Source organism: Streptomyces sp. NPDC014734 (genome assembly GCF_043083325.1).
Classification (GTDB): domain Bacteria; phylum Actinomycetota; class Actinomycetes; order Streptomycetales; family Streptomycetaceae; genus Streptomyces.
The window spans coordinates 386479-441769 of sequence record NZ_JBIBYN010000002.1; the positions used below are offsets into that span (position 1 = coordinate 386479).

General features: G+C 67.1%; 58 protein-coding genes (1 of these 58 cut by a window edge). 28 read left to right on the forward strand and 30 right to left on the reverse strand.

What is annotated here, in order from left to right; all coding sequences use genetic code 11:
- Positions 1-418: 418 nt before the first annotated feature.
- The 12 genes from ACF1CT_RS05585 to ACF1CT_RS05640 all read left to right on the forward strand — a co-directional run bounded on the left by ACF1CT_RS05585 (position 419) and on the right by ACF1CT_RS05640 (position 10700).
- The gene (locus ACF1CT_RS05585) at positions 419-1528 is read left to right on the forward strand and encodes a hypothetical protein (protein ID WP_391782454.1); all 1110 of its coding nucleotides are present in this window, start codon (positions 419-421) and stop codon (positions 1526-1528) included.
- A gap of 157 nt (positions 1529-1685) precedes the next feature.
- Entirely contained in the window at positions 1686-2354 is a 669-nt protein-coding gene (locus tag ACF1CT_RS05590; RefSeq protein ID WP_391782455.1) for a hypothetical protein, read from the forward strand.
- Between the two features lie 492 nt (positions 2355-2846).
- Positions 2847-3479, forward strand: a complete 633-nt coding sequence (locus ACF1CT_RS05595; protein WP_391782456.1) for a hypothetical protein — start codon at positions 2847-2849, stop codon at positions 3477-3479.
- Between the two features lie 542 nt (positions 3480-4021).
- Positions 4022-4912: a hypothetical protein gene (locus ACF1CT_RS05600; protein ID WP_391782457.1), complete on the forward strand. Its 891-nt coding sequence runs from the start codon at positions 4022-4024 to the stop codon at positions 4910-4912.
- 119 nt (positions 4913-5031) lie between these two features.
- Positions 5032-5523, forward strand: coding sequence for a DUF6409 family protein (locus ACF1CT_RS05605; RefSeq protein WP_391782458.1), 492 nt, complete (start codon positions 5032-5034; stop codon positions 5521-5523).
- A gap of 341 nt (positions 5524-5864) precedes the next feature.
- A complete protein-coding gene (locus ACF1CT_RS05610; protein WP_391782459.1) occupies positions 5865-7262 on the forward strand; it encodes a DUF3560 domain-containing protein in 1398 nt (465 codons plus the stop codon).
- Positions 7263-7334: 72 nt separating this feature from the next.
- Positions 7335-7985 carry a hypothetical protein gene (locus tag ACF1CT_RS05615; protein WP_391782460.1) on the forward strand — a complete coding sequence of 217 codons (651 nt, stop codon included), beginning with the start codon at positions 7335-7337 and terminating at the stop codon, positions 7983-7985.
- Between the two features lie 59 nt (positions 7986-8044).
- Positions 8045-8473 carry a DUF6197 family protein gene (locus tag ACF1CT_RS05620; RefSeq protein ID WP_391782461.1) on the forward strand — a complete coding sequence of 143 codons (429 nt, stop codon included), beginning with the start codon at positions 8045-8047 and terminating at the stop codon, positions 8471-8473.
- 40 nt (positions 8474-8513) lie between these two features.
- The gene (locus ACF1CT_RS05625) at positions 8514-8915 is read left to right on the forward strand and encodes a DUF6181 family protein (protein ID WP_383930845.1); all 402 of its coding nucleotides are present in this window, start codon (positions 8514-8516) and stop codon (positions 8913-8915) included.
- Positions 8912-9655: a DUF6349 family protein gene (locus tag ACF1CT_RS05630; RefSeq protein WP_391782462.1), complete on the forward strand. Its 744-nt coding sequence runs from the start codon at positions 8912-8914 to the stop codon at positions 9653-9655. Before ACF1CT_RS05625 ends, ACF1CT_RS05630 begins: the two co-directional genes overlap by 4 nt.
- 65 nt (positions 9656-9720) lie before the next feature.
- Entirely contained in the window at positions 9721-9999 is a 279-nt protein-coding gene (locus tag ACF1CT_RS05635; RefSeq protein WP_383930850.1) for a DUF6211 family protein, read from the forward strand.
- Between the two features lie 44 nt (positions 10000-10043).
- Entirely contained in the window at positions 10044-10700 is a 657-nt protein-coding gene (locus ACF1CT_RS05640; protein WP_391782463.1) for a hypothetical protein, read from the forward strand.
- 520 nt (positions 10701-11220) lie between these two features.
- Here ACF1CT_RS05640 and ACF1CT_RS05645 read toward each other — a convergent pair.
- Positions 11221-11988, reverse strand: coding sequence for a hypothetical protein (locus tag ACF1CT_RS05645; RefSeq protein WP_391782464.1), 768 nt, complete (start codon positions 11986-11988; stop codon positions 11221-11223).
- A 23-nt stretch (positions 11989-12011) separates the two neighbouring features.
- On the reverse strand, positions 12012-12977 hold the full coding sequence (locus tag ACF1CT_RS05650) for a hypothetical protein (protein WP_391782465.1): 966 nt from the start codon (positions 12975-12977) through the stop codon (positions 12012-12014).
- Positions 12978-13276: 299 nt separating this feature from the next.
- Between ACF1CT_RS05650 and mobF the strand changes: the two genes are divergently transcribed.
- Entirely contained in the window at positions 13277-17701 is a 4425-nt protein-coding gene (mobF, locus tag ACF1CT_RS05655) for a MobF family relaxase (protein ID WP_391782466.1), read from the forward strand.
- Between the two features lie 142 nt (positions 17702-17843).
- Here the strand turns inward: mobF and ACF1CT_RS05660 are convergent, their stop codons facing one another.
- The 3 genes from ACF1CT_RS05660 to ACF1CT_RS05670 are packed head-to-tail and all read right to left on the reverse strand — an operon-like array spanning position 17844 to position 19695.
- Positions 17844-18872 (reverse strand): hypothetical protein, encoded by a 1029-nt coding sequence (locus ACF1CT_RS05660; protein ID WP_391782467.1) that lies wholly within the window; start codon positions 18870-18872, stop codon positions 17844-17846.
- On the reverse strand, positions 18869-19447 hold the full coding sequence (locus tag ACF1CT_RS05665) for an RNA polymerase sigma factor (RefSeq protein WP_391782468.1): 579 nt from the start codon (positions 19445-19447) through the stop codon (positions 18869-18871). The genes ACF1CT_RS05660 and ACF1CT_RS05665 overlap by 4 nt, the downstream gene beginning before the upstream one ends.
- Positions 19444-19695 carry a hypothetical protein gene (locus tag ACF1CT_RS05670; RefSeq protein ID WP_391782469.1) on the reverse strand — a complete coding sequence of 84 codons (252 nt, stop codon included), beginning with the start codon at positions 19693-19695 and terminating at the stop codon, positions 19444-19446. The genes ACF1CT_RS05665 and ACF1CT_RS05670 overlap by 4 nt, the downstream gene beginning before the upstream one ends.
- A gap of 384 nt (positions 19696-20079) precedes the next feature.
- Here ACF1CT_RS05670 and ACF1CT_RS05675 point away from each other — a divergent pair, with 384 nt between their 5' ends.
- A complete protein-coding gene (locus tag ACF1CT_RS05675) occupies positions 20080-20457 on the forward strand; it encodes a peptidoglycan-binding protein (RefSeq protein WP_391782470.1) in 378 nt (125 codons plus the stop codon).
- Between the two features lie 86 nt (positions 20458-20543).
- Here the strand turns inward: ACF1CT_RS05675 and ACF1CT_RS05680 are convergent, their stop codons facing one another.
- Together ACF1CT_RS05680 and ACF1CT_RS05685 are read right to left on the reverse strand one after the other, a co-directional pair.
- Positions 20544-20765 carry a DUF397 domain-containing protein gene (locus ACF1CT_RS05680; RefSeq protein WP_383915753.1) on the reverse strand — a complete coding sequence of 74 codons (222 nt, stop codon included), beginning with the start codon at positions 20763-20765 and terminating at the stop codon, positions 20544-20546.
- Positions 20762-21631 (reverse strand): helix-turn-helix domain-containing protein, encoded by an 870-nt coding sequence (locus tag ACF1CT_RS05685; protein ID WP_391782471.1) that lies wholly within the window; start codon positions 21629-21631, stop codon positions 20762-20764. The genes ACF1CT_RS05680 and ACF1CT_RS05685 overlap by 4 nt, the downstream gene beginning before the upstream one ends.
- A 280-nt stretch (positions 21632-21911) precedes the next feature.
- On the opposite strand from ACF1CT_RS05685, the gene ACF1CT_RS05690 reads away from it, so the two are divergent.
- The 8 genes from ACF1CT_RS05690 (at position 21912) to ACF1CT_RS05725 (ending at position 27113) form a co-directional block, all read left to right on the forward strand.
- Positions 21912-22403, forward strand: coding sequence for a hypothetical protein (locus ACF1CT_RS05690; RefSeq protein ID WP_391782472.1), 492 nt, complete (start codon positions 21912-21914; stop codon positions 22401-22403).
- The gene (locus tag ACF1CT_RS05695) at positions 22400-22930 is read left to right on the forward strand and encodes a hypothetical protein (RefSeq protein WP_391782473.1); all 531 of its coding nucleotides are present in this window, start codon (positions 22400-22402) and stop codon (positions 22928-22930) included. The genes ACF1CT_RS05690 and ACF1CT_RS05695 overlap by 4 nt, the downstream gene beginning before the upstream one ends.
- 334 nt (positions 22931-23264) lie before the next feature.
- The gene (locus ACF1CT_RS05700) at positions 23265-23705 is read left to right on the forward strand and encodes a DUF6082 family protein (RefSeq protein WP_391782474.1); all 441 of its coding nucleotides are present in this window, start codon (positions 23265-23267) and stop codon (positions 23703-23705) included.
- Between the two features lie 73 nt (positions 23706-23778).
- Complete coding sequence (locus ACF1CT_RS05705) at positions 23779-23934, forward strand: hypothetical protein (RefSeq protein ID WP_383915745.1); 156 nt, start codon at positions 23779-23781, stop codon at positions 23932-23934.
- Between the two features lie 108 nt (positions 23935-24042).
- Positions 24043-24210, forward strand: a complete 168-nt coding sequence (locus ACF1CT_RS05710) for a hypothetical protein (RefSeq protein ID WP_391782475.1) — start codon at positions 24043-24045, stop codon at positions 24208-24210.
- Between the two features lie 11 nt (positions 24211-24221).
- The gene (locus tag ACF1CT_RS05715) at positions 24222-25406 is read left to right on the forward strand and encodes a cupin domain-containing protein (RefSeq protein WP_391782476.1); all 1185 of its coding nucleotides are present in this window, start codon (positions 24222-24224) and stop codon (positions 25404-25406) included.
- Complete coding sequence (locus ACF1CT_RS05720) at positions 25403-26308, forward strand: aldo/keto reductase (RefSeq protein ID WP_391782477.1); 906 nt, start codon at positions 25403-25405, stop codon at positions 26306-26308. Before ACF1CT_RS05715 ends, ACF1CT_RS05720 begins: the two co-directional genes overlap by 4 nt.
- A 118-nt stretch (positions 26309-26426) precedes the next feature.
- Complete coding sequence (locus tag ACF1CT_RS05725; RefSeq protein ID WP_391782478.1) at positions 26427-27113, forward strand: hypothetical protein; 687 nt, start codon at positions 26427-26429, stop codon at positions 27111-27113.
- A 102-nt stretch (positions 27114-27215) separates the two neighbouring features.
- Here ACF1CT_RS05725 and ACF1CT_RS05730 read toward each other — a convergent pair whose 3' ends face one another.
- The 19 genes from ACF1CT_RS05730 to ACF1CT_RS05820 all read right to left on the reverse strand — a co-directional run bounded on the left by ACF1CT_RS05730 (position 27216) and on the right by ACF1CT_RS05820 (position 44286).
- Positions 27216-27638, reverse strand: a complete 423-nt coding sequence (locus tag ACF1CT_RS05730) for a hypothetical protein (protein ID WP_391782479.1) — start codon at positions 27636-27638, stop codon at positions 27216-27218.
- The gene (locus ACF1CT_RS05735; RefSeq protein WP_383915733.1) at positions 27635-28150 is read right to left on the reverse strand and encodes a hypothetical protein; all 516 of its coding nucleotides are present in this window, start codon (positions 28148-28150) and stop codon (positions 27635-27637) included. The genes ACF1CT_RS05730 and ACF1CT_RS05735 overlap by 4 nt, the downstream gene beginning before the upstream one ends.
- Positions 28147-29595 carry a type IV secretory system conjugative DNA transfer family protein gene (locus tag ACF1CT_RS05740; RefSeq protein ID WP_391782480.1) on the reverse strand — a complete coding sequence of 483 codons (1449 nt, stop codon included), beginning with the start codon at positions 29593-29595 and terminating at the stop codon, positions 28147-28149. Before ACF1CT_RS05740 ends, ACF1CT_RS05735 begins: the two co-directional genes overlap by 4 nt.
- A gap of 297 nt (positions 29596-29892) precedes the next feature.
- Positions 29893-30276: a DUF6238 family protein gene (locus tag ACF1CT_RS05745; RefSeq protein ID WP_391782481.1), complete on the reverse strand. Its 384-nt coding sequence runs from the start codon at positions 30274-30276 to the stop codon at positions 29893-29895.
- Positions 30273-31709, reverse strand: coding sequence for an ATP/GTP-binding protein (locus ACF1CT_RS05750; RefSeq protein WP_383915725.1), 1437 nt, complete (start codon positions 31707-31709; stop codon positions 30273-30275). The genes ACF1CT_RS05745 and ACF1CT_RS05750 overlap by 4 nt, the downstream gene beginning before the upstream one ends.
- On the reverse strand, positions 31706-33232 hold the full coding sequence (locus ACF1CT_RS05755; protein ID WP_383915723.1) for an SCO6880 family protein: 1527 nt from the start codon (positions 33230-33232) through the stop codon (positions 31706-31708). The genes ACF1CT_RS05750 and ACF1CT_RS05755 overlap by 4 nt, the downstream gene beginning before the upstream one ends.
- Before the next feature lie 6 nt (positions 33233-33238).
- Positions 33239-34858 (reverse strand): hypothetical protein, encoded by a 1620-nt coding sequence (locus tag ACF1CT_RS05760; protein WP_391782482.1) that lies wholly within the window; start codon positions 34856-34858, stop codon positions 33239-33241.
- Positions 34839-35939, reverse strand: coding sequence for a hypothetical protein (locus ACF1CT_RS05765; protein ID WP_391782483.1), 1101 nt, complete (start codon positions 35937-35939; stop codon positions 34839-34841). Before ACF1CT_RS05765 ends, ACF1CT_RS05760 begins: the two co-directional genes overlap by 20 nt.
- 216 nt (positions 35940-36155) lie before the next feature.
- Positions 36156-36494: a hypothetical protein gene (locus ACF1CT_RS05770; RefSeq protein WP_007447287.1), complete on the reverse strand. Its 339-nt coding sequence runs from the start codon at positions 36492-36494 to the stop codon at positions 36156-36158.
- Positions 36495-36542: 48 nt separating this feature from the next.
- Positions 36543-37517: an NlpC/P60 family protein gene (locus ACF1CT_RS05775; RefSeq protein ID WP_391782484.1), complete on the reverse strand. Its 975-nt coding sequence runs from the start codon at positions 37515-37517 to the stop codon at positions 36543-36545.
- A 9-nt stretch (positions 37518-37526) separates the two neighbouring features.
- Positions 37527-37922, reverse strand: a complete 396-nt coding sequence (locus ACF1CT_RS05780) for a hypothetical protein (RefSeq protein WP_391782485.1) — start codon at positions 37920-37922, stop codon at positions 37527-37529.
- Between the two features lie 1320 nt (positions 37923-39242).
- The gene (locus ACF1CT_RS05785; RefSeq protein ID WP_391782486.1) at positions 39243-40412 is read right to left on the reverse strand and encodes a DUF2637 domain-containing protein; all 1170 of its coding nucleotides are present in this window, start codon (positions 40410-40412) and stop codon (positions 39243-39245) included.
- 62 nt (positions 40413-40474) lie between these two features.
- Positions 40475-40894 (reverse strand): DUF6195 family protein, encoded by a 420-nt coding sequence (locus tag ACF1CT_RS05790; RefSeq protein ID WP_391782487.1) that lies wholly within the window; start codon positions 40892-40894, stop codon positions 40475-40477.
- Positions 40891-41241, reverse strand: a complete 351-nt coding sequence (locus ACF1CT_RS05795; protein WP_391782488.1) for a DUF4326 domain-containing protein — start codon at positions 41239-41241, stop codon at positions 40891-40893. The genes ACF1CT_RS05790 and ACF1CT_RS05795 overlap by 4 nt, the downstream gene beginning before the upstream one ends.
- Positions 41241-41966, reverse strand: a complete 726-nt coding sequence (locus ACF1CT_RS05800) for an ATP-binding protein (protein WP_391782489.1) — start codon at positions 41964-41966, stop codon at positions 41241-41243. The genes ACF1CT_RS05795 and ACF1CT_RS05800 overlap by 1 nt, the downstream gene beginning before the upstream one ends.
- A gap of 2 nt (positions 41967-41968) precedes the next feature.
- Positions 41969-42835 carry a hypothetical protein gene (locus tag ACF1CT_RS05805; protein WP_391782490.1) on the reverse strand — a complete coding sequence of 289 codons (867 nt, stop codon included), beginning with the start codon at positions 42833-42835 and terminating at the stop codon, positions 41969-41971.
- A complete protein-coding gene (locus ACF1CT_RS05810; protein ID WP_391782491.1) occupies positions 42832-43125 on the reverse strand; it encodes a hypothetical protein in 294 nt (97 codons plus the stop codon). The genes ACF1CT_RS05805 and ACF1CT_RS05810 overlap by 4 nt, the downstream gene beginning before the upstream one ends.
- Positions 43126-43255: 130 nt before the next feature.
- Positions 43256-43837, reverse strand: coding sequence for a WhiB family transcriptional regulator (locus ACF1CT_RS05815; RefSeq protein WP_383915703.1), 582 nt, complete (start codon positions 43835-43837; stop codon positions 43256-43258).
- 59 nt (positions 43838-43896) lie between these two features.
- Positions 43897-44286, reverse strand: coding sequence for a hypothetical protein (locus ACF1CT_RS05820; protein WP_391782492.1), 390 nt, complete (start codon positions 44284-44286; stop codon positions 43897-43899).
- 660 nt (positions 44287-44946) lie between these two features.
- Between ACF1CT_RS05820 and ACF1CT_RS05825 the strand changes: the two genes are divergently transcribed.
- Positions 44947-45840, forward strand: coding sequence for a helix-turn-helix transcriptional regulator (locus ACF1CT_RS05825; RefSeq protein WP_383915699.1), 894 nt, complete (start codon positions 44947-44949; stop codon positions 45838-45840).
- 57 nt (positions 45841-45897) lie between these two features.
- Here the strand turns inward: ACF1CT_RS05825 and ACF1CT_RS05830 are convergent, their stop codons facing one another.
- From ACF1CT_RS05830 to ACF1CT_RS05840, 3 genes are read right to left on the reverse strand one after another with little or no spacing between them, the layout of a single operon-like run.
- A complete protein-coding gene (locus tag ACF1CT_RS05830) occupies positions 45898-47085 on the reverse strand; it encodes an amidohydrolase family protein (protein ID WP_391782493.1) in 1188 nt (395 codons plus the stop codon).
- A gap of 23 nt (positions 47086-47108) precedes the next feature.
- Positions 47109-48224, reverse strand: coding sequence for an MAB_1171c family putative transporter (locus ACF1CT_RS05835; protein ID WP_391782494.1), 1116 nt, complete (start codon positions 48222-48224; stop codon positions 47109-47111).
- 3 nt (positions 48225-48227) lie between these two features.
- Positions 48228-48617, reverse strand: a complete 390-nt coding sequence (locus tag ACF1CT_RS05840) for a hypothetical protein (RefSeq protein WP_391782495.1) — start codon at positions 48615-48617, stop codon at positions 48228-48230.
- Between the two features lie 865 nt (positions 48618-49482).
- Between ACF1CT_RS05840 and ACF1CT_RS05845 the strand changes: the two genes are divergently transcribed.
- Positions 49483-49920: a pyridoxamine 5'-phosphate oxidase family protein gene (locus ACF1CT_RS05845; RefSeq protein ID WP_391782496.1), complete on the forward strand. Its 438-nt coding sequence runs from the start codon at positions 49483-49485 to the stop codon at positions 49918-49920.
- Between the two features lie 175 nt (positions 49921-50095).
- On the opposite strand, the gene ACF1CT_RS05850 is transcribed toward ACF1CT_RS05845, so the two are convergent.
- A complete protein-coding gene (locus ACF1CT_RS05850) occupies positions 50096-51457 on the reverse strand; it encodes a transcriptional regulator (protein WP_391782497.1) in 1362 nt (453 codons plus the stop codon).
- A gap of 285 nt (positions 51458-51742) precedes the next feature.
- Here ACF1CT_RS05850 and ACF1CT_RS05855 point away from each other — a divergent pair, with 285 nt between their 5' ends.
- The 4 genes from ACF1CT_RS05855 to ACF1CT_RS05870 all read left to right on the forward strand — a co-directional run.
- On the forward strand, positions 51743-51874 hold the full coding sequence (locus ACF1CT_RS05855; RefSeq protein WP_391782498.1) for a lasso RiPP family leader peptide-containing protein: 132 nt from the start codon (positions 51743-51745) through the stop codon (positions 51872-51874).
- Positions 51875-52012: 138 nt separating this feature from the next.
- Positions 52013-53896 carry an asparagine synthase-related protein gene (locus tag ACF1CT_RS05860; protein WP_391782499.1) on the forward strand — a complete coding sequence of 628 codons (1884 nt, stop codon included), beginning with the start codon at positions 52013-52015 and terminating at the stop codon, positions 53894-53896.
- Positions 53893-54609, forward strand: a complete 717-nt coding sequence (locus ACF1CT_RS05865) for a lasso peptide biosynthesis B2 protein (RefSeq protein ID WP_391782500.1) — start codon at positions 53893-53895, stop codon at positions 54607-54609. The genes ACF1CT_RS05860 and ACF1CT_RS05865 overlap by 4 nt, the downstream gene beginning before the upstream one ends.
- Before the next feature lie 167 nt (positions 54610-54776).
- On the forward strand, positions 54777-55291 hold the beginning of the coding sequence (locus ACF1CT_RS05870) for an ABC transporter ATP-binding protein (RefSeq protein ID WP_391782501.1). 1345 nt of this gene lie beyond the right edge of the window; 515 of the gene's 1860 nt are visible here — the first part of the coding sequence; it begins with the start codon at positions 54777-54779; its stop codon lies off the right edge, out of view.

The following is a 55291-nucleotide window of genomic DNA, read 5'->3' on the forward strand; positions in this document are numbered from 1 at the left end:
GGCCCGGGGCCCCCCCCCCGCCGGGGGGGGGGGGGCCCGCCCCCCGGGGGGGGGGGGCCCCCCCCCCCGCCCCCCCCCCCGCGCCGGGGGGGGGGGGGGGGGGCGGGCCCCCCCCCCCCCCCCCACGCTCCGCCCAGCACCGACCGGAGGTCGCCCGCGTCGGCGGCCGGCGCCGCTCACCGGCCCCCGTGCGAAGGGCGTCCCTCCGGGACGGCTCAGCCTGGCCCGGCTCGCAGCCGGCCGGGCCGTCCGGGCCGCGGGCGGCCCTCCCGCCCCGTCCGGACGCCGGGCCAACGGGCGTGCCCTGCGGGCACGACGGCACTGTCCATCGCGCTCCGCGCGACCACGGGCGGCACCTCCCCGACGGAGAAACGGCACGCCGCCGACTGCACCACTGAGAGACCCCGAGGAAAACCCCATGCCCGAGAACGCGTTCGCCGTCCAACATCCGGTCGCCCTGGCAGGAGACCCCTCTCCGCAGACCTGTCTCCAGGTCGCCAGGCAGGCCGCGATACTCGCCGTCACGGCAGCCGACGACGCCATGACCGCCGTATGCCACGCCCGATCCGGAGCCGCCGCCCGTCTGGAGGCAGTCATGTATGCGGCCCACAAGGAAGCCGTCGAAGCCGAGCAGCACGCCGACCGTGCCGAGCAGTACGCCGACGATTCCACCATGCCGAGCAGTGCCCCCTTGTACTGCGCCCGTGCGGCCGTCGACCACGCTGTTCGGGCGCAGTCGGCCGCCGGAGTCGAGACGACGGCCGCCGACCTGCGGGCCGAGCTGGACCGGAAGCTGACGGCGGCCGAGTACGCCGAGCGGGAGACCGAATGCCACCAGGAAGAAGCCGAGCAGGAGGCTGAGGAGCGCGCGGTCACCGGCATGGACCGGGAAAACCGGGACAGGGCGGCGAGGAACCGGTATCTCGCCGAAGGGCACGTTGCCGAACTCGGTTGGACGGCGGGACACGTCCGGGTGCTGGAGGCCGCCGAGTCCGGGCGCCTGTACTGGCGAGACGGTAAGGCCCGGCAAGCAGCCCGGCGCGGCGAGTGGACCAGTGGCCGGCGGGTCAGCCGCGACCGGACCGAGGCCCTGTTCGCCGCACGGTTCCTCGTTGCCGTCCGCCAGGACGACAGCACCCGCGTACTGACCCCCAGCCCGATGGGCCAAGTCGCCCTTGAACTGGCCCGGCTCCACCCCGCCGGACTCCACGACAGTGACCGGGCCTCCTACGAGGCACGGTTCGCACGGGTCCGGCGACGCCACAAGCGCCGCGACGACCAGAAAGCCGCAGCCCGCGTGCTCCCGCCGCTCGATTCCAGCGCCCGGAACCTGTACCGGAAGCCGGTCACCCTTACCGAACAGCGGGCCCGCGCCGAGTGCGACGCGGCTGATCGATGGGAGGATGAGGGCGGCTTCTGCCCCGGCACCGGGACTAGGCAGGCGGCAGCCGACCCAGCCGGCAAGCCTCCCATCCGGCTCACCCTGCCTCTCCACCAGTACACCGTCGTGCAGCCCACCCTCTGGTGAAGCAGACGGGCAGCCGACTGGAACGGACGACGACCACGTTGTTGATCACGGTACGGCCGGGCTATAGGGCGGATCGGCCGCAGCAGTTCCGGATCAGTCGGCTCAGATATTGCTCAAGTTCCGCATGGAAGCGCCGAGTGCGCGGTAAATACTCTTCATGCTCTGGACTAGCTTTGACTGGGGAAATGTACCCACGTGGATCTCTGCGATCATCACCAGTGGGTCATTTATGGTCGCGACCTCCGTTTATCGGCAAAACTCAAAAGACAAAACGCGTGAGCAGGCCGGTAAGGTGACGGTGAGTGTGCCCGAGAATGTGGGTAGGTATGACACGGTGTACGCGCGGAATGACTCCGAACTTCCGGTTTTTCGTCTACGGATCGTAGCCGCCGACCAACGGCATGGAAAAAACGAAAAGAACATTTTCACTGACATCGATTGCTCAATCCATCGAATTAATCCAGGTGAAACCCTCACCCTAAAATTGCCGACTATTGACGTCGGTGACGGTCGGGAATGCGTCCCTGCTAAAAAGACGATTTGTGGAATTGCTTTCTTCGATGCAGATGGTCGACACTGGATGCGCATGAATGACGGATTCCTGTTGCAGAGACCTGATCATCGAAACAGTAGGCACGAAAAACGGCACTACCGGCAAGATCATTACCAGGCCAATGAAGAGTTGGCCTGGCTTACGGCCCCGGCGTCAGTTGGGCAGAATCCCTTGGTGCCTCTTCCTGGCCAACGAAAGATCCCAGGGATGCGAGGTGGGTTTCGACGTTACGGACAAGTTTCGAGACCGGGCATGCAACGGCCGACCAGCTGAATTTTCTTGAATTCAGAAAATTCCCGGTCGTTGGGGGTGGGTGCCGGCGAGGGTGGAAAGGCTGCCTCCGGCGGGTCCTACTCGGAGGGGGTGGGGGCTTGTTGGTCGGGTGCGGCGTGGTTGTGGTGCGGGTGGTGAAGGCGGGGTTCCCTCCTCGGCCGGACACCCCAAGGGGCGTACCAGGAACCCGGGCACGGCGTCCAGGCCGAGCCGCTTCGCGGTCGCTGCGCGAGCCAGGACACCGCGCCCGGAACCCTGGTACGGCGGAGCTGTCCGACCGAGGAGGGAACCCCGCCCAGGCCCGTTGTGGCCGGGCCCGGCCGAGCGGGTGCGGGTCGGGGGTACGGGAAAAGCCCAGGTCAGAGCCCGTATTCAGGTTGACCCAACCCCTAGAACGTGGTTTAATTAGTGATGTCGGAAGGGGAGGGCAACCCCCGACTGGCAGCGGCAGGCCGACCGGCCGCCGACAACCTCTCTCACCAGGAGATAGAGATGGAACCGCGCTCCACTGTCGCAGAGTTGGTACACCCGATCGCCATCGCGCTCGGCGGGAACTGGCGACCGCAGCAGGCGTACCACGGTGTCCAGGGGCTGGACCACGCCGCTACCCTTACCCACCTTGATGGCCGTCAGCTTCACCTTTCTGAGCGGTTCGACGACCCCGGTCACCTGCACATCCGAGGTGCATTCCCCGCCACGGACTACCCGTTTCGCAGGGGCGAGCGCGACAGCGTCCGAGTCGCCATGGTTGAGGAACCGGCGGACATTGCAGCCCGAATCTCTGCCGACCTCATCCCCACGCACCACGATGTTCACGAGTTGGTGACCGAGCACAACCGTGCCCAGGCTGAGACGCGGCGGAATGTCGAAGAAGCCGCCCGAGACCTCTCCGCCCGACTCCCCGGAGCCCGCACGCGAGTGGACGGCACATCCGCTTTCGTTTACATGAACCTTGAACCCGGAGAGGTTCGAATCGGGCTCGATGGCGACGCGGTGAGCCTCGTACTCAACGATGTGCCCCGGATTATTGCCGACGCCGTTGTGTTCGCGGTGAGCCGATTTCTCCCCAGCGTTCAGACTCCCGAAGACGAGTACGGCGAATACGTCGACGGATACGCCCTCTAATTTCCGATGTTTCACGGCGGCGCGCTCCCGTTGCGCGCCGCCCTGGCAGAAAGGCCCCAGGGTGAGCGCCGAAGTATTCACGATCGAGCCTCGATGGATTGTGCAGGCCCCGCATCTGCGGTGCACGCTCAGACGTGCCCTTGCACTCCAGGCCACACAAAATGTGTGGTCCAGTGCCGAGCACATCAACAACGCCGTAACGATGGTCTACGGCGGCCAACTCCCAGACTCCGGCCGATGGGAGCTGACCCGTTCCCAACTCCGCACACTCAAAATCGCCATTGAGTGGCGCAGGGGAAAGTGCGCGGCCAGTGACAAGACGACCGCCCCCGATATCCTCGAACACTGGACACAGATAGAGGACGAGGTCATAGTCGCATACCGGGCCGTGAGCAACGAAGCGGGTTTGTGCTGGATTTAGGGGGTTGCCGATCATCCCAGAACATGGTTTAATTAGTGGTGCCGGAAGGGGGAGGGCAACCCCCCGACCGACGCCGTGGGGCCGGTCGGCCCCGGACGATCTCTCACCAGGAGGACGCGACATGTCCCGCAAGCCGAAGATGACCGACGAAGAGCGCCGGGCCTACTCCGCCAAGATGCGCGGTGAGCTCGAAGCCGTCATGGATCGTGCGTACGGCGCGATGGTCGCCCGCGAAGACTTCTGGGCCGCTGTCATGCGTACGGCCGCGAACCTGACCCACCCGGACCGCGACGACCGCAGCCCCACCAACTGCATCGCCGTCGCCGCCCAGCACCCCAACGCCACCCACATACTCAGCTCCGGCGACTGGCGAAAGGTCGGACGCTTCCCGGCCAAGGGCTCCACCTCTCTCCGTATCTGGACGCCGATCAAGCGGCGGCCCGAGGAGGGGCAGAGGGCCATGGCCGCAGCCGTCGACGGCGGGCAGCGAGAGGCCCCCGACGAGACCGCCGGGAGTGAGGCGCGCAAGGTGTCCGGCTTCAAGGCCGGGCCGGTTTTCGACATCAGCCAGACCCACGGCGACGCTTACGAGCCGCCCGCCGCCGCCCCGCTCGCCGCCGAGGTCATCCGCGATGTCCTGGTGAACCAGTACCGCGACCAGTACCGCGAGGACCCCGAGCAGGCCGGGGGATTCGACTTCACCCAGGAGGCCCCGGACAACGCCGTCCGCATCCTCCTGTACGGCCACGCTTGGCGATGCATCTCAGAGGCGGACGCCCCCCTTCCCGGCCAGCACGCCGCCGAGGTCGCCTCAGCCGCGCACGTTGCCGCGCTCATCCTCGGAATCGCTCCGGGCCCCGCTGTCATGCCCCCGCTCGCGGGCATCGTCACCCAGGACAGGAAGCCCCCGGTTCATGGGTCCGCCGTACGGGTCATCGAGACCGGCCGCGCCATCGCCCGCGCTGTCAGGACTGCCGCCGAGCGCCGCCGCGAACTTGCCGTGGCCGGTTGACTCAACCCGAAGAACATGGTTTAATTAATGGTGTCGGAAGGGGGAGGGCAACCCCCCGACCGACACCCCCGCCGGGGCCGACCGGCCACGGCGGAATCTCTCACCAGACAGGACACGACATGCTCACCACCGAACAGAAGTTCACCGTTCAGGACTTCCCCACCGCGACGCTCGTACTGGCCGGACCCTGGTTCCGGGGCCACCAGCTCGAAAGCCGCCCCGCTGTCGTCGTCGGCCCCTTCGGCGGACCGGAGCGGGCGGGCGAGGCCGCAATGGCCGTGGTCTGGTACTTCACCCTCGGCGACCCGGAGCCCGGCGACAGCGTCCAGGCGATGTTCCCGGACGAGCTGACGCCGATTGACGACACGCTGACCACGATGCACCAGGACTCGTTCCGCGACATCGCCCGCAGCCTGCGCCGGGGGCGTTTCGCCTACGACGACGGGGACGCACTTCGCGCCGCAGTGGGTCAGGCGTGGGGCCATCGGACCGGACTCATCGAACCGGCCGTGAGTCACACGGGCTATCAGGTCTGCGGTCACTGCGGTGCCGAGTCCGGCCCTGAATTCAGTCGCTGCGGATTCTGCAACATCCACTTCCACGATTTCTAGGCATAGCGAACGAACCTAGGACCGTCGGCCCGGGGGAGGGCAACACCTCCGGGCCGACGAACTCAAGAGGGAAGCGGACACCCCTTCGGGGCGGCCGGACAGGTCCGGTGCGTTCACCGCCGCCGGCCGACTCCGCCGCAGGCGGCTCCGTCGGCCGACGACGGGCACCGGACCGCAGCGGACGCGCCCCGCGGGGGCGCGACAGCCCCTGTCGTCGCGCAGGCGCGACGACCCGCAGGCCGATCGTCCCTCACGGCCCGCGCCTGTGGTGCAGCACCGCTGCCAACGCAAGGTCCGCCCTACGGCCGGACCACAACTCTCACCAGAAAAGACCCAGTTCAGTGACTATCGAGATCACCCACACCCGCCGCGAAGGCACCCTGATCGAGGGCACCAGCCGGGGCGATGGCTCAGCCGAAATCCTCAAGCTCCGCGAGTACGGCCGCACTCAGCGCCAGCCCTTCCGCTGGAGCAGGAACCTTGACTGCTGGTACCTCCCGCACAGCCGTGACCACGCCACCTACACCCCCTCACTCGAACGCCTCGCCCAGCGACTCCGAGACGCGGGCTTCGAGGTCACGCTGACCATCGACAACGCCGACCGCCGCTCGTTCTCCGAGGCCCAGGAGGAGCGGGAAGAGAAGGCGGAAGGTCGGGCGGAGAGATTCAGCGGGTACGCCGCCACCGCCGCCCGGAACTCCGAGGGCGCGTGGAAGAAGAGCCACGAGATATCCGAGCGGTTCGCCGGTGGTCAGCCGATTCTCATTGGCCACCACTCCGAGGGCCGGGCCCGCCGTGATCACGCGCGGATGGACGACGCGATGCGCAAGAGCATTGGTGAGCAGGACCGTGCCGCCCACTGGACCGGCCGGGCGCAGGCCGCCGCGAACTACCAGCAGTTCAAGAAGGATCCCGGCCGCACGCTCCGTCGTCTCGACAAGCTGCGGGCCGACCTCCGCGCGGTCGAAAAGTGGCAGCGCGGGGAGTCAGCCAAGGGGTTCTCCCGGAACCCGGCAGACCCGGAGCTGAAGACCGAGCACCAAGAGCTGGCCGAAGAGATCGCCCACTGGGAGAAGGTCATCAAGGACGCCGAAGCCGAAGGCTTCAAGGTCTGGTCGCGGGCCGACTTCACGCGCGGGGACTTCGTTCTCTACCGCGGTACCTGGTACGAGGTCCTGCGGGTCAACCCGAAGTCCGTGACCATCCCGCACATCCACAACAGCATCGGCAAGCGCATCGTCCGCGCCACCGGCAACCAGTACGACGACTGGACATGGACCGCCCCCTACGACGGCGTGTCCGGGCGCAAGAGCGCCGCCGAGATGCAGCAGACGCCCCAGGCCCCGGCCAACGAACCGCAGGAGCCAGGCGAGCAGTCCCCGGCGGTCGAGGAACCGGTGCCGGTCGGGAAGCCGACCCCTGCGGCGGGCCCCGCCGCAGGTGCGAACTCGCAGGACGGCATGGCACTGGTGCTGATCGCCTCGAAGGGCTCCAACCGCTCCCGCAAGCGGCGTGCCCTGTGGGCGATGACCCGCCGCGAAGCACAGGCCGTATGCGGTGACCCCCGCACCTCCGGCCGCTCCTACATGCTCACCTGGACTGACCGGCCCGGCACCGAGGACGCCGACTGGGAATGGATCCCGGACAACGGCAGTCACGCCCCGGTCCTAGACGAGCTGGGCATCACCCCGCGCCGTGAGTGGACCGCCGCCCCGCAGTCCCCGGCCGAGGCCGCGTAAGCACGCCCCCGCCCGCCCCGGCGGCCGAGTTCGCCGGGGCGGGCCCCTCTCTCACCAGAACAGGGCACCACCATGACCACGCAACTCCTCGAACGACCCGCGACCGCCACCGTCCCCTACACCGAAGCGGGCAGGCTCATCGTCCCTGATGCCAAGGGCACCACCACCATCCCGACCTACCGCGTCGGTGCCCCCGACATCCAGTGCCGATACCCCGTGATCGTCGGCGAAGACCAGGTCATCGGCCGTGCCTACCGCTGGCATCGAGACTGGCTCGTCCTCACCACCGAGGGCGAACACAACCTCCGCCGCCCCCCCAAGGGTGTCCCCGGCACCGACATGGCCGCCGCTCATCTCGCGCAGCAGTATGCCGCCGGCCGGATCTGCGCCATCCCCCTGGACCAGGTGCTTGCCGAGGCTCCCACGCCGCTGTGTGGGCCGGTGCCTCTCCTGCACCCGCGGATGCCAGTCACCGATCGCAACACCCAGGGCGCCCAGATCGCGTTCGCGGGACTCCGGGCCCACCACTGGCGGGCAGTCCTCACCGGGTTCCCCGGCAGCGATAACCACTGGTACCTCAGCTGTGAACTGTGCCCGTGGGAAGGCCCGAAGTTCTGGAGCCACCTGCGCGGACGCAACGGAGAGCCGCCGAGCGCGCGCCGTCACAAGGGTGGATGCATCGGAGAAGACAAGGTCCGCCAGCTGATCCCCGCTTACCAGTAGCAGCCCACTGGGGGCGGCGGCCGCACGCCGCCGCCCCCGCCCTCCCGAAGGACAGCACCGTGCCTACCCGCCACACCCCCGAAAGCCTCGTCATCGCGGACACCCCCGCCGCGATCCTTGAATGGGCCGCCCGCCACATCGAACACGTCGGCATCCACCAGGGCCCGCACCTGTTCGCCGGTCCCGGCCGTACGGCTACGTTGCCGTGCTGGCCGCGCGGCGCCCTTGAAGTCGCCGCCGGCCACGGGCGGGGAGCCGCCGGCCGGACGTACGACTGGGACCGCATCGAACGCGCCCGCGACCAGGCGTTCGGCATCCTCGCGGAAACCCTCACCGGTCACCCCGTCGACGCCGACGAGCCCGCCGCCGCGAATGACCTGCACCGTGCAGCCATCGACCAATGGAGCGCCGAACCCGGTCGTACCAGCACGGATGCCGCCCGCGCTTTCCGCGCCGCCGCGATCCGCGCCGCCCACGCCCTGTTCTGACAGCCCCGCCCAGAACCCCGAGTCACCGAAAGCCAGCACGATGGACGAGACGACAGAACTCCGCAGCCCCACGAGGACGCCGAGCCGCCGAGGAGCCGCCACCCCGAGCCGGGACGGCATCCACCGGATTGGTGTGCCGCTCCACCCCCGGCTCAGCGCGTCCGAGCTGATCCGCGTACTTCTCGCGGCCCCGGTGGAGGTCGGACTTCACACCCTCGAACCTGTACAAGTCCGAGCGCTCATCGCCGACATGCTCACCCAGCACGGCTACGACGTGCTCGACCGATCGCCGTACCACTCGGAACTCGACCGCCACCAGGACGCCCGCCGTGCAGTGCGCCGTGCGTACGGGCCGCGGTTCCTCGACGCCCCCGACGAACAAGCCGTACTCGCTGATCCGCTCCGCGAAGTGCTCGACGCCGCCGGAAGCAGGAAGTCGTGACCACCACCGTCACCGAGCCGACCGGAGCACGGGCACGGCAGACGTACTACTGGCGGGTGCGCAACGCGCGGACGCGCCAGTCACCCGCGAGCGCCGGGCAGGCGTGGCACATCCAGCCCGGACACCCCGGCGGCGCGTACTGCGATCTTGGCCACGAGCTGCACCCGCCCGCACACCACACCCCGACCCTGCTTTCCCGCAGCCGGCCGACCGGCCGCCGGGCGGACGAGCAGGAGTTCCGGGGCGCGTGTCTCGCGTGCGAGTGGGAAGGCCCCGTGCACTCCGGCGACGGGTTCGGGGACGGCGACAACGAGGCGGTGGAGGATGCCCACGACCACTGCTTCCCCGGCTGGCGGACGCTGCCGCCGATCACCACCGTCGAGGACCGGTGGGCCGTTCCGCGGAGCCGGAGCCGCTGGGCTCAGCTCATCTCCCGGTACCCGGCGGGCTGGGTGGACCGGGGCGCCCCCGTCGTGGCCTGGAGACGGTACCGCCGCGAGGCTCACGCTCCGCCGCACGCGGGACGCCCCCGCTACGAACTCCGTGTCACCCGGCCACCGCGCGGCCGGGGCCACCGCCCCGCAGATCAGGGGCCCTCTTCTGACGACCGCCGTCCTGCGGACCAGGGCCCCGCCCCGGCTCGAACCAAAGGTGGTTTAATTACTCCGCCGTCAGCGGAGCGGGCAACCTCCGATTGGCCGCGCGTCCCACGGGACGACAAGCACCCAGACAACAGATGACGGCCAGCGCACAAGGGCAACAAGGCGCTGGCCGTCGGTGTCTCTCTCACCAGAAAGACCACACCATGATATGTGACCGACACCCCGACTGTCCCCAGCCCGGTGACATCGCCCAGCTCACGAGGGGTAACAGCATCGGCGCTGATCCCACCGACACCTTCGTCATCGTCGAGGACTTCCCCCCGACCGGCCGACACCTCGTGCTCAACCTGCCCGTCGACCACCCCGGCCGCGCCGACTGGGCCGCCGCCGTCCCCCTGGCCGACATAGCCACCCTCACCCGGCTCGAACCGGCGGGCAGCCGTACGTGGACGCCGGCCCCGGACACGGACGACATCCAGTGACCGCGCCGAGCGGTCACGACCACGACCAAGAACAGGAGGCGACCGTGCCCCGCAAGACTGCCGGCCGCACGCTCTACTCACGCGCGGACCTGCGCAAGGTCCATGGCATCAGCGAGCCAACGCTTCAGAACCTCTGGACCGACCGGGAGAACAACGGGCACCCGCCCGTTGCCGAGACCATCGACGGCGTCATGCACTGGGATGGCGACGTATGGGCGACGTGGCACCACGAGCTTCAGCGGCAGCGTGCCGCCGCGAACACCACCAACCCGCCGAAGCTCGACGGCGACCCCGAAGAGATGGTGGGCCCGGCAGAGGCGGCGAAGGTCTGCGGGTTCGCCGACTCCGCCACCGTCTCCCACTACGTCAAGAACCCGCCCGAGGGGTGGCCGGCACCGGACGACTGGGACAAGCTCCCGACCCGGGATCGCCCGAAGTGGAAGCGCTGGAGGCTGTGGCAGTACCTCGCGGACCGAAAGGGCCGTGGTCACGCCGGCGGGCGGCCCACGGGCCGCCGCGGACTGGCCTACCCGTACCAGGGGGATGAACGGCTGACCCTTGCCCGGCAGGCCATCGCGGCGAACCCAGGCGCGAAGAACGCCGAGCTGATCCCCCAGCTCCAGGTGCAGACGGAGAAGACCTACTCTCGCCCGACCTGGAACCTGATCCTCAAGTCCGCGCGAGAGCACCCCGAGGAGTGACCCGTGCCCGATACCCGCTGCCCGCGCTGCGGCGGGCCGCTCGGTGAACGGCCCGCACGTTCCCGGCTGACCATTGACCGCGAGGTCTTCATCTGCACGACGTGCGGAACAGACGAAGCTGTGCGCGAGGCCACAGGGCGCACACCGGTGCCTTTTGGGGATTGGCCGGCGAAGTAGCTAGGCGCAAGGGAGAGGGGCCCACTTTCGGTGTGGGCCTTCTCCCTTGCGCTTTCGCACAACTTACTTGTCAAAGGCGGGAACGCAGCTCGGCGGGTCGAGACACTTCTTCTTCAGATTCCGCAGCGGTGTCATCGGCCAACAAGCGCCGTAGCAGGTGCCGCAGGGTGGCGAGGCACCACAGCTTCAGGCATGAGGGCCAGGCGCGGACACGGCGCCAGAGCCGACGGGCCCATACGCCGTACCACCAGATGGCCATGGGTAGCAGCAGCAGGTACAGGAACAACCAGAGGGACGGTGTCACGATCAACCTCACGCAGGGCTTGGGCACCCTCGCGCGAAGCTATACGGCGAGGGCGAACTTATTCGGACCGGAGGCCAGGCCCATCCCGGGAGCGCGAGGTACACATGGCGCGGCCAGCCGCGAAAGGCCACATGGCGACGATTCGGTGCGGGGAACCGTGACGAGGTGCGCGAAGAATTGGACACAGCCCGTGAGGAGGCGTTGTGCCAAGGCCAGCAAGAGGGTTGAAAGGGCATGCGCCGCGTCGGCGATGCCTCCAAGCTCAGCGGCTGTGGGACGGTGTCCGTGCCGGTTGAGACGACTCACCTGCTGAGTCAGCTGATCGACAAGCCGGAGTACAAAGGTCTCAGTCTTACCGGAACCCGCGGCATGCCAAAGAATGGACTTCACTGAAGAGAGCTGGTGCTGACCATCGAACCGCGCGCGAGGGGTGGTCATTGGCGCCGGGCCTGACGTGTGCAGCAGTCCGGAAGTGCTGCACGGGATGCCCGAAGCGCCCTCCGCCGTACGGAGAAGGACGCGAGCGATGTCCAGTCCTTCTGGAAGGCTGGAAAACGTCGTCGGCTCGACGATGAGCCAGGGGTTAGTCGCCAGATCGCGCAGCCGAAGGATGGCCGAGTGCAGAACCCCCACGCGGCGTAGCTGGATTTCGCGAGACAGCACGCCGGGTGCCAGCAGACTGCTGTACTGCTCCGCCACGGGATCGCTCGGACAACGGTCGCTCACGGGGAAGAGGCTACGCCATTCCCACTTCTGATCGACGCCGTTCTCAGGAGAGGGCATTGCGAGGACCGTTGTCTCGCCCATCCGTCCATGCTGCGGCCTCTTGGTCAGACCAGAGTATCCGTCCGCCCGACGCACGCGATGCGAAGCATCCGCAGCCGTGCGACGACCTGCCGGTGCACACGGTCGTCCGTACCAGACGCGCGCAGCGCGCGGTAGACCAGGTGGTGCAACTCCGTGATCGTTGCAGCAGGCAGGACGAAAACACCGGAGATACTGAGGCCCGTATCGATCTTGTTGGAGAGCGTACGGCGGAGGGCGCCCCACGCCTCCTCGACCGCATGCTTTTCCTCCGGTGAGGCGCGGAACCTTTCCAACTCCAGGATCAGCGTGTGGGCGTGCTGGTCGAGGGCGGCGCACAAGCGGCGTACGCGGACGAACACCTTCAACGAGGCGCCGAGAACACCCAATGTCACGGTGGCCATCACCCCGACAAAGACTGTGTTGTACGGGCTGTTAGTCCGGAAGTGCTGCAACAGCAGGAGAACACCGACAAGGCCGCACACATGGACCGCGACCCGCAGGGGCGCGGCACGCCGCAGCCGACCGGGGAGCCGCTCGTACGCCCAGCTCGACGGCTCGACGCCGGAGCCATACAGGGAGTGGTACGCCCACACGAGGAACAGCAGCATCGTCGCCATGGCGCGGTCGGCCGGGGCCAGCAACAAGGCCACGCAGACCACGAACAGGGCGGTAAGGGAGATATAGGCAACCAGCGGTGCGGCGGTCAGCCGCCGCTGGGACTTTCGAGGTAGCTCCTCGATCATCGGCCGCAGTAGCCAAGCGGCCGCAATGCTCGTGACCACGCTGAACGCAAGGCTGAGGCTGAGAAGGGCGAGGCTGCTCGTCCCTACAAGCACCACGGTGAACTGCACTGTGATGGTGGCCACGACCAGGGCGCACCCCCAGCCAGCCTGCCAGGTCGTGGAGTGATCGCGCATCCACTGCGCACCCCGTCGCGCGGCCGCAGTCGGGTGGAAGGCGGCAGCAGCGTGCTGAATTGACTGGATCATCGTGCTCCCCGTAGTGCGTGGCTCCTCGCTGTCTTCCTCCAGGGCCCCGGACGGCCGCTACTGCCAGCCGGTCCGAGTCCCAGCCAAGCAGCCAGGTAACAGCCCCAATCAGGAAGCGCATCCTGCCAAATCAGGATGGATAAGCGAGAGGGACCCCTGCCAGCAGGCGCCCCTCTCGCTTATCCATCCTGAGACTGAAGGACCAAGGTATCGTCACTTCGTGACGATACAATCAGCCAAAGCGACTGAAAATGACCGGATGAGTGCGGGGGGTGAGCGGGCCGGTGGGATGGGTGACCATGATCGGCCCCTCCGACGAGCAGGTTGAGTACCGCCTTACCGGCGGCCATGGCTGCGGGAAGTCTGTAGCGGTCGACGCTGCCCCCCTCGTTGCCGCCATCGAGGCCAAGGCCGAAGCCGCCGGTGCGCCCGTCGCCTCCCTGCTCGGCTCACACGAGGCCAAGCGCGCCTTCTTCCGCGCCCGCGGACTCATCCGCAGCAAGGGCGCCGCGCGGTTCACCGGGTTCGACGCCGTCGAAGTCGCCGCCGCCGCCGGACTCGATGCCCGCGACCTCTACGGCGAACAGGCGCTTCCCCTACGGCCCGCCGACGGACAGGTGGACTACCACCTGGACGCCAGCGAACGCCCTCTGGTCTGGATCGGAAACGGCCTCACCGAGTTCGATATCGCCCCCGGCAGCATCCTCGCCCCCGAGCACTTCCAGGCCGCCCGACGCCTCATGCACGGTGAAGACCCCCGGACCGGGCAGACGCTCGTAGAACCCAAGCTCGCCATCGCACCAGCCGCGAAACTCCCCGCCGCCCCGCTGGCCCGCGCCCTCCGCCGGGCCGCAGCCGAACGCAGCGTGACTCCCGTCTCCCTGCTGGACTCCAAGCGCAAGCAGGACGCCTTCCGAAGGATGGAGAGCCAGCTCAAGCGGTTCGGGGAATCGCACCGCGTCCCCGCCTCCACCGTGCTGAAGCTCGCCGACGCCGTCGGCATCGATGCCGTTGACCTCTACGGCGAAGACATGCTGGAGAAGGCCGTGGCCGCCGAGGCGGGCGGCCACCTGGACGCCCGTGGACTCCTGCGCGCCGTCGGTGTCCGCGCCACCAAGACAGGCCAGCAGCCTGCCGACCTGTTCACCGCCGCGTCCATGAAGCGCCGGTACACCCAGATTCAAGGTGAAGGTGAACGGCGCCTTCGGGACCTGCCGATGGACGTGCGCGAAGCCGTCGCGATGGCCAAGGCGGCAGGACTCGCGCCCGAGGATGTGTGGGACGCCGAGGAGATCAAGGCCGCTCTCCTTGAAGGGCGCGTCCAGGTCGGCAACTTCGGTGCCGACGTCACCTTGGACCTCGCGAAGTCGAAGTCCGCGTTCCTCGCCTACGCGCCCGAGGAGATCGCCGCCCAGGTCGAGGGCATCTACACGGCCGCCGGCCGCGAATCCATCGGTGCCCTGGAACGGTGGACCGCGTACGCCATGCGCGGTCACCACGGCGACGGCGACGAGGCGGAGACCGTTGGGACGAGCGGGTTCTCCGGCTGGATGATGGTGCACCGCGCCGCCCGCCCAGTGGACGACGCCCTGTACGGCGACCCCCACTTCCACCTGCACTTCACCTTGGCCAACATGGTCAAGAGCACGGACGGCAAGTGGTCCACGATGGCCAGCGGGGGCCGGGACCTCCACCGGCACGCCCGAGCGACCCAGTCCCTCATGAACGCCCGAATCCGCAGGGAACTGACCAACACGTTCGGTATCAGCTTCCGCCGCGAGGAGCGGACCGGCGCGTGGGAGATCGCAGCGATTCCCGAGGCCACGATCCGGCTGTTCAGTAAGCGCGACAGCCAGGTCCGGGACCTGCTGACGAAACTCGGCATCGACTACGACAGCGCCACGACCAGGGAGCGCACCGCCGCCTCCACCGCGTCCAAGGCCGCGAAGAACGGCGAAGCCGCCGGAGTCGAGGACGATGTTCTGCGCGCCTACTGGCAAGCCGAAGGACGTGCCGCCGGTGACGACCCCGACGCCATCGCAGCCAGCGCAATGGAGCAGGACCGAGCGGGCCAGAACCCCTCTCTGGACGAGCTGTGCGGCAAGGTCTTCGACCCGAAGACCGGCTTGACCAGCCACTCCAAGGAGTTCACCCACGCCGCCGCCATCGCCGCCGTGCTCGACGCCCTCCCGTACGGAGTCGCGAACGCCGACGAGGCCGAACAGCTCACCAGCTCCGTCCTCCGCCACGCTGGCTACGCGGTCCAGCTGAACCCGAAGGGCGCCCAGCACTTTACGCACGCCGACCGGTACACCACGGCGGACGTCGTGGCCGCGGAAACGCTCATCGTCGCCGAGGCCACGAACCGTCTCAACGAGCAGGCCGCAGTCGTCAGCCGCGACACGGTCGGCATGACCCTGTCCACCGTCGAGGCCCAGCACGGCGGCAGCTTCGCGTTCTCCCATGAACAGCGCGCCGTCCTCGAACGGCTACTCACGGCAGGGCACGGGATCGACGCGGTGGTGGGCATCGCCGGGTCGGGCAAGACCACGATCATGGACACCGCCCGGCAGGCATGGGAGGCCCACGGCCTCGTCATCGCCGGCGCGAGCACGGCCGCCGTCGCCGCCGCGAACCTCAAGGCCGAAGCCGGGATCTCCTCCCGTACCCTCGCCTCCTGGCTCACCGGCATCCGCAACGGCGGCCCCGGCCTCACGGGCGTTGACGTACTGGTCGTGGACGAGGCCGCCATGTGCGATGACCGCGACATCGCCGAACTCCTCACCCACGCTGCGATGACCGGAACGAAGGTCGTTGGAATCGGTGATCCCAAGCAGCTGCACTCGCCTGGCATCGGCGGATCCTTCGCCGCCGTGCATCACATCGTTGGCGGGCTCAGCCTCAACGAGAACTTCCGGCAGAAGGACCTGGTCGAGCGCCGGGCGCTGGAGCTGTGGCGTGACGACAAGCGGGTGGAAGCCCTCCGTACCTTCGCCGGGACGGGCCGCGTGCACGCACTCGCAGACAAGGATGCGAGCCTTGCCGCGATGCTCACCGTCTGGGCCGACAAACGCGCCGCGCACACCGACGACCACACCGCCGTGCAGCAGCTCCTCATGCTCGCCGCCACCAACGAGATCGTAGAGGAGCTGAACACAGGAGCCCGTGCACTACGGAAGGCGAACGGCGACCTCGCCGGTCCCGAGCATGCCTACGCGCTGCCTGGCGGCGGCGAGCTGACGCTGTCCGTCGGAGACCAGGTGCTCCTTCGGATCAACGACTACCGGGGTAAGAAGAGCCGAGGCGCGAACGAAGACGTCCTGAACGGCTACCGCGGAATCGTGCGCGCGGTGGACGAGGAACGTCGGGTATTGGTCGAGTGGCGCGAGAAGACCGCCGACGGCCACCGCGACGTTGCCGAATGGGTCGATGCCGACTACATCGCACAGGGCGGGCTCAGCCTCGGATACGCGATCACCGGCCACAAGTCCCAGGGCCTCAGCGTCCAGGAGGCCCTGGTCTACGGGCCCGGCGCACAGGCAAACGCTCTCTACACGATGATGTCGCGGGACAAGAAGGAGTCCCACCTCTTCCTGCCGCTCTCCGTCTACGAAACCGACGCCGACCGCGCCCGTGACGGTGACGCGCTCACCGAGCAGGAACAGCTTGACTGTGCCGTCGCGGGCCTCATCCGCGAGATCGAGAACGGCACCGAGGAGCGCATGATCCTCACCGAACTCCCGATGAGCGCAGTCCCCGCCCATGTGCGCCAGGCCGTAGCTGATCTGCCGCCCTCGCGTGCTCCAGGCGCCGGCGAACCGCATGACGTGGACGCCCCCGAAGAAGAAGCGGAGTCCGAGAGCCGATCCAAGCCAGCAACCGCCAAGCGGCGCGAGGAGACGAACACGCCTCCGAAGCCTGTGCCGACGGCTGACCGTCCATACGCTCACCTCAGCAACTCAGCCTTGCGCGACGCTGCGCGCAAGGCTGCCACAGCGGCGCGCGCCACCAATGGCGCTGCCGAGAAGGCGGAGGCCGCCGCCAACCGCGCCGAGCAGCAGGCCGCCGCGGGGGCAGGTCCGAACGCGCTCGCGCTCAACCGCCGACACCAGGATGTTGCCGAACGGGCGGCGGCGATCCGCGAGGTTGGAGCGCTGGACAGCACGATCACGGAGTGCACTGACCGACTGCACGACACGCAGGCGCGTATCGAAGGACTCGAACAGCGGCTGGCCGCCGTCGGCCGCTTCGGGCGTCCGGTGCTCCGTGGGGACGGGCGGGCTGCGGTCGAGGCAGATCGTGAGCAGCTGCTTCGTACGTGTGCGGAGACCGGTCGGGAACTGGAGCAGATGAACGCGAGGCTCCACGACGTTGCCCAGCAGGCTGGGCCCGTCAGCGAATACGAAGCCGTGCTCATGGAAGCGGACATGCCGCAGGAGGAGAGGGCCGAGCTTCAGCGACGTGCCAAAGACATGGACAACCAGGCATGCAAGCAACTTCGAGCCGAGGCCGCCAGGGCACGCAGTACTGCTCACGGCGCCGACCACCGAATGTCGGGCCTTCAGAATGAGATGGCCCTGCGAACTCGGCGTGGGCGCCACGACGCCGAGGAATCTGCAGAATCGTCGGCCCCGAAGCATGAGTCCCCGTATGCCAACCGCACAGCGCTGGACTACGCGCAGCCCAGTTTGCCGGACACGGCGCAAGACACACCGCCCGTATAGGAGTGCGGGTAAGAACCCTGTCATCGATCCTGCTGGCTTATTAGCCAGCAGGATCGTCACCAGCCGCAAGCGGGATCTACTCCGGGACTTCGCTGCCCGGACGATGCCTGAACAGACCGCACGCTGACCTGAAATCGGCCTCTCATGTCAGATCGGCGAGGTCGCGGACGGTTGCGGTTCCGGACCGGACAATCCAGATCCCGCTTCCAGGTGGCGTCTCGTCCGAGCGGGCTTTGAGGGCTTCGATGTCTACGACCGGGGGCCATTGGGTGCTCTGCGACCAATGCACTCCGCTCAAGTCGAGGCCCCACAGGTTGGTGTCGCGCAGGTCGTCATGGGTGAAGTCGTCCAGGAGCGTGCGCACCGATGCGGTATCGAGTGCAGGGTGTTCTCGATGTAGGGCCAAGCCGATGGCCCGGCAAACCTCATTGGTACGGATCTCGATGAAGGCGTCGGCGAGGTCGAGGGCGAGGTCAAGGTCACGGGCGAGGTTGTGGGCGCGGGCGAGGGCAGCGGCGAGGACGCGGGCGCGGGTGTCGAGGATGCGGGTGGGGTCGAGGTCGAGGCCGAGGTCGCGGACGTGGTCGAGGTCGAGGTCGCGGACGAGGTCGAGGGTGGGGCCGAGGGCGAGGTCGAGGACGCGGGCGAGGGCGGGGGCGAGGATGCGGGCGCGGGTGAGGACGAGGGCAAGGGCGCGGTCGAGGTCGCGGATGCGGTCGTGGGCGCGGTCGAGGACCAGTTCACGGGGGGAGTCGCTGTAGAGGTCGTCGATGCAGGTGCGGGCGAGTTCGCTGGCGAGGCTGAGGACGTGGGAGTCGTGGTCGCGGTCGAGGGCGTGTTGTGCTGCTTTGACATCGGGGTACTCGCGTAGGGTCATGCGCTCTGCGGGGCTGAGTGCGGGAAGGGAGTTCCCTGCGCGGGGGTGGCGGTGTGTGCCAGATGCCTGGGGCCGGGGTGTGGGCGGAAGGATGCCGGCCAGTCCGGCTTCGGTGTCCAGGACGGTGCCGAGGGCATCGACGGCGGTGTCGTGGTGGGAATGGATGAGGATTTCCCGCAGGCCGGCTTCGATGTCGAGGACGCCGTCCAAGCTGTCGTCCAGGGTGTGTTGGTGCTGGCCGAGCCGGTTACTGACGGCCTGGTCGTCGTAGTCGTGCGTGGGGTAGTCGGTCACTGTCCTTCCTCCCCTTCCTTGATTGCTTCTGCTACTGCGCGGCGGGCTTTGCAGAGACTGGCGCGTACTGCGTCATTGCTCATACCGAGTTGTTCGGAGATGTCGCCGGGGGTGAAGCCGGACAGGTGCCAGGCCATAACTTGGCGCTGCCGGGGCGGGAGGCTACGCAGCAGGGGCAGCAGGTAGTGGCGGGCCTCCCAGGCAGCGATCGCGTCCGGGTTGGCCAGTAGTGACGTCGGTGCCGGTACATGTTCCACGGGCTGCTCCTCGCAGGAGGTAATCCTGCGGAGCAGCGCGCGGGAAGCGACGGTGTGTACCCATGCCCGGGGATGATCGATGGTGCCCCAGCGCTCGTAGGCGGAGAGCATGGTGTCCTGGGCGATGTCCGCCGCGACATGCACGCCGGCGCCCTGATTGACCAAGAACCCCACCAACGAGTGGACCGTGGCGCGGTAGAAGGCGATGAACGCCTCGTCCTTCGCTTGCCGTGCGTAGTGCTGCGGGTCCGGCTGGTCCCTTGTCCTGGGTGCGACGGCCGGGTTCTCAGGACCGTCTCCAGGTTCGTGGATACTCACGCTGCCGTATCCTCCCGGTGCCCCTCAGCGCGGGAGATGCTCACACGCAGCCGGTGACCGTCACGGTCCTGGTCATCGAGTTCCACCCGGCTGCCGACGGCCACCTTCTCCGCGATACCCAAAAGGTAGTCGTGGCGGCACTGCTCACGGCGCGACCGCCAGCGCAGGCGCAACCAGAGCCCCCACAACGCGAACGCCTTGGCGCTGACAACCGAGCTGATAGTGATCACGATCGTGGTCGAGTCCATCCCCTGCCTTCCCCTGATGCCGGGTGCGCCCCGGACCGAGTCTTGTGCAGAGGAGAGGCTGAGAGAGCCTTGATCGTGAACTTCAGGCTGCGGAAACTTCCGCTACGCAACAACCAAGTAGACGTATCGCTGTTTGCGGCTGGTGACGATCCCGCTGGCTAATAAGCCAGCAGGATCGTCATCAGCCACAAGCGGCGGATCCAGTTCGCAGGCCAGGGCGGCTCAGGCGAGGGGTACTGCCCCTTCTCGGCGCGCCGCTTGCACGCTCCCCCGCACGCCGTAATGCGCTCTGCTCTGACGGCCGGTACAGGGATACGGTCGCTCCCAACCGATCCAGCGGGTGGCTGCCCCGCCCGGTTCGAAGGGGTCCGATTGCGTCAGCGCATGAGACTTTCCCTGCTCGCGTCCACCGCACTGGGCGCGGTCCTGCTCCCGGTAGGCACCGCCGGTGCCGCTCTGGCCACCCCGGCCACCGTTCAAGCACCGACCGCGGTGGCGGTGACCTGCCGGGGAAGCGTCGACACCGGGACCTACTGCGGTTACGACCTCAGCAACGCCTACACGGACCGCGGCGACTCCGGTCCAAGGGTGAAAGAGCTTCAGGCCCTGCTGATCTACCACGGCTACTCGGTGGGCTCCACCGGTGTAGACGGCTACTTCGGAGCCGGCACGGAGTCCGCCGTGAAACGCTTCCAGACTGCGGAGAAGATCCGCGCCGACGGCATCGTGGGCGCGACTACCTGGGGGTACCTCCGGGCCTAGCGCCCATCAACGACGAGCGCAGCACGACGAAACGCCCCCTGGCTCCGGCCAGGGGGCGTCTTTCCGCGATTCTGCAATGCGACCGGCTACGGCAGGAGGTTTGACTGTCCTGCCTGCACACTCTTCGTGAAAAGTTCGTAGTCCTTGCGGGACACGACGAGGATCTTGGCATCGGGGTCGCCGACATCGACCGAGTCCCGCAGCGCGACGACCCCATCAACGAACGCGACCTCCAAGCAGTTGTCGCCCCCGTTGGACATCTCGCTCTTGGCCCAGACAGCGTTCGTGAGATCGACCTGCTTGTTCATGTGTAACTGTCCTTGATCAACTGGTGGATGAAGCGGCGTGATGCTTGCCCGTCAAGGGCCTGCGTGCGGAGGAGCTCGAAGGCTGTCACGTAGCGGCCGACATCCTTGTCTTCTTCCAGGTACAGGGACGTTGTCAGTGTCTCCGCGACGCAGACCGGCGGCCCCACTCTGAAGTGTAGAAGCTGGAAGGATCCGTCAACACCCGCGTGCGCACCTGCGACGAACGGAAGCACATGCACGGCAACATGGCTGTCGTTCTCGGACACTTCGAGGAGCCGTTCGAGCTGGTCTTTCATCACGTCCTTCGACCCGACGACGCGGTGAAGCGCCGCCTCGTCAAGGATGCACCGGAGCTGGATCGGTTCTTCCCGCCTCAACGCTGCTTGGCGAGCCAGGCGCAGGTCTACGAAGTGCTCGACCTCGTGCTTCGAGGTCCACTTCTTGCTGCCTTCCACGATCCCCGTGGCGTACGCACGGGTTTGGAGTAGACCGGGCACAAGGTGCAGGTACGACTCAGTTCTGGACGCCATCCCTTCGAGGTGTAGGTACTCCTCGAATTCGTGACTGCGGATGGCGTCCTTGTACTCGTCCAGCAGGTTGGTTCTCTTGCCTGGGGCGGCCAGGGACGCCATGGCCTTGACCTTGGCCCTCGTCTCATCCGACTCCACCCCGTAGATCTGGAAGAAAGCCGTGAGGCCGAGGCCGGAGACTCGTTGCTTCCCGTTCTCGATCTTGCTCAAGGCTGGCTTCCCGGCAAGCCCAAGCCGCTCTGCGGCCTCCTCCATGCTGTAACCGGCAGCGTTGCGCAGTGACCGCAGGGCTGAGCCGAACCGGCGCCTGTGCACGTTAGGTCGGGCTTCGACCATCACCCACCTCCTTGGCCTCGCAGAGTACCGGGTGGGTCGGTGGTGTCATATGCCAGTTGCTCTAGGAGCAACGTTTCTTGTTTTGGGGGTTGCCCGAAACGTTTCTCATGCGCCATCGTTGCACTCGTCGGGAGATTCCGCGAATCGCCCCAACGCTGCGCTACTGAACGTGTATTGACGTCTGGTCATATGCCTCGGCGGCGTGGTGCAACTGAGTTCGTCAACCGGGCCTAACCCCACTGACATGCGCCCTCGCATGGATCAGGCACAGGAGACAGCTATGACGCACCCCCCGAATGAGACGCGAGAGGCGCCTCTGGACCTCGATGTCGCCACCCGAATCGCCAACGACGCGCTTGCGTGCCAGCTCGGCACTACCACCCGCGAGGCCATAGACAGCCTGAGCGATCGACTCGTGGAGCAGATCGAAGCCTTCTTCGACGAAGGGCTCCCGGAGGCCGAGGCCGAGGCGGCGCAGCAGCGCGAGGAGATCCAAGCTCTCCTTGAGCGTGCCCCGGATCGTGATGCCCCCACTTTCTCGGCCCACACGTACATGCGGGCTCTGGGCCGGGTGCTCCGACGTCACATCGCGCAGTACGAGGAACGGCACGAGGGTGCGGGCCAGGAACAAAAGGCCCAGGTCCAGGATGGGGGCAGCGAGCCGGCTGATCCTGACGCTGGTCAGCCCAGCGGAATGTACCGGGCACCGAGCGGCCTCACGGGGGCAGCGAAGGGGCGTTGGTTCAGTCTTACCGGCGGGGTCCACCTGTGATCGGCAATGCCGCGGTGGCCCGCGCGGTCAGTGATTACATGCACCGTCGCCCCGGCGAGTCACTGACACTCGCGCCGCTGTGGCAGACGCTCGCCCAGCACGCGAAGGCGGGCGCCTGCCACCACAGAGGCACGTGCCCGATCGTGACGGCGAGCCCTATCGTGGTCAACGAGCGTAGCCAGGTGCTGATGTTGCAGGGCGGTCGCGGTCCTGCTCGGCTGCCGGAGGCACGGTTCGAGGAGGGGTTCGACACCCTTGGCGAAGCGGCCCTCACGCTCGCGCGGGCTCTGGGTGTCGAGCAGTTGTGGTCCCAGCCCGGATGTGACGAGCCGATCCAGTTGGACGCCGGCTGCGCTGATGTACAGGACGGCGACCGTATGAGGGTCGCGGCGCGCTACCTCTTCCGGACACATGCTTCACTCTGCCGTTTTGCTCCGGGTGCCCCACAGCTGTGGGTGCCGCTGAACGAGGTGGATCTCGAACTGTCCCGGCGGGTCCATGCGGTCATGGCCGAGAGGGTTTCGTGAGCCGATGGCGCCCCAACGAGCTGGCCTACCTCGGTGTCCTGACGATCCTCATCGTTCTCCTGGCTTTCGGGATCGGCGGTATGGGATGAACGAGCGGCGTCTCACCAACTGGCGGGGGTGGGCGAGCGCGCTCATTTCGCTTCTCATCGCGGCTGCCCTGTTCGGGCCGGCGCTCTGGTTTGTCACCCCCGGCTAGACACGCCATCCCCCCGCAGGTCGGGGCAGCCCCCGGCCTGCGCTCAAGGTCCGTCCCTGGTCTATTCGACGCCTGCCTACCCCCCGTCGCGGGTGGTCGGAACTTTGCATCACTGTCCGAGCAACGAAGGAAGCAACCATGAAGACTCGTGCTCCGTTGATCCTGGTGGCTGGTCTCGGCGCCGCTCACCTGGCGCTCAACGTTCGTCACCATCGGGAGTCCCGACACCTCGAACTGGTGAGGCTGCACACCGACCTGCTCCGTGACACCGCTGCGGACCAGCGCCTTGCCGAGGTGACGAACTCGGGTGGCTTCACCGGGCTGGACGAGGACACTCGCGTCAGGTACATGAACGCAAACAGGTGGGTCTGCCTCTGGAGCGCCATGCTCCGCACGCGGTTCCTCAGCCCGACCAGCATGCGTGAAGTGGCCGACGACTTCATGGAGAGCCCCGTGGGCCGGGCCTTCTGGGGGGTGGCTCGCCACCACCGCCGGGTTACCGTCCGCGACCGCCACGACGAGCGGTTCAACGCCCTGATGAACGACGCCTACGCGGGCGCCGAGGCCGAGAGCGCCTGACACAGACTCCCGCTCGGCTGTTGCCGATTTGCAGTCGGGCGGGTCCACAAATCCGAGATTAGAGGGGTAGTTCATGGCTTTCGCCAAGAAGCGGGTTGGCGGCAAGAACGGCGGCGCGACGGACGGGTACAGCGTTCGGCCCGAACCGATCTTGGAGCCGAACCCGCACGGCAACCGTGCCGAACGCCGCGCGGCGAAGAAGGCCGAGAAGAAGCCCAAGAAGAGCTGACACAGGCTCCCGCCCGGCCACTTGTGTGACGGCTGGCAGCCAGGCGGGGTACGACGGGCGCCGAGGTCTTCTCTGCGTCCGAGGAACAGAACAGCGAGGAGTGCTCTCATGGAGATCCAGCACGAAACGCGTATGGAGCCGGCGGCCAGCTCGCCCCAGGCCGGCCCCGAGACGAGCGGCAGTCTGCTCGTCGCCCGGTCGAGGGTGAAGGCCGCCCGCGCCCGGATGTTCGTCCCGTCCGACAACACCGCCGGTAAGTCCGACGGCAACGACTGACGGGACTGAACATGACCGCTGAGCGCCATGCGGTCGTCGCGCGCCTCGGCGAGGACTTCCTCGCCGAGGCGTTCGGCCGCAGCTACCGCCTCTCTCGTGGCGACGGCCCGTCTGTCGCCGACATCATCACCTGGGACGACGTCAACGAACTGCTGGCCCGGTACCGCATGGAGTCCCCACGCCTGCGCCTCTCGGCTGACGGCGCGGTCATCCCTCTGGATGCCTACACCGTCCCGGAGGTCGCCAAGCGCCGTACCGTCTTTCACCGCATGCATCCGGCCGCCCTGCACGAGCAGCTTGCCAAAGGAGCCACCCTCGTCATCGACGCTGTGGACGAGGTGATTCCAGGAGTACAGACTCTCGCCTCAGACCTGGAGGCCGCACTCCGATCCAAGGTCCAGGTCAACTTGTACGCCTCCTGGACAGCGAGGGAAGGCTTTGGCGTCCACTGGGACGACCATGACGTCGTAGTCGTTCAGATTGACGGCTCGAAGCGCTGGAAACTCTACGGCCCCACTCGTACGGCGCCTATGCACCTGGACATGGCCGAGCCCGAACCGCCACCCGAGGAACCCACAGTCGAGTTCGTACTGACACCGGGTGACGTGCTCTACCTCCCGCGCGGCTGGTGGCATGCCGTCTCTGCCTCCGAGGGTGAGCGGTCCCTTCACCTGACCTGCGGGCTGAGCACCACCACAGGCGCCGACCTCATCGTCTGGCTGTCCGAGATTCTCCGCTCGAACGACATCGTCCGGGCCGACCTCCCGCGCTTCGGCACGTCTGGCCAGAAGCGGGAAACCGTCTCCGCTCTACGAGACCTCCTTGTTGAGGAGCTGTGCGATGAGGGCACAATCGATCGGTTCTTCGCCTTGCGCGACGCCGACGAGCGCGTACGGTTCCGCCCTTCTCTGCCTTTCGTCGACAGGGTGCCGGCCGATCCCAAGGTCAAGGCCCGGCTTCTCACGACCCGCCACACCCTTCAGGTGTCGGAAGGCGGCACCGTCGTCTTCACGGCAGGGGGCTCGTCCTGGACATTCGCCGACCTCGCGTTGCCCCTGCTGGAAAGGCTCGCGGACCGGTCCGAGTACCAGCTTGCCGACCTCGTCACCGGCACCGCCTTGACGCTGGACCAGGCGGCGGGCCTACTCACCGAGCTCGTGAACGGGCAGGTCCTTACGGTCGGCGGTGGGACGTGACCCTCGCGGAACTTGCCCTGGGTACCTACCGAACGTACGGGGTAGTCGCGGCGGCCAGAACCGCGATCGAACAGGGGGTGCGCTGGATTGATACGGCCCCCAACTACCAGTACGGCACTGCCGAGAAGCTCCTTTTCCCCGTGCTGGAGCGATTCCCGAGCGTTCGGGTGTCGACGAAGGTCGGCCTCCTTGACGAAACGCGGCAGGCGAAGGCATCCGCGGCCGGCGTCCTGACGTCGTCACGTCTCGGCAAGAAGTTCAGCCTTGATCCGCTGTACATCGCGTGGCAGGCCAGGATGAGCTGGACGGACCTTGGCCGCACCCCCGACGTCACGTTCATTCATAACCCCGAGATCGATGAGCCCAGTGAGAAGGAACTCGACGACCGCATCCTGAGAGCGTTCGAGGCCCTTGAAGAGTGCTGTGCCCAGGGACTGACCAAGTCGTACGGGGTTGCTACGTGGCGCGGACTCCATGATGGGTCGATCACCATCGACCGGCTGTTGGAACTCGCGTTCAAGGCCGGTGGCGGATCGAACCGGTTCGCCGCCATTCAGTTGCCTCTCAGCCTGATCCATCCGAAGCCGATCGCCGACGCGTTGGAGAACCGCGGAGTGCTCATCGACGCACAGGCGGCCCAAGTGGAGGTCTTCGCTTCAGCGCCGCTCCATGGCGGGGAACTGCTGGACATAGTTACCCCTGAAGTGGCTCGTGCCGTACTTCCGGAAACGCACCCGCTACGAGTGGTGCTGGGGACTGTAGCGGCTACACCCGGCGTGACGCGCGTCCTGCTGTCGGCCAGTACCTACAAGCACTGGAAGGCGGCATACCGCTACGCCCGCGCGTTGCCCCCCTTCGACCCCTCCGACCTCAGAAAGATCGTCGATGCCTTCCGCTCCTGACCAAGCAACAGCCACGCGAATGCGTCAGGCATTCGGGTACGCGGCTTCCATCTTTCCCCTGGTACGTAGCGAAGGAAGCGAAGTGTGGGGGTGGGATGGGAAGACCCTGAGCGCCCCCATGAAGCAGGGATTGTGGCTCAAGGTCGCCGCGATCCCGAGCGAGAAGGCGGCCGGGGCCGGATGGGACGGGTCCGAGCATGCCCAACAGGCCATGTCGAGCGATGTGCCCCGGCCCCGCTTCCGCGGATCCTTCCAGTGGGCGGCTGACGGTTACACGTACCGGGCTGATGTCCATGATCAGATCAAGGACCGGCCGATCAGCTCGGGCCCCCTTCCGCCCCCCGGGCTGACGCTTCCCGATGCCTGGTGGACGGCACTGCGCACCGCCCTGGACGCCATCAAGGCGGCGGCGACGAACCGAACCGCGATCAAACAGGAACGGCTTCACTGGGCGTTGCCCCGGTTCCTTGGCGTACCTGTCAATACTGAGGTTCCGGAGTGGTCCACCATCCACGCCGACATTCAGTGGTCCAACCTCGTCGGCTCGGACCTCTGCATTCTTGACTGGGAGCGCTGGGGCCGCGGTCCGGCCGGGTACGACGAGGCGGCGCTGTTCATCTCCAGCCTCACCGCCCCGGCAGTCGCCGAACGCGTACGCCACGAGTTCAAGCACGTGCTGGACACCCCGGCCGGGCACTTCTCTCAACTGGTTGTAGCGAGCGAGTACCTACAAGGCATGGAGCGCGGGAACAATCTGGACCTCGAAGCCCCACTGCGCACGCATGTCGCCAAGCTGCTCTCGTAGCCCTTGAACTGCCCTGCTCGCCTGCACCGCACTGGGGCGAGCAGGGCCCTCGCTACAGGCAGAGCCCTTGCCAGCCTGTGCATCGATCTCGAAGGATTCGTGCTAAATCGCGGGAGACTCGGAAGCCTCCGGTGAGACCGCCTCGTGTGAAGCAGGCATGACTCCGTACGCCGGGCGGCGCCGCTCCGGCCCGGCTGGTTGCCCACCAAGATGCCGTGCGGAAGTGTCCAGCGCGACACCCTTCGTGAACACCTGTTCTGCACGGTCCAGGGTCAGACGCATTGTCCCGTACGGTCCCACCGTGAAACCCGTACGGTGCCCGTGCAGGTGTAGTTCCTCCACCGCCTGGACCCCGGCTTCGACCTCCGGCACGTCGTCAGGGGGGATGAGTGCGTGCGCTTCCTCAGCCCACTCCCAGCCGAGATCACGGAGCACGGTTCGAGCTTCTTCCTGCTCCCAGCCGCTTCGCGCTACCAACCCGTGGCGGGGGTCCGCCGAGAAGACCACGTCGTAGTTCTTCATCATCGCGCCATCTCCTTGGTGCGCTCGGGCTCGGGTGACTGCTCTTCTTCGTTCTCTCCATCAGCTCGCGCGGGCCATGCTGCAAGCTGGAAACGGGCCGGGCGCTCCTCATGGCGTGCGACTCGGCACTCGTCGCCGGCCTTGCCCAGCGCCTTGTTCATCCGGGTGAGGAACCGGTCGTACTGTTCGTGCCAGATCACGGAGGAGCCCGCGTCCGCGTATGCGTCGCTTCTGGCGAAGGCCAGGGCCGCGATCTCGTTTGCCAGACCTTCGTGCTTCGTCCAGCAGGGCGGAATGACGTCCTGCGGCTGCCAGGCGTACGCGCTGTTCAACCATCGGCACACGGAGTCGAGCCATGCCGGCATCGGTTTGACCAACTCGGCGGGCAGCGAACCGAGGTCCCACGGGGCGGGGCCGTCGACTACGGAGTCCTCCGCGCTCCGTGCAGCGATGTACTCCAAGATCAGTGCGGGCGGCTCGGGAAAGGGCTCGAAGTGGGCGAGCGGATTCGTCATGCGGCAGCTGCTTCCCCACGACCGGCCCAGGCGGCGGCGTGTGCCCTTGCCCGGTTCTTCTTAGCGATGGTCTGACGTGAACGTTCTGCTTCGTTGGCCGCGCGAAGGTTTCGGACGTGGCCTTGGATCTCGTTCCAGGAAGCCCAGGTCCACATGCCGTCGAGTCGGGTGATGACCGGTGGCAGGTTGTCCGCGAGCACAAGAGCATGCCCCTCGGGGAGGGCCCTGATCTCGTCCCCGCGCAGGACCGGCTCCAGCGCCATATGGGTGGCGGTCGAGTGGCCGCCGCGGTCCCCGCCGCTTGTGGTCTTCGTCTTGCGCTCCCGCTCGACCTGGCCGCACAGGTCGGACATGTCCCGGAGGAAGACGGGGTCCTTGGCACCGCCGAAGACAACCACGTGGTTGGTGAACGACGCCAGCTCGTTCGCGGTGTCCTCACCGAAGCGGGCGCGGGCTGACGCCCAGCCTTGAAGCCCGTAGATCACCGTGATACCTCGGCCCCGGCCGTCGGCGACGCGTTGGCGCAGGCTTGGGATGGGTGCGATGTTCGGCGCCTCGTCCAAGGCTGCAAGGAGGGCAGGGTCGAGCCGCCCTGCTGGGGACGCGATGGCGTGAGCCTCAGCAAGGTCTAGCAGATCCTCGGCTATCGCCGTGGTCAGCGGAGCCACGGAGTTCACCTCCGAGTCCTTCCCCAGCAGGAAGATGGTGCCTTCCGCGTCAAGGAACTCATGGAAGTCCGTGGGGGCCTCCCCGTTCCCTTGAAGCGCCTGGACCACTGACTCGTGCATGAGGGGTTCAAGGGCCGCGTCGAGGGTGCTTGCGGTGTTGCCGACTGTGCGGCTGTCACCGGTGGTGGCCGTGCGGAGCATGTCCGCCCAGCCGGGGCCGGCACCGGGATGGGCGTTGAGGATGCCGAGGGGCGCGGGGTCGGTGAGCTTACGGGCCCACTTCAGTACCCAGTCGAGGCTGGCACCGTCGAGGGCGGCCGCGTGGAAGAAGGCGGCGAGGATCTTGGATGCCTGCCCCTTGTAGAAGGCGCTGCCTTCGCTGGACTGAGCCGCGGATCCGGGGATGCGAGAACCGGCGACGAACGCCTTGGCGCGCATCATCGCGACCTCGGTCTCGGCGGCGCCGGTAATGGGCGTCCACCGGAACTTTGGGAGGGAAGGGGCGATGTTCTGCGGGTCGAAGACCATGACTGGTCGGCCGCCGCGTCGCCGCGCGTCGAGGGTCAATTCCACCAGATCCGGTTTGGTCGAGGTGGCGAGCACTGGACCGACCCAGTTGCGGATGGTCGGGGCGAAGAAGCGCAGCGTCTTTCCGCTGCCCATGGGGCCGATGACCCGGCACGCCTTGTCGGCGCGGGAATACAGCTCGACGCCCTTTGGGCGTTGCGAGGTCCCCAACGAGTAGCCGAAGTCGAGAGGGTCGAGGGGGTGGCGCATGTCGTACTCCGGAACGAGGAAGATGAGAGGCGGCTCAGGAACCGGCGGAAGGGTTCTTCGCAGGGCTCACCGCTGATGTGCGAGCAGGGCGGTCTTCACCGCGGATCAGGGAAGGGCGGATCTCCGTAGCCTTCAGAACGGCCTTGGCCGACATCTGACGCTTGAGCTGCCCTTTTGCCGCGAATCCTGCGTTGCGGCGGCCTCGGGTTGTCAGAAACCAAACTGTGGCCAGGGCGACTGCGCACACGGCGGTCACGGCGTACAGGGCCATGGAGATACCGCTCGGCATGAGGTCCACTAGGCGCTCCTCCTTGCTCGGGCCGCGAGGTAGCGCATCCGCCGACCGCAGAGCCGGGACAGCGACGCGTCGGGCCCGGCACAGCGCGGCGGAGCCGTGTGGAAAGCGCTGTGGAGGTCTTCCGCCGCGCGCCAGATGTGCGTGACGGCCGTACGGACGCGGCCGCCGGCTGCGGAGTAGTCGCCGTGGTCCAGCATGTTGGCCAGCGCCTTCATCCGGTGGGCGAGTTCGAGGGCATCGGCGTGCAGCTGGTCGATGTCCTGGCGTACTGCGTGCTCGTCGGCCGAACGCATGGACTCGTCGCTGGTGATCGTCATAGCGGGGGCGCGTTCTGAATTTGAGTGGAAGAGGTTGATGGCGGAGAGGTGGCGGTAGCTGCTCATGCGGCGTCCGGGGCGGGGTTGGTGAGGTCGATCATTGAGCCGGAGGAGAAACACAGGTGCTGCTCGGCTTCGACCAGGAGGTGTTGGACGCCGGGGTAGATGACCTCTCCGACCTTCCACAGGGCGATCCCACGGCGCAGACGCATGATGTGATCCGCGGTCCAGGACGGCAGACCCAGCCGGGCCACCGTCGCTTCGGCCTCGGCCTTCTTCTGGCTGTAGATCACGATGGTGTCAGCCATCTTCAGCGCTGCTTGAGTCTCCGGGCTGTCATCGATGTCCGACAGGTGGTGGACGATGAAGATGCAGCTCAGCCCGTAGCCACGGGCGAACTTCAAAAACTTCTCCAACAAGCCGGCCAGTTGGGGTGTTCCCAGAATGTGCCATGCCTCTTCACAGACGAGGATGCGCTTTCGCTGCGTGTAACGGCGGCAGCCCGATGCCTGGTTAGAGCCCAGCTCCCAGGCTCCGGAGTTCGCGTCGACCACGATCCGTTCGTGCTGCCCCGGTTCTGCCCCGCACTCGCACAGCGGTCGCAGCCAGACCTCTTCGAGGAAGACGCTGATGACGGCAACGAGAATGGTCATGGCGACGCCGCCGGACGGAACCTTGGTCAGGTCGAAGACGATCATGTCGGCGTCGAGGTCCACGCCGAGGCTGGTAGGGCCATCAAGCATGCCGGTGAGGTCGCCGGTCGCGTCCTGCTCGCTCCCGCAGAGCCGGTCCAGGGCATAGGACGCCTCCAGGCCGTCACCGAGAAGTTCGTCCCGAGTGCGCTTCTTGGCCATCGCGTCGGACTTCTCCGGGGAGCGCAGAGCGGCGGCGACGTCGGCCAGGACCGGGGTACGGCCGAGTTCGCCTGCCCTCTGGCGGGCCCTGCGGATCGCGATTCGCAGGGCAGAGCCGGCGAACTCGTCCAGGGCCTTGCCGAGACCGAGTTCAACGATTGTGCGGACCAGTTCGACCTGCCGCTTGCCCGCGATGGCAGGGTCCATCGGGTTGATGCATGAGGAGCCACGGCCGCCGCCGGGTGCGAACTTCACCGGGGCCTTGCCGGTCAGCGAGCGGCCGAGCGCGGCCCACTCGCCTTCCTCGCGCTCTTTCTGCTCCTTGGTGTCGAGGACGACCACCTGACGGCCGAGGCGGATCTGTCGGGCCGCGTAGGTCTTGGTCAGGGCCGACTTTCCCCGGCCGGTCTCGCCCATCACGATCATGTTGCCGCCCGGCAACCCGTCGCCGAAAGCGCTGAAGGGGCAGTAGATAAAGGCTTTTCCGCTGTACAACTCGCGGCCGATGATCGCGCCCGCCGTGCCGAGGGTCGGCGGTGCGATGGGCAGGTACAGGGCCTGGCTGGTGGTCGTCTCGGTGTAGAGGGGACGGCGCGCTGTCTCGTGCATCGGCGACAGCGGGGCGAGGTCAAGGAGGTCAGTCACTTGATGCCTCCGGCGAGGGGCAGGGTCGTTGCGAAGGCGCGGGCGTGTTCGAGGTCGAGCCACTCGATCCGCAGGTGCGCGTTGCGGGCGCGGGAGGCGGTGGTGCGCTTGATGCGCTCCAGGTCTTCGGCGCTGCGCGAGGAGATGGTGATGTAGCCGACAACGGCGGAGCCGGCCGCGCCGGAGGAGGCCAGGGCCAGGCCCCGTGATCCGGTAGCGCTGGCGGCGATCTGGTCGCGCGGGTCGATGTTCTTGCCGCGCTTACGGTCGCGGTCCATCTCGGCATGGTTGTTCGTGTCTTCCGCGAGCATCCGCTCCACGGCCGTGTCATTGGGTTCGAGCTGCTGTGTGATCGAGATCGTGCGGATGACGTCGGGCATCCCGATCAGCAGGGGCGAGAGGAAGTCGGGCCCGACGGGTGTGGTGGGCCATCCGACGACGGCGGCCGTGGCGTGGTACCAGCAATCCGTGGAGCCCGCTGCACGGGTGGCGACGTGGGCGCCGTCGCGGACGTCCACGTTGCGAGGGAAGGCGTGCGCCTGCCGGAGGTCGGTGTCCCAGATGGCATGGTCCGGGTCGTACGAGTTCCGGATCAACGCGGTCATCCGACCTTCGTCCAGGGGCGCGATCACCGAGAGGTCGGCGTCCTCCGCGCGGGACCACAGCTCATCCAGGTACGCAGCCATCGCGGCGGCGATCCCCTCGTCACCGGTTCCGCGGGCTGCGCCCTCGGCCGCCAGGTCGCGGGTGAACCGGGCGTGGATGGTGATGTAGTACCGGTGCTCTTCCGCCGAGGTGGACACGGCATTGGCCAGCACGTCGTACGAGTCCTTCAGCCACTGCGGCGCGTCCGTCGTCGCCGCCGACTCGTCGCGCTGAGCGATGAACCGCTGGTGGGCGTAAGGGTCACTCTTCATCTGTCGGGCGAGGACCTGAACCCGCTTCACCGGGTGCTCTTCAACGTTGCCGAAGGCATCGAGGAGTTCGCCCCAGCGCTCCAGGGCGACGATCTGTTCACCGACTTCCTTGCCACCGAGGCCGGGAGAGGCGATCTCCAATGTGGCCGTGACGCATCCGGCTTCCGGCTGGAGGACCACAACGGCCTGCTGCCCGCGGACCGTGACGGGCACCCACGTCATGCCAGTGACGCCTTCCGGCTCGGTCAGAGCAGCATCCGGCGGGGTGCCATCGCGGCGCACGCCGGCCTCAAAGGCCGGAGACGCCCACACGCCGCCGGTACGGCGGAGCGCCTTGCGGTGGTAGCGATTGATCCGCCACCAGCGGTACAGCGTCCGTCGCTGGGACGTGCCCTTGGGCCGGTACGGCGCGTACACGATGACCAGGGCGAGCAGGATCGGCAGGACAAGGCACACCGCGGCGATGGCGGTCACGCCGTTGAAGAGGTAGCCGAACAGGATGCCTGTGGCTGCACCGCCACCAAGAACGACCTGTTCACCGAGGTCACGGCGGCCCACCAGCCCTGTGGGGCGATGCTTTCCGAACTGATACGTGCGAGTCGACATGAGGGGTCACTGATCCTTGTTGGGGTTCGGACGCCCAGGTGCCTGGCCGCCCGACGGCCGTGGCGGCAGCGGGGGCGTGACCGAGGGGCCGGAACCCGAGGTGGTTCCTGATGCGGAAGAAGGGGAGGCAGGCTGCGTCGGACCGGAAGGGCCCGGACTCGGAGGCGAGGGCGGCTGTGCCGTGCTCGGTGCTCCGCTGGCCCCTGGCGGACGCCCGGCCGATGCGTGACTTCCAGCCGAGGACCAGTCCGGAGTAGAACTGATGACCGGGTCGGATGTCGCTCCCTGGGGACGAGCAGAGTCCGGTGCACCGGACATCCCCGCGGTGTCGTCGCCGCCCTGCTGGCCTTCGGAGTGCTCGGGCTTGCTCGCGCCTGCGGCGTCAGTGCCCTGCGCGCCCGGGGAACTCGTGGCCTTGTTCTTTGCCATGTTGACGCCGGCCTTAGCTACGGCTACCCCGGCGGCGATCGGTCCGGCCACGGCCGTTCCGCCGCCCATCTTGGCGCCGGCGGTACCCGCGCTCTTGGAACCACCGACCAAGGAGTCCTGCACTCGCGCGCCCATCGCGCGGTTGGCGTGCTGGCCGGGGCCGTCGATCGCAGCCGCGGGGCCGGAGGACTGGGCGCTCTTTCGGTCGTGGTGGAGCTGAGCCATCTCATCGCCGAAGGCAGGCACCCACTTGTAGAGCGTGGCGCTCGCGAAGACGGCGAGCAGGAGGATCAGCGCGCCGACCAAGATCCTGGAGACCGCGTCGGACATGCTTCCCGAGGTGTCACTGAGAATCGCGCCCCCAAGGCCCAGCAGGGCGAAGAGAACGGGCTTGGACAAGCCGATGGCGAAGATGGCGCCGAACCACTTCTTGCTCTTGTTCCACAAGTCGCGGTCGACGAGACCCGCATTGACGACCGGCCCGAGAGCAACGGCCACATAGATGGCTGCGCTGCGGATCAGTAGCTCGATCCACATCAGCAGAGCACCGCACATCATGACGAGGTTGACGACCAGCAGCTGTCCTGCGCCTTGGGTGGGGTTCGCCACCATGAGCTTGAGCAGGTTCTCCAAGAACGGCTTGAAATTCGATGTCGCGTAGGGCTCGAAGATGGCCGTGACCTCGTCAATGGCCTTCATCAGCAGAGCAATCGCGCCCGGCGTCATCGCGTTGACGACGAACTGGAGGAGCAGGAAGCCGATTGCCTCGGAGACCGCAGTGGTCACGGCGACTCCCCGTACCGCACGCTTCGCCACGGCGATCAGCCACAGGGCGACAGTGAGGAGGCTGGAGGCCGCGAAGATGATCGCGTACTGCTTCAGGAAGCCAGGGGACGTGAGGTCGATCTTCGTTGTGTTCTGGATCAGTTCCAGCATTTTGCGCAGGAACCAGATGTTGGCCTCGGCAAGTGCCTGGAGCAGGAACCCGAGCGGATTCTTGACGAAGTCGATGGCCTCCTTTGCCTCGCACACCATCGGGATGTAGCAGAACGGGGAGGCGATCGCGGAGGGCACGAAAAGGAAACCGATGAACACGTTGATCACGGCGACTGCCTGAAGGCGCCGCCTCCAGCGGCCGGGAGTCCCCCGCTCGATGGTCAGCAGTCCGGGAGCGTCGTCACGCAGTCGCAGGCGCATTGCTGGCACCTCCCACGTCCGCGAAGCTGTCAGCCGGGTCCGCCTCCTGCATGGCAGGCGGCGACGGCACGAGCGGTTCGGACGGTGTGACGGCCGTCGTCTTCCAGGTTCCGTCCTCCCAAACCAGGTCCACGGTCATCCGAAGGAAGGCGACTTGCGGGCGTCGCGTCTCGTCCTTCCCAGCGACTCCGCCCACCGAAGCGGTCCACAGCTCGATGCTCGCGGCCTGGTCGGAGTAGGAGATCGAGCGGGTGGCGAGCGCGGCCGTCCGCGTGATCAGTTCGCTTCCGTCAGCAGCCTTGCCGTCGGCACCGACCCCGCGGTTCTCCATGACCAGACGAGCCGTCGAGTTGGTGTCCGAGGTGACCGAGCGCAGCACGCTCGATGCGGCGGTGGCCGCCAGCATCCGGTGCCGCCAGTCCTCGTTGACAAAGAACCGGGGATCGCCGTAGAGCATGGTGGCGCTGACGGCGGCGGCGCGAGCACCGTGTCCATCGTGTCCATAGGGCGCCGGGAAGCCGTCGTGGTCGGCTGAGCCGCTCAGGACGGGGTCTTCCGCAGTGGCCCGAACGTAGTCGGAGAAGTCGGCTGGAACGTTGGATGTCTGCCGTGAGTCGATGGGAGCGACCAGGCCGCTTGTGCTCGAACTGTCCTTGAGCTTCCAATCGTTGGATTCCCAGGTGAGCGTGACCGTCACCGACTGAAAGTCGGTCTTGGGTGTCGCGTGCCCGGCCGCACTGCCGCGAACCGTCGTTGTCCACAGCCGCACCATCGCCCCGTGAGCGGCGAAGCCCAGAATGTGCGCCGAGAGAACGCCGGTACGGGCGATGGCTCTCTTGGAAGAGACTTTGGAAGTGTCGCCCCGGAGGGAACTGACTGTCCTACGGGCGGCGTGGTTTGCCTTCTTCGCCGTCGCTTCGACAGTGCCCTTTGCCGCCATGGCGGCCACAGCGCGGTGCCGCGCATTCTTGTTGGTGAGGAATCGTGCACTCCCGCTGACCGTCGTGTAGTTGGCCGCTGCCGCCTTGGCGCCGGATGGCGTGTGTGGGTATCCCACAGGGACGCCGTCCGTCTTACGCACGCTGCCCTCGCTGGCCTGCGGTGCTGAGGGCGCGGCTGCTGATGCGGACGGAGCGGGGGTAGACGGGCTGGCCGTGGCCATGCTGACGATTACTCCGGCAGCGGTGACCACGGCCACACTGGCGGCGGCGATGCCCCACCGCTTCCCCAACGGGCTGCGTGCTCCGGCGGTCTTCGAAGACGGAACGTTCCTCCGTTGAGATCGGGAAACCACGGATCACACACCCATGCCGTACGTGATGGCGAAGATGGTGCCGAAGGAAGCCACGAGGAAGACGCAGGTCAGGCCGCCGACCATCATGCCCTTGCCTCGCGAGCTGTCCATAGTGGAGTGGCCCTCGCCAAACCAACCTTTGCTCTTGCCGACACCGGCAAGAAAGGCGCCGGCACCGACGACGAGGACGACGGCGGCGATGACGCCCAGGATCACCTTCGCCGTGCCCCCGAGCTTCCCGAAGGGGCCCCAGTCCGGCTTCACGCCCGATACGACGTCGGCTCCGGCGGCGAGGGTCGTGTGCAGGGATGGATCGGCAGCGGCGGACAGGAGGTTGTGCATGTTCAGTCCTTTGGTGCGATAAGTGGTGTTTTAAGGCGGTTTGACGGATTAGCCGACGTGCCGCATCGCGATGATCTGCGGCTTCCAGTAGCTGAGCGGCTTGATACGCACCTGAGCCCCTGTGCGCGGGGCATCGATGACCTGCCCGCCGCCGATGTACATGGCGACGTGCTCAGGGCCTGCGCTCCCAGGCACGCTGAACAGCAAGTCACCCGGGGCGAGTTGGGAAACGCTCTTGACGGCGCTTCCTTGGCGAACCTGGTCGTACGTGACCCTGGGCAGGTTCACGCCCGCTGCGGACCAGGCCATTTTGGTGAGCGACGAGCAGTCGCAGCCGCCCACGCCTTCGTACGGCATGACGCAGCTGCCGCCCCACCGATACCAGGTGCCCAGGGCCGTCTTCGCGGCGGTGATCGCGCGAGCGGCACCCTTGCCGGCCGGGGCGTCAGGGGCGACGGCATCAGCCCATTTGGAGGCCAGTGCACGGATATTGCGCACGTAGTCTCGGGTTTCGGAGTACGGCGGAACGCCGCCGTACTTGATCACGGCGCCACCGCCGGAGTTGTACGCCGCGAGCATGTTGTCCGTGGAATCCCCCGGAACGTCTTTCACTTCTTTGGCCAGAAGACAGTCGTATTTCGCTGCTGCGGGAATTGCATCTTCCGGGTTCCAGATGTCCTTGATTCCATCGCCATCGCCGTCCAGGCCGTTCTGAGCCCACGTGCTCGGCTTGAACTGGGCAATGCCCTGGGCAAAGGCGGACTCAGCCCGTGGGTTGAAACTGCCTTCGATATAGAGCTGCGCGGCAAAGACCGATGCCGTGAGCTGCGGGCACTCTCCCGCGCTCTTGTTCACGAGTACACGCACCCAGTCAGGGACGGGAGCGTCTGTCGCCAGAGATCCGCCCGGACCGGTCTCCTGGGCAGAGGCGCCGTCTGCCGCGCCGAACGTCATCAGCATGGAGGTACCCGCGATGGTCATCGCGGCCAGGAGGCCAAGCCCGATCTGTGTCTTCTTGCTCATGGCCGCCCGTCACGCCCAGGGCAAGGCGGCGACGCGCCAGCCCTCAGAGGTGTGCTCCAGGCGGAGCGCGAGTTGTTCGCTGGCGCTTCGAGCGTCCCCAGATTTCGGGGTGGTCGTGAGGGTGTAGCTCACGCGGACGAGAGCTGAAGAGGCCGTTGCCCCGGGCGCTCCGTCGGGGACGATGGCTGAAGTGATTTTGGCCGTCTGGTGCGCCTTCTGGGCCCGCAGGGCGGCCCACGCGGCGACCTGGCTTGGACGCTTCTGGGCCAGTACGCCCGCGAGTTCCCCAGTTGCGAGCCGGGCTGCCCGAGTGCCGGCGTCCGCGTACGAGCTGTCGGCTCCGTCGCGTGCGTCGTGCTCGGAGTAGGCCGTGGTGAAGGCACGTGCTGCACGCTGAACATCCATTGGCAGGGCGGAACTTGGTGAAGGGCCTGATACCTCGGCGCTCGGTGAGGCCGTGTCGGTGATGCCCGCCGAGACGGAGTGTGGCTGTGTCGTCGAGGGTTGGGGAGAACCGCTGGTCGAGCTGGAACAGCCGGTCGACAGGAGGGCCAGTGAAGCAGCGACTCCTATTACGGCTGATATATGTATGAAACGGGTGGATCGAGGCATGCGGGAACCACAACCTTGGTGCATGGGATTTGAGAAAGCGGGCGGCGTGGCCCTACGGGGACTGGGGCCGCGCCGCCCCTTCGCAGGAAGAGGGGGATTCTTCCTGCGGGCTTTTACCGGCGGCTACCGAAGAACTCGAAGAGCAGGACCGGGGCGTGTGGCCTTCGCTACTTGGTCTCATTTGCGTGAGAGTTCGGACGAGTCCGGTGCCGGCCGAATTTTGATTTCGTCTTCACCTGGCGTGATTGTGTGCCATGGTCGAGCTGCTAGGGCCGTTACTCATATCAAGGCCATCAGTCCCTTGCGTGATTCGTGGGTGGGATCGAGAAAAAATCTCCACGGCCAGAGAATGCCTATCGGCGTTGGTCGTGTCTGAATCCTCGCAGGGGTTCGCGGACAACTCGAACCAGCAAAAGAAGTCGGAACCTAATTCCAGGAATTAGGTTCCGACTTCTTGGAGGCGGGTTGTTTGAGGTCTTATGCGGCCGGGCGGTGTAGGTGCTCGATCGCCACGCCGAGCCACGGCGCGGCCGGGCCGGAGATGAGCAGGGGCGCGCACACGCTGTACGAGAGCACGACTGCGGGCGCTTCCCCAGCAACTCCGGTCAGGAGGGCGTGATCGAACGGCAGCCAGTCACGCGATCCGGCTGGCGTGAGTCGCACTCCGATAGACGTGAGGACCACTCGGGCTGTGGTGTGATCTCGCCACTGCGGGAGGGCAACGTCCTCCGCTTCTTGGCGTCGACGGGCGTCGAGCCGGCCGTTGGAGACCCACCGTCGGCCGAAGGCCGGGTGATCCTCGAAGTACCCGCTGTTCGAGGGCGGGTAGGCGACCTCTGTTCCGTAGAAACGGGCGGCAGAGCACGTCACATCCGCGAAGGCGACCTCCCCGTCAGTCAGAGGCACGTCATTCACCTGGAGTGGCAGAAGATCGCCGCCGCCCTGGAGGTGAGCCGCAAGCGCGGATGCTGCCTGCATGGCATCGGGCCAGACAGCGTCTTCCGCCCGGCCGCGTCGGCGAGACCACATGGTCATTCCTTTCTGATCAAATGGGCCGGCCGGGGCCTGTACGGCGCGAGCAGCACAGGCCCGGGGGCCACCCACGAGATGAGATCACCAGAGGGGGCTGGAGGCAGCAGCGGGTGCCCTCGCCGCCTCCTTGGCCTCTTCTTTCAGCCTGGCCAGCAGCAGCCCAAGCCGGTCGTTGCCGATTGCCTGGTGTTGGCGGACGGCGTCCGCCAACACGTCACGATTGATCCGTCCGGCCTGCTTGGTAGCGGCCCGCGCGATCGGCAGCAGGTCCGCCAACCACTCGTCGTCGGCTTCTCGGTCCTGCGGGCACTCCGCATCGTCCTGGACGGACGGTTTCTCACCGTCCGCTGGAGCGGGGACTGCCGCCGAGGCGGAGGTCTTTGCCGCTACCGGGGGAGCCGCTGCGGCCTCCTGGTCCGCAGGTTCGACGGCCGGTCCGTCCGCATCGTCCGCATCGTCCTGGACGGACGGTTTCTCACCGTCCGCTGGAGCGGGGACTGCCGCCGAGGCGGAGGTCTCGGCCACTGCTGGGGGAGCTGCCGCGGTCTCGTGGTCCGCAGGTTCGACGGCCGGTCCGTCCGCATTGTCGGAGCCTGCGGACGTGTCGGTGGCGGACTCGCCCGTACGTGACTTGCAAACTTGCCCTGCCTCGCGTTTCCGCAGATCAACGGGGGTCGGATTCGTGTCGTCTGCTGCGGACGGACTGGGGGAGAGACTTCGAGCTCCGACTGTGGCCGTCACCTCCGATGGGCGAAGCGCGGACTGAACTGCGGGATCTATCGCCCTCGGTACCTCCTCGCGGACCGGTCCGGGACCGTCGGCCGTGCCGTCCGGGACCGAAAGCTCAGCCGTCCGCGCCATCAGGATGTAGAGGTGCACGGAACCCGCCAGCGCGAGTGGTGCGAGTGTCGACAGCACGCCGACCACGCAGTCCGTCAGGTGCAGTGCGGACCGTCCGGCCTGCGGACCGTCGTTCAACGTGATGGCGTGCAGTGCGTTCGCGCCGAGACTCGCCCCGGTTGCCGCGAGGAACAGGAACCAGGCGTAGAGCCGAGCGCCGAAGCGCTGGTGACGAAGAAGCACGATCGCTCGGACGCCGTACGCAATGAACCCGTCGATGAACACCGGGAACAGATAGCTCAGGCTCTCCCGAGCGTGGATCGCGATGGCGATCTGCCGCAGCGCGTCGTAGGAGAAGAGGAAGCCGGCCGCGCCGAGCAGGATGATCGCGGAGCGGTCCCAGGCCGTCATCCCGCGGAGGCTGTAGGCGCCCCGAGGTTTGGCCGCTGCCGAGGGTATGTGCGCCTGGGACATTAGAGGTTGCCCCCGTCGCGCGGGTTGATGGACTGCCAGGCCGAGGTCTGGGAGAGCAGCTGTCCGAGCTGCTCCATGGATGTCACCTCGTGCACGTGCTGACTTGGGCAGCTCACGCACGAGACCCGCAGAAGGATGCGCTCCGCGCCGCCCTGGTCGGTGTAGAACAGCTCCAGGTGCTGGCCTCCGGCAGTGTCCAGGGAAGCGACGGCTTGCAGGTGTTCTTCGAAGGACAGCAGCCCTAGGACATCCCAGTCGAGCGTGACTGCTTCGTCCCCCAGGAGGCGACGCGCGTACTTCGACGCCGCCGTGATGGACCTCGGTCCCCAGGTGCGGAAGGCGTTCTCCCGGGCGGCTGTGCGCCGTTGCTCGGCGGTCGTCAGGTGCTTGGCCGCAGCGAACATGATCGGGTGACTCATCGGGGGCCTTCCAAGAACTGGCTGGTGCGGGTTGCGTTGCAGTCGCGGGATTCGTTGGCGATACGGAGAAGGACGTCCGCGTGGCACGGCACGTCGAGGGGGCATGTGCACATCAGGTCGAGGTCGTGCAGCGCTCGGGCGAACCGTGCGGAGTAGAAGCGGCCGACCGGACCCCGGAGCGTGGCTGCGAACAGGTCCACGGACTCAGCAGCGTCCAGCGGAGGGCCGAGAGGGGACCGGGCACCCACCGTGAACGGGTTCGCGTACCGGCTGCGAGGGCCGACGTATGCACAGGCTGTGGACAATGTTGCGGCGTCTCGGGGCGTCCCGCGAAGGCGGACGGGCATCACGCTGCCCTCCCGCCACGACGCCGGTCAGCGCCGATCATCGGGACGAGGGTTGTCACCATCTCGGCAAGACGACTCGCTACACGGGCCCCGACGAAATCGGTCAGGTCCGGCCCGTTCTCATCGCGGGCGGGCAGGTTGGACGTGATGATCGTCGGCAAGCAGTGGTTGTACCTGAAGTTGATGAGCCGATACGTGACCTCTTCGGTCCATTCCGAAGTCTTCGCCGTACCGAGATCATCGAGCAACAGGTACTGCACTTCGCTGAGCCGCCGCAGCTCTCGCTCCGCCGCACCCATTACCTGTGAGGGGCGCAGATTGCCGTACATGTCTGCCGAGTTCACGGCGATGACCTCGAACCGGTCCGGGCCGCCGGCCGCGATCCTTCTAAGGGCTCCGTAAGCCTCGTGGGTCTTTCCCGTCCCTGTGAGGCCGGTGAGAAGCAGAGCACCAGCAGCGGAGCTGTCCGCGAGGGCGCGGTCCGCCCAGTCGATGGCGCCCGGCATCGTTGCTTCGGCGTCGCTGAACCTGGGAGGCGTGGCCCTCGCCCAGCGGCTCAGGGCGTAGTCGGCCCGAGCACGGCGGTGCCACTCCCGATCTCCCGGGCTCTCCTCCGGCGAATCGTAGGCAGGGTTGTCAGGCACGACGCGAATCCCTTTTGCAGTGAGTATTCGTTCCAGAGCGCGCATTGACCTGGCGCTGCCCACGGGTTCCGGCTCAGCCATGATCAAAAACCGTTCTGGTAAGCGCTGGGAGCGGCGGTTTGCTGAAAAGAAATCCAGCTTCCGGAGGACTGTCGACGCAGCGGCACGACGTTTCCATCGGGTATCGCAGCAGAGGCGTGCGAGGGAAGGTCCGCCCAGATGCGGAGCAGGTAGCGGGCCGACTGCGGCGGACGGGATGCGTTCCACCGCCGCGCCACCATCTCAACCAGCCGTTCATTGCCCCAACGGGCCGTGAGAGCTGTTACCCGATCCCATTCAGGTTCGGTCAGACGCCATCCGACGAGCATTCCTGCGCTCGTTATGGCTGTTACCAGATCCTTGGCGCCGTCTGGCACCTTCACCGAGTCCTGCTTTACAGATTGGTTCTCTCGGATGGATCCTGGCAAGCTAGCTTGCTCTTTGGTGGTGGTAATACTCCCGTAGGGAGTATTACCACCACGCATACGCGAGGAAGAAACTTCCAAGTTGGCGTGCTGGAACTTCCCACTTCCAGCCGCCGAAGTCGAGTTGTGGGAAGAGATGTCCTGGAACCTAGTTCCCTCTCCTGTCGCTTCGGGACACAGAGTAGGAAGTTCTTTCTCTGAATCGATAAAGGCTGTGGTCTCCCTGTCGAACAAGAGGATCGAGTAGCTGTTGGGGTTTGAAGCTCCCCCGCCGCGCTCGTGGCTGAGTTCCCCGAGCGTCGCCAGTTCCCCGAGGCACTTGGTTATCGAGCGAGCTGTGAGTTGCGTGAGCTTAGAGATCTCATCCAATGTCAGGGTGGCCTTGCCTTCATTGTCAGATTCCCGGGCCAGCGCAAGCATGACGAGTCGAGATCCCCTGCGCGACTTTGAATTTGACCAGACCAGGTTGGTAGCTATATCACTCATCGGCAATCTCCGTCCGCTATTGCTATGCGGCGGAAAGGTGAGAGGCCGAAGGATTTATCGTCTTCCGGGATATAGCCGGTCTGGTTCGGTTCGGGGGTGATATAGAGCGCGCCAGTGGGGATATGGAAATCGTGGGCACGACGCCAGTCGGCAGCCTTGTCGAAATTGATCCTCACCATGTGGGCCAATTTCTCTTCGGTGCGACGGTCGATGAGCATGCGGAAGAAATCCGATCCGAAGAGGTGGGTAACAGATTGGCGCTCGGGGTAAACCCGTACGAGCACAGCCATGGGTTCTATTTCGCGGATCGAGGCGCCGAGATTTAGGCACCGCGAACCGGCGGGGTCGTTCTGAAACATAAAGAGAACTCCGGAACCGCAAGGTGCTGCCTTGCGGGAAGAATCGTTTCCTCTGTGCCGATCAGACGGCGTGAGCGCCCTGTACTGCCAGCGGGGTGGGCCGCCGCTTCTTCCTGTAGCGGCGCGCAAGTTTCAATAGGTATTCGTGCGTAACGCCAAGGCCCCGAGCGACAGCGGCAGGGTCGAATGATGGATCTGTTGCGAACCGTGCAATCACTGCGTTGCGCTCGCCCCTACTGAGAGCCGCAGTGCAGCCCTGAAGGGCACCTTCCACAGCCGCCTCACTCGCGCGCCGCTGCCATGCGGCGCGCAGTGGGGCCCGTTCCGAGGCAAGAAGTCCAGCGCGAATGCCGAACTCATCGTCATCTCTGAGTGCTTCGACCAGGCACCGGGCGGCCACGGGCAGCGGGCACGCGGCGCAGAGATTACGTGGCCTGTTAAGGGATGTGCCAAGCCTGCTTTTCACTGCCTCGGGGTCTTTACGGGGGCCATCCCCAAGAGGAACGAAGGTGTCGATGTCCTGGTTCGAGCACCTGGCATCTTCTGCCCAGTGCTTCCCGGGGGTTTTCCTGGACTCTTCGAGGAGAGGAGACCAGTCCCCCTGATGTGCAGCCTTGATGAGGCTGGATATGTCAGTGCTCATTTATGTCTCGCGATGTTCACGGCGCCCAGAGCTTTCACGCGCTCGAACGCAAGAGGAGATCAGAAACGCTTGCGCGAACGCTTAGACGGCTGAAGCGTCATCAATGCTGATTCGTGTTCCCTTTCGGCTGTCATGCCGGGGTTCACGAAATGCATATCCGAAATTGCGCGCAGGTCTTCCTCTGTGAATTGGACGAACTTCCCGAACTTTCGATGCGGCAGCGTGGAAATTCGCTCACGCAGCCATTTCTCCGGGATGTTCAGCCGCTCGGCAGCCTCGCTGTATCCGATGTGAAGGCGCTTGTCGCGGTGCTCCGACTGTCGGTTGCCCAACAGGGCGTCGATCCCGCCGGCCTGAGCGAGCAGGCTCATCACGGCTGCGAGGCCCTGCAATTCGTTGGGCCCGAGAGCGGGAGTACCCGCGTTCGCCGATGCGACGGCCGACATCATGCGTCCAACCCGCGCAGCTGAGCCGTCCGCAGGTCGAAGGCGTGTCCGCCGGAGGCTGCCCATCCGGCATGCGGGAAAGAGCGAATGATCCACCGCGCGATGGTCAGCGCCTTGGCACGAGGCACGCGGAGGGCGTGGCCACGGTCGTTCACGGCCGTGAGGCCGAGGTGGGGCCACAGGGTCCGGGATCCCTGGAGGCGGACCTGTACGACGGCAGCCTCGGGGGGCAACATGCACGTCAGCTGTTCGGCCAGCCGTTCAGCCGGTCCCGAAGCGATCCCAGCCTTCAGGTTGCAGTCCGCAGTAGGGGACATGCGACACTCCTCTATGTGGTAAGCCGCTCCGCAGTGCCGTGCGAAAGGACACGGAGTGGCTGTGCGAGTGATCTTGCAGCCCTGCATGGGGCCTCGGATCACGAGCTGTCTGGCGTCCGGGAGGTGCGAACTTCCGGGCGCCGATGGCGTTTTGAGGGGAAGGTGAAGCGCACGAGCTGCACGCGTCTTCCCCTCTCCGTCAGGTTGGTCCGATACGGATTCGGCCTGACGGGCGATGGCGAGGGGGTGCGAACGCCCTCGTTTTTCGCTAAACTGAAGCTATCGCGGTTGCCGTAAAAAGTCAACAGACCGAGGTTTCCTCGGTTTCTTTCAAAAACGAGGTCTGATGCCAGCCCGACTCTTCGACAGGGATCGTGTGCGCGCGGTACGTCGAGCCACCGAGACCCCGCAGACCGACGTGGCATCTGCCGTCGGCGTCGCGGGCTCGACGGTGGCGGGGTGGGAGCTGGGAACGAACGCGCCCGACCCAGAGAAGTTGCCCGCCCTCGCCAAGGTGCTGAAGGAGCCGCTTGACACTCTGTTCCCGCGCAAGGGGCTGCCCGACCTCACCGACCTGCGGTGTGACGCCGGCCTCTACCGGTACGAGATGGCGGCGATCATCGGAACCAAGAGCGCCGGTCCAGTGGCCGGCGCGGAGAACGGCGTCCGCCGGCTCAAGGAGAAGTACCTCCCTGATCTGGCGGCGGCGTATGGCGTCACCGTGGAGGAGGTGAAGCGAGCGCAGGAACGCTCCATGGCGAAGGCCAGGGGCGAAGAGGTGGAGGGCGACGCTGCCGCCGTCGCGGTGGTCGAGGAACCGCCCCGGACGCTCGCTGAGAAGATCACCCTTCTCCTGGAACGCGCATATCCGTCGGGAGCGCCGGGAGACGGCGCGATCGCGGATGCTGTGAATGAGTACGCGGGGTCGCGGGTCGTCACGGCTGAGAAAGTGGAGGCCCTTCGTACGGGCGCCGACGAGGCCGAAGCCCCCGCTCCGGTCGTTCTGGAAGGGCTCGCCAAGTTCTTCGGCGTCACACGCATGTACTTCGAGCCGGACGACGAGGTTGCCCGGCAGGTCGCCGAAGGGCTTCGCCTGATGTCGGCCGGCAAGAGCGGGAAGGTGGGCCGCATTCGAGCGCGAGGGATGGGCCCGGAGGGTCTGTCGGCCGATGTCCTCTCGATCCTGAATGAGCTCGCGACCGAGTTCGAGAAGAAGGCGGCTCCCGACGCCGACGAGTAGTGCCCCGTTCCCCGCGGCTCAGCGAGTCGCGGGGAACGGGGCACCGAGTGGGTACTTCTATTCGCTGGCCGCGTTGGGCTCGTAACGCAGGCCGGAGGCGAACACCGCCCGCACGTTCTTCAGAGCGTTGAGCTCCGAGAGCGGGTCTCCATCGACCAGGAGAAGATCCGCGCGGTAGCCGGGAGCGATCCGACCCGTTGTGGAGCCCAGCCCCAGCGCCGTGGCAGCTTCGGACGTCGCCATGTCGATGATTGCAGCGTTCGGCAGGCCCAGGTGGGAGTAGAACGATAGGGCCGGGACCAGGCCATCGAAGCCCGCGCGCTGCACTCCGGCATCCGTTCCGGCCACTAGGCGAACGCCCGCGTCGGCCATCTGCCGCACCAGGTCGAACATCGCATTCGCCCGCTCCTCGCCGAAGATGCGGGGGAGCATCTGCCAGTGAGGGCTGACCGCCGGGCAGACAGTAATCTCCTGGTCGATGATCTGCTGGACTACGTCCGGCCGGAAGTCGAGGCCATCGCCTGTCATCCATGTGCAGTGCTCGATCGTGTCCACACCGGCCTTCACGGCCGCGGTGATGCCGTCGGATCCGTGCGCGTGGGCGGCAACGGGGACGCCTGCCTTGTGGGCCTCATCCACCAGGGCGGCCAGTTCTTCCGCTGAGAACTGGGACTGGTGGCTCTTGGGCCCGTCCTTGGTCAGGCCACCGCCTGTCACCATCGCTTTGATGACCCTGGCGCCCGCCGCGATGTTACGGCGGACGAGGTCCCGGATCTCGGCTTCACCGGATACCTCGCCCCCCAAGAAGTGGCAGTGGCCGCCAATGGTCGTCGCGGGCGTGCCCGCGGATACGATCCTCGGCCCCGGTGTACGACCTTCGGCGACCTCCGCAGCGAGACGCAGCGCAAGGCCGCCGCGGTCTCCGAGGTCGCGGGCCGTGGTGACGCCGCTGCGCAGAAGCTGTTCCGCGCGACGACGCATGTCCTCGAACAGAACCTCGTCCGTTGAGTTCTGAAGGGTGTCTACCGGGTCAGGCCCGCCGTCGAAGGCGAGGTGGACATGGGCGTCGATCAGCCCCGGCAGGACAGTGCCGTCGAACGCGAACCGAGGCACGTCGGCGCCGGCCTGCTCTTCGATTTCCTTGCGCGGACCGACGGCAGCGATCGAGCCACCTTCGACGAGGACGGCACCGTCTTCCAGGTAGGACCCCGAGTCGACGAGCACTCGTCCACCGGTGATCAGCATGTTGACTCCTTGATCATGGGGGGTCATGCGGCTTGACGCAGTGCATCGGACACCGCGATCAGTTGTTTCACATCCGACTTGCGGTCGCTCCCCAGAGCCATGGCGAGGGGGACCGGACGGCGGGGTGCAGGAACACCCTCCTCGATCCGGGCGGCCGCCCGGCGGAGGCGGGCGGCGAGTTCTGTGGAGTCGACGTTGAGCACCGTGCTGCTGTCAGCGTCACCCAGCAGGTACGGGCTGATGTCCACCAGGCCGTCACGGCACTCAACGATGCGCCGGTGGTAGCGCCGGTGCACGCCCCGGGCCCGCCAGCGGTCCAGCGCGGCCGGGGACGCTGGCCGCAGGACGTTGTCGGGGTACGCCTCTGCCAGCAGCTCCCACAGAGGGGCGAGGCGACGGTGATCGCGCCGGTGCTGGAGCCAGAGCCGCATCGAGGCGATACGGGCTCGGGCTCCGGAGTAGGTGATCCCGGCCGCGAACAGAAGGATGGACGCCACCAGGAGAAAGGCGACAGCGGCCATCAGTGCCTCGGGTACATCAACGCCAGCCCAGCGAACGGCGACAATGACGGCCCGGATCGCGCAGGCCACAGCCATCGCTCCCAGGCCAACGGCTGCCATCCAGAGCCCGGTGGAGTGGGGGCGCCGGGACATTCGGGCATAGCGCCGAGTCCACCGGCAGGCCAAACCGAGGACGTACATGAGGTAGAGACCGGCTCCGCCGTAGAAGAAGGCGATCTGCGGAATCGTCATGTCCGCCGTGCTGAAGCTGCCCGCGAAGACCTCATGCGGCACCGACACGGCAGCCACCGTGATGGCCACCACGACTACTCCAACGACCACGGCCTCCGTGCGGGCCCTCCGCCGGCCCGCCTCTTCGTCGGCGGCGGAGTAGAGGTAGAAGCACATCAGGAAGTACATGGCGATGAGCAGCAGCACGTTCTGGATCAGCTTCGCTGCCCCATGACCAGCGACCGTGTCAACGCCCGACGCACCCCCGGGCATAGCCACGGGGTACGACAGCGCGGCGCAGAGCAAGCAGAGGGTGACCGACCGTAGAGGGGCGTCATGCGGGGATCGCCTCCACTGGTAGAGCTTCCAGATGAGAGCAGCCAGGAGCCCCAGAAGTAGCAGTTCCACGGGTTACAGCCATCCTCGCCGGTCGCCGAGAGCCGACTCCACACGTCGGAGCGCGGGGTCGTCCGACAGCGGAGTGGAGTCGTTCAGCAGGGACGACCACTCCAGGATGATCGTGGCCACCAGCTCGACGGAGCATTCCTCTCCGTCGTCGTACGAGCACCGAAACGCGACCCGTTTGATCGTCTCGGGGTCGAAGACCGGCAGCATGGTGACCCAGCCCTCCACGGAGACGGCAGCCTCTTCGTCAGGGTCAAGCGCGGGGGCTTGTTCCGAGGTGTCGCCCGCAGCCTTCTCGGCCGCTTCCTCGTTCTCCGCCACGAGGATGTGCCCCACCTCGTGGAGGATGATGTGCTCCTGATGCAGCCGGGTCGTCTCCTGCTGGTACAGGATCACGTCGTAGTCCTCGTATGGAGCCCACAGCCCCGAGGGCCCTGGTTTCGGGAGAGGAGCTTCCCGCAGGTACAAGGGACGTCCCCGCCGACGGCTGAGCGCCTGGCAGAGTTCTTCGACGTCGAGCGGGGGAGCTATCCCCAGGTCTTGTAGCTCACGCCGAATCAGGCGGTGCAGATCCTTCTCCACGGTCCGGTTCGCAGCTGTGCGCCAGCGCCCAAGCCGCCCGCGGCCGGCTCCGGCCTGTGCAGGAACCGCCGACTGAGCCGTGTCTCGGCCACTCTTCTCTGACCACACTGAGTAATTCCTCCAACCGGCAGGTGATGGCTCCCCCGAGCCGGGCGACACCGCGCCCGCGTCGATGACATCTGGTTCCCGACACTGGAAGCGACCGTAGTTGTCACGTGCCTGCGAGCCCCACCAAGCCCTTCAAGAGGCTCGGCTGCTTGGACTCCAGATAGCCACGCCCAACACGGATGTCACATACGCGAACACGCAATGGAACACCCGGGAGGCGGCCTTGCTGGGGTACCCGGGAACCTCGTTGGACAGTACGTGACGGTTCAGACAAGACGTGTCCTGAAAAGCATGATCAATACGCACGGTAAGTAAACGATTCTCTCCACTCAAAACGAACTAAATCGACCGCCAGGTGGCCGGGCTATCGCTCTGAGCTGGAGTTTTGTGTCCTGGCGTGGACGCATCAAAGGCGCGGCTTTGACGTGAAGTCCGTTGTGAATCTGAGATATTTAAGATTGAACGACGTGCGGCATAGGTGATCGAATCAGGCTAATCGTCCATTCGGGCGACGTGTGGCCGTGGTCACTTCAGGGCAGTTCGGGCAACCTGCACTATTACGCTTTTGGTCATGGCGAACGCGATATCCAGCCAAAGTGCTGACTACCAAGAGTTTTGGAATGAATACCATCTGTGCACGCTGACTACGCTGCGACCCGACGGTCGGCCGCACGTTGTTCCCGTCGGTGTGACCGTTGACGCGGCTACGGGGCTCGCCCGAGTTATCACCCGCAAATCCAGTCGGAAAGTTGCCAACATCCTCGCGGGCGGGAGTGAGGCCCGAGTGGCTGTCTGCCAAGTCGATGGGGGCCGGTGGGCCACGCTCGAAGGTGTGGCGGAGGTTTGCACCGACGCGGCAGTGGTTGAAGACGCAGTTTCCCGTTACGGACAGCGATACGGACGTACGCCGGCCCCGGACCCTGAGCGCGTCGCCCTCCTGATCTCGATTGATCGGGCGACGGGTCAGACGCTCAGCGCTCGACCCCAGACAGCCCAAGCCGCAGCGTGAGCAGTCAGGGGTAACCAGCAGGGCCGCCGCCCTCTGGGAAAAGTCCCAAACGGCAAGAGGACCGTGATAGCTGGCGAGCCGCGCTCGCACGCCGGCCGGTGCGTCAGCTGTGCGCTCGGTGTGGGCCTGCGCCGCCTGGCCTTTGGGTGTCAGCGAGCTCGGCGCTCGGCGGACGTCATCGGTCCGAGCTGTTCAGGCGGTCGAGGACGGCGCCAACCGGCGCTGCGGCGCGGTACGGGGCGAGTTCGGTGGCCAGGTCGGTGAGCAGGGTGGTGCAGCGGCCGGATTCGACCATGGCCGCGATGTCGAGCGCCGCCGTGGCGGTGTGGGCGGCGGCGTCGAGGTCGCGGCGGCGGGCCTGGGAGGTGGCGATCCAGACGAGGTAGAGGACACGGTCGCGCTGGGCGCTCGGCTCCAGCGCGGCCAGACCGTCGCTCAGAAGTGTCTCGGCGGTCGCCGGATCGCCGAGGTCGAGGAAGGCTCTGCCGGTTTCGGCCATGTGGCTGGGGCGGCACATCCAGTACGCCCAGGCCGGGTTGGTGTCCCCGGTGCGGGCGCGGTCGAACTCGGCTTCGGCCTGGTTCAGCAGGCGGGCGGCCTGTTTCGCGTCGCCGGTGGCGGCCGTCGCCCTCACCCGCCAGGTGTCGATCATCGCGGCGACGAGCGGGGTGGTGCGGGTTCCGGCGATGTCGCGGGCGGAGGCGAGTAAATCGCTGCCGGTACCCGGTTGATCGTCGTAGACGCAGGCTAGCGCGAGGTTGGCCAGCAGGTAGGCGCTGTGCGCCGGGTCGGCGGCTTCGGCGGAGGCGCGCAGGGCGGCGTGCCAGGCGCGTTGGGCGCCGGGGGTGTTGCCGGCGTCGAACTCGGCCCAGCCGAGGAAGCGGGCGTACTCGGCGGCGAGGAAGTGGAGGTCGGTGGTGAGCTGTCCGGTGTGGCGGGCGTGCCGCAGCAGCTTGGTGACCATGGTCAGGTCGGAGCGGGCGCTTGTGGTGCAGGCGGTGCCGCCGAGGGAGTCGTCCAGGTGCCACAGCGCGGTGAGCCGGGCGTGGATGGCCGTGGAGACCTCGACGCCGACGTAGCCGCCGCTGATGCCGTGGGCGATGGCGCTCTGGACATGGTCGGTCCACCGGTCCGCCAGGTCGCGCAGCACGTCCGGCGGAAGGAGGGGGATGTCGGCCGCGTCGGCGCGGGCGGGGTTGGCGGCCAGGTCATCGAGGGCGGACAGCGTGACCTCCGGGGCGAACGGGGCCCAGATGTCGGGGCCGGGTAGGGCGAGCAGGAGCCAGTTGGGCCATCCTCGCGCTATTACCTGTCCCGGGTCGACCCTGTGGAGATCGGCCATAGCCAGTTGGGCGGGCATTTCGGGTTCGACGCCGCGCTGCCAGCGGGCGACTTTGTTGCGGTTGCGGGCCATGTGCCCGTAGCCGAGAGCGGTGTGCCGGTCGGCGACGGCGTTGATATACGAGTCGAGCGTGTGTCCGGACGCGGCCCGCACCGTGGCCAGTAGATGCCGCGGGGGACTGGTGGTGACGGGCATGTGGCTAACCCCCGGGGTGGGATGGAGCCGGGCACGATCGTTGCACTGAACGTAGCCCAACGAGCCGGGAGTTGAAGCAGCTCGGAAGACCGGGAAACAGGAGGCAGCAGCGAGGCAGCACCTGTTCCTCTTCCTGGCACGGATGTTCGGCGGTTTTCTTGAAGTACGGCCGCTCCAGCACCTCGGAGCCGGCCAGTACCTCCCCGCCAGAGGCCACACGGACGCCGTCATGGCTCCGTGAGGCCGACGCGGAACATCCGAGAAACCGACTCGTGGAGGAACACCATGGACACGCACTTCGAGTTCGAGACCGTCACCTACACGGCGCCCGTGCTGAGCGAGCTGGGCTCCGTCACCGAGGCCACCCTCGGCTCGGCCGGCAACAACAACGCGGACGACACCCAGTACTGGCAGTGACGCCGCGCCCCTTGTGAGAGGGGCGTCGGTGGGTGAGTGAGCGCCCGGGACACATCTGGCCATCGGCCGGCGTCCCGGGCGCTCGTTCGTGAAGCAGGCACACACGGCACGGCGGAGTGAAGGATCGGGGTGGAAGAGATGCGGTTCGTTGCCGGAGCATTCCAGACCGGGCACAACCACATGGCTCCCGGAGGCACGTGGCGGCCCCGGGAAGGCAAGAGCGCATACGACGACGGCACGTCACACATCTGGACTGTCGGATACGAGGAGCACGAGATCCGCACCAGCACGGACCAGGCCCCAGCGCCCGTGGCCGCTGTGCTGGCCCTCGGCTGCTGCCTGGCCACCGGCCGGGAGCTGGACGGCATCCGGGAGGCGGCGGCCCGGGGCGGGTGGTCCGCGGCCACACGGCTGCCCGGCTCGTACCTGACCGTCGCACGGACCGGCGCCACGACGCGGATCGCCGGGGACCGGGCCGGAGTCATCCCGGTGTACTGGTGCATGGATGGGGAGCGGGTGGTGTGGGCGACGGCCGCGGCTCCGCTCGCCGCGTACGGCCACACCTCGCCGAACTTGGCGGTGCTGTTGGCCGGGTTCTCGGTGCGGGGCGTCGATGCCCTCGCGAGGCAGAGCCACTTCGAGGGCGTGCGGCGGGTTCCGCCCGGGTGGGCGCTGGTCCTTCAGCCCGGACACCGGCCGCGGACCGAACCCGTACCGGCTGCGGTCACCGAGCTGCCGTTCTCGGAGGGTGCCCGGATGGTGAGCGAGCGCATGACCACCGCGGTCGCTCGCCGCGCGGCGAGCGCGGGACCGCTGTCGGCGGACCTGTCGGGCGGTGTCGACAGCGGAACCGTCACCAGCCTGGCCGCCAACACCGGCCCGTTGCTGGCCGTCACCTACACCGATTCCCGCATGGGCGAACAGGACGATGTCCTCTACGCCGAGCGGATCGCCGCCGGACAACCGCACATCACCCACGAGTGGGTGCACGGCACCCGCCACAGCGTGCGGCACTTCGACGGCCTCACCGAACCGGCCACTCTGCCGTTCACCGACACCCCCTCGTTCACTCTGGGTCTGCTCGCCATCAAACAAGCACAACTCGCCTCGGCCACCGCCTACGGCTCCCGAGCGCACCTGACGGGCCGTGGCGGGGACGACGTCCTGGACGCGGTGCCGCTGATGGTGATCGACCAGTACCGGGCCGGACACCGGGCGGAGGCGATCCGCCGGGCCGTGGCGCTCGCCCGCGCTCGGCGCTGCGCGGTCCACCCTCTCCTGCGGCAAGCCGTCCGCACCCAGAGAGCGCGATACCCGCAGGCCCTCACCGCCCTGGCCCAGATGCTGGACGGGCCCCGTGACCTGCACCATCCAGGCTTGACGCCACCGTGGGAGACGCTTCGCTGGTGCGGCGTCACCTCATCGGCGCCCTGGCTGACCCGCTCCGGGCGGTCCGCCGTCGCCGACCTCGTGGCCCACCGGGCGGCCGACGCCGACCCGCTCACCACACCCGGGGCAGTGCACGAGCGGCTTGCCCTGGAGGTGATGGGTGACGGGCATGCCACCTACGACCAGATCGCCCGCCAGCAGTGGAGCCTGCCCCTGCACGCTCCGTTCCTCGACACGCCCGTGGTCGACGTCTGCCACGCGATCCCCGGCTGGGATCGCAACCGTCCGGGCGACTTCAAGCCGCTGGCCCGCGCCGCGTTCACCCCCGCCGTACCGGCATTCCTGCTGAACCGGCGGACGAAGACGGCATTCACCGGCAGCGTCTACGCCGGCCTGCGCGCCAACGCCCCCGCTCTGCGCCGGATCCTGTCCGGCTCGGTGCTTGCCGAGGCCGGGCTGCTGGATGGGTCGCGGGCGGTAGCCGCGCTGGACGGTGCGGTACGGGGCGAGCCCGCACCGCTGGCCTCCCTGCACGCGCTGATCGTCACCGAACTGTGGCTGACCACCCTGCCCACCGCCCGCGACACGTGGTGGGAGAAGACCACCACGACCGAGAAGGAGGCCACGCGATGACAAGTGCCGGTGTGTACGCCGCCCTTGGCCCCGAGGGCATCGCCCTGATGGACGCCCGCCACGGCAAGGGCCGCTGGCGTTTCCTGGACCCGGTCGGCTCCCAGCTGTGGCTGACGATCACCGGCGGCACCGCGCCGGAGGCGGCCGTGGAACTGCTCACCACCCGGTGGCAGGACAAGGGCGCCGACGCTGCCCGGGTCCGCGCCGACCTCGGCGCGCTGGCCGCCGACCTGGAACGTGCCCGCCTCTTCCAGCCCGCCGCCCGACCGCTGACCACGCGAGACGGCGCCGAGATCCGCTTCGATACAGCTGTGCCGGTCGGGCTGGTATCGCGGGCCGCCGGACACGTGGCCCTGTTCGGGACGCTGGTGCTGCTGAGGTGCCTGCCTGTGCGGTTCGCGCTTACTGGTGCCCGCGCGGTGACGCGGCTGCCCGGCCGCGCGGCCACGGTCGCCCAGGCGGAGGAGGCTTTCACTGCCGTACGTCGCGCTGCCCGGATGTGGCCCGGCCGCGCCGCCTGTCTGGAAGAGTCCCTGGCCGCCCACGTCACCGCCGCGCTCACCGGACACCGGGTCCGCTGGGTGATCGGAGCCCGCTTCACCCCGCACGGTGCCCATGCCTGGATCGAGGCGGACGGCAGCGTCATCGGGCAGGACGAAACTGACCGTATCTGGCCGTATGTGCCCGCTCTTCAGGTGGAACACCCGCACTAATATTCGCCACCCTTCGCCACCGCATCCACTCGTACGAGTGAAGCGTTGCGCCAGATGTGACAGACACACAGCCCCGCAGCGGCACCCGCACGAACCCCTCAACTGCTCCAGCACGGCATCTCCGTCTGCCGTGGCCCCGACGACGCCCCGCCGGAGCCACGGCAGACGTGATCCCGCAGTACACCGTCAGCGCCGAACGCCACGACGGCGCCCTCGATGACAGCTTCACCACCATCGCCCGCCGTCTGCCCGCCCTGTGCGCGACCGCGCTGCGGCTGGCCTGGGCCGCCGACCGGATGGCGCTGCTGCGCATGGCCGCCCTTCAGGTGGCTGCCGGGGTCCTGACCGCGATCGGCCTGTATGCCACCCGCGGCGCCCTCACCCCGCTCTTTGCCCCCGGCCCCACCATGGGCCGCCTTCATCAGGCTCTGCCGTCCCTCGTGCTGATCACCGGCGCGGCCATGACCCGCTCCCTGATCAACGCCGCCACAGTGGCCACCACCGCACGGATCGGACCACGCATCGACGGCATCGCCGAGCTGCGGTTCCTGAACGCTGCCACCCTCGTCCCGCTCGCCGCGTACGACGACCCCGCGTGGTGCGACCACTCCGAGGCCGCCAATCGCGCCTCGAAGGACACCCATCTGATGATTGAGGCCATCACGGCGGTCACCGCCGCATT

Excerpts from the sequence above, each read along its gene's own strand:
- ACF1CT_RS05585 (WP_391782454.1), top strand. The coding sequence starts at position 419 with ATGCCCGAGAACGCGTTCGCCGTCCAACATCCGGTCGCCCTGGCAGGA.
- ACF1CT_RS05590 (WP_391782455.1), top strand. The coding sequence starts at position 1,686 with ATGCTCTGGACTAGCTTTGACTGGGGAAATGTACCCACGTGGATCTCT.
- ACF1CT_RS05595 (WP_391782456.1), top strand. The coding sequence starts at position 2,847 with ATGGAACCGCGCTCCACTGTCGCAGAGTTGGTACACCCGATCGCCATC.
- ACF1CT_RS05600 (WP_391782457.1), top strand. The coding sequence starts at position 4,022 with ATGTCCCGCAAGCCGAAGATGACCGACGAAGAGCGCCGGGCCTACTCC.
- ACF1CT_RS05605 (WP_391782458.1), top strand. The coding sequence starts at position 5,032 with ATGCTCACCACCGAACAGAAGTTCACCGTTCAGGACTTCCCCACCGCG.
- ACF1CT_RS05615 (WP_391782460.1), top strand. The coding sequence starts at position 7,335 with ATGACCACGCAACTCCTCGAACGACCCGCGACCGCCACCGTCCCCTAC.
- ACF1CT_RS05625 (WP_383930845.1), top strand. The coding sequence starts at position 8,514 with ATGGACGAGACGACAGAACTCCGCAGCCCCACGAGGACGCCGAGCCGC.
- ACF1CT_RS05635 (WP_383930850.1), top strand. The coding sequence starts at position 9,721 with ATGATATGTGACCGACACCCCGACTGTCCCCAGCCCGGTGACATCGCC.
- ACF1CT_RS05645 (WP_391782464.1), bottom strand. The coding sequence starts at position 11,988 with ATGGGCGAGACAACGGTCCTCGCAATGCCCTCTCCTGAGAACGGCGTC.
- ACF1CT_RS05650 (WP_391782465.1), bottom strand. The coding sequence starts at position 12,977 with ATGATCCAGTCAATTCAGCACGCTGCTGCCGCCTTCCACCCGACTGCG.
- mobF (WP_391782466.1), top strand. The coding sequence starts at position 13,277 with ATGATCGGCCCCTCCGACGAGCAGGTTGAGTACCGCCTTACCGGCGGC.
- ACF1CT_RS05670 (WP_391782469.1), bottom strand. The coding sequence starts at position 19,695 with ATGGACTCGACCACGATCGTGATCACTATCAGCTCGGTTGTCAGCGCC.
- ACF1CT_RS05675 (WP_391782470.1), top strand. The coding sequence starts at position 20,080 with ATGAGACTTTCCCTGCTCGCGTCCACCGCACTGGGCGCGGTCCTGCTC.
- ACF1CT_RS05680 (WP_383915753.1), bottom strand. The coding sequence starts at position 20,765 with ATGAACAAGCAGGTCGATCTCACGAACGCTGTCTGGGCCAAGAGCGAG.
- ACF1CT_RS05685 (WP_391782471.1), bottom strand. The coding sequence starts at position 21,631 with ATGGTCGAAGCCCGACCTAACGTGCACAGGCGCCGGTTCGGCTCAGCC.
- ACF1CT_RS05690 (WP_391782472.1), top strand. The coding sequence starts at position 21,912 with ATGACGCACCCCCCGAATGAGACGCGAGAGGCGCCTCTGGACCTCGAT.
- ACF1CT_RS05700 (WP_391782474.1), top strand. The coding sequence starts at position 23,265 with ATGAAGACTCGTGCTCCGTTGATCCTGGTGGCTGGTCTCGGCGCCGCT.
- ACF1CT_RS05705 (WP_383915745.1), top strand. The coding sequence starts at position 23,779 with ATGGCTTTCGCCAAGAAGCGGGTTGGCGGCAAGAACGGCGGCGCGACG.
- ACF1CT_RS05710 (WP_391782475.1), top strand. The coding sequence starts at position 24,043 with ATGGAGATCCAGCACGAAACGCGTATGGAGCCGGCGGCCAGCTCGCCC.
- ACF1CT_RS05715 (WP_391782476.1), top strand. The coding sequence starts at position 24,222 with ATGACCGCTGAGCGCCATGCGGTCGTCGCGCGCCTCGGCGAGGACTTC.
- ACF1CT_RS05725 (WP_391782478.1), top strand. The coding sequence starts at position 26,427 with ATGAAGCAGGGATTGTGGCTCAAGGTCGCCGCGATCCCGAGCGAGAAG.
- ACF1CT_RS05730 (WP_391782479.1), bottom strand. The coding sequence starts at position 27,638 with ATGATGAAGAACTACGACGTGGTCTTCTCGGCGGACCCCCGCCACGGG.
- ACF1CT_RS05735 (WP_383915733.1), bottom strand. The coding sequence starts at position 28,150 with ATGACGAATCCGCTCGCCCACTTCGAGCCCTTTCCCGAGCCGCCCGCA.
- ACF1CT_RS05740 (WP_391782480.1), bottom strand. The coding sequence starts at position 29,595 with ATGCGCCACCCCCTCGACCCTCTCGACTTCGGCTACTCGTTGGGGACC.
- ACF1CT_RS05745 (WP_391782481.1), bottom strand. The coding sequence starts at position 30,276 with ATGAGCAGCTACCGCCACCTCTCCGCCATCAACCTCTTCCACTCAAAT.
- ACF1CT_RS05755 (WP_383915723.1), bottom strand. The coding sequence starts at position 33,232 with ATGTCGACTCGCACGTATCAGTTCGGAAAGCATCGCCCCACAGGGCTG.
- ACF1CT_RS05760 (WP_391782482.1), bottom strand. The coding sequence starts at position 34,858 with ATGCGCCTGCGACTGCGTGACGACGCTCCCGGACTGCTGACCATCGAG.
- ACF1CT_RS05770 (WP_007447287.1), bottom strand. The coding sequence starts at position 36,494 with ATGCACAACCTCCTGTCCGCCGCTGCCGATCCATCCCTGCACACGACC.
- ACF1CT_RS05775 (WP_391782484.1), bottom strand. The coding sequence starts at position 37,517 with ATGAGCAAGAAGACACAGATCGGGCTTGGCCTCCTGGCCGCGATGACC.
- ACF1CT_RS05780 (WP_391782485.1), bottom strand. The coding sequence starts at position 37,922 with ATGGATGTTCAGCGTGCAGCACGTGCCTTCACCACGGCCTACTCCGAG.
- ACF1CT_RS05785 (WP_391782486.1), bottom strand. The coding sequence starts at position 40,412 with ATGACGGCCTGGGACCGCTCCGCGATCATCCTGCTCGGCGCGGCCGGC.
- ACF1CT_RS05790 (WP_391782487.1), bottom strand. The coding sequence starts at position 40,894 with ATGAGTCACCCGATCATGTTCGCTGCGGCCAAGCACCTGACGACCGCC.
- ACF1CT_RS05795 (WP_391782488.1), bottom strand. The coding sequence starts at position 41,241 with ATGCCCGTCCGCCTTCGCGGGACGCCCCGAGACGCCGCAACATTGTCC.
- ACF1CT_RS05800 (WP_391782489.1), bottom strand. The coding sequence starts at position 41,966 with ATGGCTGAGCCGGAACCCGTGGGCAGCGCCAGGTCAATGCGCGCTCTG.
- ACF1CT_RS05805 (WP_391782490.1), bottom strand. The coding sequence starts at position 42,835 with ATGAGTGATATAGCTACCAACCTGGTCTGGTCAAATTCAAAGTCGCGC.
- ACF1CT_RS05810 (WP_391782491.1), bottom strand. The coding sequence starts at position 43,125 with ATGGCTGTGCTCGTACGGGTTTACCCCGAGCGCCAATCTGTTACCCAC.
- ACF1CT_RS05815 (WP_383915703.1), bottom strand. The coding sequence starts at position 43,837 with ATGAGCACTGACATATCCAGCCTCATCAAGGCTGCACATCAGGGGGAC.
- ACF1CT_RS05820 (WP_391782492.1), bottom strand. The coding sequence starts at position 44,286 with ATGATGTCGGCCGTCGCATCGGCGAACGCGGGTACTCCCGCTCTCGGG.
- ACF1CT_RS05825 (WP_383915699.1), top strand. The coding sequence starts at position 44,947 with ATGCCAGCCCGACTCTTCGACAGGGATCGTGTGCGCGCGGTACGTCGA.
- ACF1CT_RS05830 (WP_391782493.1), bottom strand. The coding sequence starts at position 47,085 with ATGCTGATCACCGGTGGACGAGTGCTCGTCGACTCGGGGTCCTACCTG.
- ACF1CT_RS05845 (WP_391782496.1), top strand. The coding sequence starts at position 49,483 with ATGGCGAACGCGATATCCAGCCAAAGTGCTGACTACCAAGAGTTTTGG.
- ACF1CT_RS05850 (WP_391782497.1), bottom strand. The coding sequence starts at position 51,457 with ATGCCCGTCACCACCAGTCCCCCGCGGCATCTACTGGCCACGGTGCGG.
- ACF1CT_RS05855 (WP_391782498.1), top strand. The coding sequence starts at position 51,743 with ATGGACACGCACTTCGAGTTCGAGACCGTCACCTACACGGCGCCCGTG.
- ACF1CT_RS05860 (WP_391782499.1), top strand. The coding sequence starts at position 52,013 with ATGCGGTTCGTTGCCGGAGCATTCCAGACCGGGCACAACCACATGGCT.
- ACF1CT_RS05865 (WP_391782500.1), top strand. The coding sequence starts at position 53,893 with ATGACAAGTGCCGGTGTGTACGCCGCCCTTGGCCCCGAGGGCATCGCC.